The 56,620-nt window shown below is 60.4% G+C and carries 55 protein-coding genes and 1 pseudogene (1 of these 56 cut by a window edge); 22 read left to right on the forward strand and 34 right to left on the reverse strand.

Features of this window, described 5'->3' with window-relative positions; genetic code table 11:
- Positions 1-277: 277 nt before the first annotated feature.
- The 10 genes from hisC to AC0Z5Z_RS20615 form a co-directional block, all read right to left on the reverse strand.
- Entirely contained in the window at positions 278-1,330 is a 1,053-nt protein-coding gene (gene hisC / locus AC0Z5Z_RS20570; RefSeq protein ID WP_485611578.1) for a histidinol-phosphate transaminase, read from the reverse strand.
- Between the two features lie 2 nt (positions 1,331-1,332).
- Positions 1,333-2,670 carry a histidinol dehydrogenase gene (gene hisD, locus AC0Z5Z_RS20575; RefSeq protein ID WP_042608748.1) on the reverse strand — a complete coding sequence of 446 codons (1,338 nt, stop codon included), beginning with the start codon at positions 2,668-2,670 and terminating at the stop codon, positions 1,333-1,335.
- A 125-nt stretch (positions 2,671-2,795) separates the two neighbouring features.
- A complete protein-coding gene (gene hisG / locus AC0Z5Z_RS20580) occupies positions 2,796-3,431 on the reverse strand; it encodes an ATP phosphoribosyltransferase (protein WP_016771668.1) in 636 nt (211 codons plus the stop codon).
- 128 nt (positions 3,432-3,559) lie between these two features.
- Positions 3,560-4,825 (reverse strand): UDP-N-acetylglucosamine 1-carboxyvinyltransferase, encoded by a 1,266-nt coding sequence (gene murA, locus AC0Z5Z_RS20585; RefSeq protein ID WP_042608749.1) that lies wholly within the window; start codon positions 4,823-4,825, stop codon positions 3,560-3,562.
- A 22-nt stretch (positions 4,826-4,847) separates the two neighbouring features.
- Positions 4,848-5,087 carry a BolA family protein gene (locus AC0Z5Z_RS20590; protein ID WP_016771670.1) on the reverse strand — a complete coding sequence of 80 codons (240 nt, stop codon included), beginning with the start codon at positions 5,085-5,087 and terminating at the stop codon, positions 4,848-4,850.
- Positions 5,088-5,202: 115 nt separating this feature from the next.
- Positions 5,203-5,508 (reverse strand): STAS domain-containing protein, encoded by a 306-nt coding sequence (locus tag AC0Z5Z_RS20595; protein ID WP_056782947.1) that lies wholly within the window; start codon positions 5,506-5,508, stop codon positions 5,203-5,205.
- Complete coding sequence (locus AC0Z5Z_RS20600; protein ID WP_076565863.1) at positions 5,505-6,158, reverse strand: MlaC/ttg2D family ABC transporter substrate-binding protein; 654 nt, start codon at positions 6,156-6,158, stop codon at positions 5,505-5,507. Before AC0Z5Z_RS20600 ends, AC0Z5Z_RS20595 begins: the two co-directional genes overlap by 4 nt.
- An 11-nt stretch (positions 6,159-6,169) precedes the next feature.
- A complete protein-coding gene (gene mlaD, locus AC0Z5Z_RS20605; protein ID WP_016771673.1) occupies positions 6,170-6,637 on the reverse strand; it encodes an outer membrane lipid asymmetry maintenance protein MlaD in 468 nt (155 codons plus the stop codon).
- Entirely contained in the window at positions 6,637-7,434 is a 798-nt protein-coding gene (gene mlaE / locus AC0Z5Z_RS20610; protein ID WP_016771674.1) for a lipid asymmetry maintenance ABC transporter permease subunit MlaE, read from the reverse strand. The genes mlaD and mlaE overlap by 1 nt, the downstream gene beginning before the upstream one ends.
- Positions 7,434-8,243, reverse strand: a complete 810-nt coding sequence (locus AC0Z5Z_RS20615) for an ATP-binding cassette domain-containing protein (RefSeq protein WP_076565862.1) — start codon at positions 8,241-8,243, stop codon at positions 7,434-7,436. The genes mlaE and AC0Z5Z_RS20615 overlap by 1 nt, the downstream gene beginning before the upstream one ends.
- A gap of 272 nt (positions 8,244-8,515) precedes the next feature.
- On the opposite strand from AC0Z5Z_RS20615, the gene AC0Z5Z_RS20620 reads away from it, so the two are divergent.
- The 10 genes from AC0Z5Z_RS20620 (at position 8,516) to AC0Z5Z_RS20665 (ending at position 15,518) form a co-directional block, all read left to right on the forward strand.
- Positions 8,516-9,490: a KpsF/GutQ family sugar-phosphate isomerase gene (locus tag AC0Z5Z_RS20620; protein WP_252877454.1), complete on the forward strand. Its 975-nt coding sequence runs from the start codon at positions 8,516-8,518 to the stop codon at positions 9,488-9,490.
- Positions 9,490-10,014, forward strand: a complete 525-nt coding sequence (locus AC0Z5Z_RS20625; RefSeq protein WP_016771677.1) for a KdsC family phosphatase — start codon at positions 9,490-9,492, stop codon at positions 10,012-10,014. Before AC0Z5Z_RS20620 ends, AC0Z5Z_RS20625 begins: the two co-directional genes overlap by 1 nt.
- 8 nt (positions 10,015-10,022) lie before the next feature.
- Entirely contained in the window at positions 10,023-10,595 is a 573-nt protein-coding gene (gene lptC / locus AC0Z5Z_RS20630) for an LPS export ABC transporter periplasmic protein LptC (RefSeq protein WP_024011622.1), read from the forward strand.
- Positions 10,582-11,127, forward strand: coding sequence for a lipopolysaccharide transport periplasmic protein LptA (lptA, locus tag AC0Z5Z_RS20635; protein ID WP_016771679.1), 546 nt, complete (start codon positions 10,582-10,584; stop codon positions 11,125-11,127). The genes lptC and lptA overlap by 14 nt, the downstream gene beginning before the upstream one ends.
- Positions 11,127-11,852: an LPS export ABC transporter ATP-binding protein gene (gene lptB, locus AC0Z5Z_RS20640; RefSeq protein WP_024011621.1), complete on the forward strand. Its 726-nt coding sequence runs from the start codon at positions 11,127-11,129 to the stop codon at positions 11,850-11,852. Before lptA ends, lptB begins: the two co-directional genes overlap by 1 nt.
- Positions 11,853-12,018: 166 nt before the next feature.
- A complete protein-coding gene (locus AC0Z5Z_RS20645; RefSeq protein WP_041477979.1) occupies positions 12,019-13,509 on the forward strand; it encodes an RNA polymerase factor sigma-54 in 1,491 nt (496 codons plus the stop codon).
- 73 nt (positions 13,510-13,582) lie between these two features.
- On the forward strand, positions 13,583-13,891 hold the full coding sequence (gene hpf, locus AC0Z5Z_RS20650; RefSeq protein ID WP_007912419.1) for a ribosome hibernation-promoting factor, HPF/YfiA family: 309 nt from the start codon (positions 13,583-13,585) through the stop codon (positions 13,889-13,891).
- A gap of 11 nt (positions 13,892-13,902) precedes the next feature.
- Positions 13,903-14,367: a PTS IIA-like nitrogen regulatory protein PtsN gene (gene ptsN, locus AC0Z5Z_RS20655; RefSeq protein ID WP_041477978.1), complete on the forward strand. Its 465-nt coding sequence runs from the start codon at positions 13,903-13,905 to the stop codon at positions 14,365-14,367.
- 2 nt (positions 14,368-14,369) lie between these two features.
- A complete protein-coding gene (rapZ, locus tag AC0Z5Z_RS20660; protein ID WP_041477977.1) occupies positions 14,370-15,227 on the forward strand; it encodes an RNase adapter RapZ in 858 nt (285 codons plus the stop codon).
- 15 nt (positions 15,228-15,242) lie between these two features.
- The gene (locus AC0Z5Z_RS20665; protein ID WP_016771685.1) at positions 15,243-15,518 is read left to right on the forward strand and encodes an HPr family phosphocarrier protein; all 276 of its coding nucleotides are present in this window, start codon (positions 15,243-15,245) and stop codon (positions 15,516-15,518) included.
- Positions 15,519-15,552: 34 nt separating this feature from the next.
- Here the strand turns inward: AC0Z5Z_RS20665 and AC0Z5Z_RS20670 are convergent, their stop codons facing one another.
- The 6 genes and pseudogenes from AC0Z5Z_RS20670 to pmbA all read right to left on the reverse strand — a co-directional run bounded on the left by AC0Z5Z_RS20670 (position 15,553) and on the right by pmbA (position 19,346).
- Entirely contained in the window at positions 15,553-16,446 is an 894-nt protein-coding gene (locus tag AC0Z5Z_RS20670; protein ID WP_252877452.1) for a ZIP family metal transporter, read from the reverse strand.
- A gap of 29 nt (positions 16,447-16,475) precedes the next feature.
- Positions 16,476-17,087 carry a superoxide dismutase gene (locus tag AC0Z5Z_RS20675; RefSeq protein ID WP_252877451.1) on the reverse strand — a complete coding sequence of 204 codons (612 nt, stop codon included), beginning with the start codon at positions 17,085-17,087 and terminating at the stop codon, positions 16,476-16,478.
- A gap of 1 nt (position 17,088) precedes the next feature.
- Positions 17,089-17,529 (reverse strand): hypothetical protein, encoded by a 441-nt coding sequence (locus tag AC0Z5Z_RS20680; protein ID WP_042608764.1) that lies wholly within the window; start codon positions 17,527-17,529, stop codon positions 17,089-17,091.
- A 27-nt stretch (positions 17,530-17,556) separates the two neighbouring features.
- Positions 17,557-17,682, reverse strand: coding sequence for a hypothetical protein (locus AC0Z5Z_RS20685; RefSeq protein ID WP_269085003.1), 126 nt, complete (start codon positions 17,680-17,682; stop codon positions 17,557-17,559).
- A pseudogene (locus AC0Z5Z_RS20690) lies at positions 17,667-17,747 on the reverse strand (FagA protein); the annotation flags it as partial. The gene AC0Z5Z_RS20685 and the pseudogene AC0Z5Z_RS20690, both read right to left, overlap by 16 nt.
- A 252-nt stretch (positions 17,748-17,999) precedes the next feature.
- On the reverse strand, positions 18,000-19,346 hold the full coding sequence (gene pmbA, locus AC0Z5Z_RS20695) for a metalloprotease PmbA (RefSeq protein WP_024011613.1): 1,347 nt from the start codon (positions 19,344-19,346) through the stop codon (positions 18,000-18,002).
- 108 nt (positions 19,347-19,454) lie between these two features.
- On the opposite strand from pmbA, the gene yjgA reads away from it, so the two are divergent.
- Complete coding sequence (yjgA, locus tag AC0Z5Z_RS20700) at positions 19,455-19,979, forward strand: ribosome biogenesis factor YjgA (protein ID WP_016771692.1); 525 nt, start codon at positions 19,455-19,457, stop codon at positions 19,977-19,979.
- A gap of 51 nt (positions 19,980-20,030) precedes the next feature.
- Here the strand turns inward: yjgA and tldD are convergent, their stop codons facing one another.
- The 8 genes from tldD to mreB all read right to left on the reverse strand — a co-directional run bounded on the left by tldD (position 20,031) and on the right by mreB (position 31,268).
- A complete protein-coding gene (gene tldD, locus AC0Z5Z_RS20705) occupies positions 20,031-21,473 on the reverse strand; it encodes a metalloprotease TldD (RefSeq protein ID WP_016771693.1) in 1,443 nt (480 codons plus the stop codon).
- Positions 21,474-21,477: 4 nt separating this feature from the next.
- Positions 21,478-22,338: a carbon-nitrogen hydrolase family protein gene (locus AC0Z5Z_RS20710; protein WP_236169664.1), complete on the reverse strand. Its 861-nt coding sequence runs from the start codon at positions 22,336-22,338 to the stop codon at positions 21,478-21,480.
- 128 nt (positions 22,339-22,466) lie between these two features.
- Positions 22,467-26,270: a YhdP family protein gene (locus tag AC0Z5Z_RS20715; protein WP_485611579.1), complete on the reverse strand. Its 3,804-nt coding sequence runs from the start codon at positions 26,268-26,270 to the stop codon at positions 22,467-22,469.
- Positions 26,271-26,345: 75 nt separating this feature from the next.
- Entirely contained in the window at positions 26,346-27,803 is a 1,458-nt protein-coding gene (rng, locus tag AC0Z5Z_RS20720; protein WP_016771696.1) for a ribonuclease G, read from the reverse strand.
- A gap of 58 nt (positions 27,804-27,861) precedes the next feature.
- Positions 27,862-28,458: a Maf family protein gene (locus tag AC0Z5Z_RS20725; RefSeq protein WP_073473801.1), complete on the reverse strand. Its 597-nt coding sequence runs from the start codon at positions 28,456-28,458 to the stop codon at positions 27,862-27,864.
- 37 nt (positions 28,459-28,495) lie between these two features.
- Positions 28,496-28,987, reverse strand: coding sequence for a rod shape-determining protein MreD (mreD, locus tag AC0Z5Z_RS20730; protein WP_056782930.1), 492 nt, complete (start codon positions 28,985-28,987; stop codon positions 28,496-28,498).
- Positions 28,987-30,090 carry a rod shape-determining protein MreC gene (gene mreC, locus AC0Z5Z_RS20735; protein WP_076565845.1) on the reverse strand — a complete coding sequence of 368 codons (1,104 nt, stop codon included), beginning with the start codon at positions 30,088-30,090 and terminating at the stop codon, positions 28,987-28,989. Before mreC ends, mreD begins: the two co-directional genes overlap by 1 nt.
- 140 nt (positions 30,091-30,230) lie before the next feature.
- Positions 30,231-31,268, reverse strand: coding sequence for a rod shape-determining protein MreB (mreB, locus tag AC0Z5Z_RS20740; protein WP_002555108.1), 1,038 nt, complete (start codon positions 31,266-31,268; stop codon positions 30,231-30,233).
- A 211-nt stretch (positions 31,269-31,479) separates the two neighbouring features.
- Between mreB and gatC the strand changes: the two genes are divergently transcribed.
- The 6 genes from gatC (at position 31,480) to AC0Z5Z_RS20770 (ending at position 36,766) form a co-directional block, all read left to right on the forward strand.
- Positions 31,480-31,767 (forward strand): Asp-tRNA(Asn)/Glu-tRNA(Gln) amidotransferase subunit GatC, encoded by a 288-nt coding sequence (gatC, locus tag AC0Z5Z_RS20745; RefSeq protein WP_024011606.1) that lies wholly within the window; start codon positions 31,480-31,482, stop codon positions 31,765-31,767.
- Positions 31,768-31,783: 16 nt separating this feature from the next.
- The gene (gatA, locus tag AC0Z5Z_RS20750) at positions 31,784-33,235 is read left to right on the forward strand and encodes an Asp-tRNA(Asn)/Glu-tRNA(Gln) amidotransferase subunit GatA (protein WP_042608774.1); all 1,452 of its coding nucleotides are present in this window, start codon (positions 31,784-31,786) and stop codon (positions 33,233-33,235) included.
- Positions 33,236-33,245: 10 nt separating this feature from the next.
- Complete coding sequence (gene gatB / locus AC0Z5Z_RS20755; RefSeq protein WP_485611580.1) at positions 33,246-34,691, forward strand: Asp-tRNA(Asn)/Glu-tRNA(Gln) amidotransferase subunit GatB; 1,446 nt, start codon at positions 33,246-33,248, stop codon at positions 34,689-34,691.
- A gap of 218 nt (positions 34,692-34,909) precedes the next feature.
- A complete protein-coding gene (locus AC0Z5Z_RS20760) occupies positions 34,910-35,281 on the forward strand; it encodes a septal ring lytic transglycosylase RlpA family protein (RefSeq protein WP_024011604.1) in 372 nt (123 codons plus the stop codon).
- A 31-nt stretch (positions 35,282-35,312) separates the two neighbouring features.
- The gene (locus tag AC0Z5Z_RS20765; protein ID WP_177434209.1) at positions 35,313-36,389 is read left to right on the forward strand and encodes a calcium/sodium antiporter; all 1,077 of its coding nucleotides are present in this window, start codon (positions 35,313-35,315) and stop codon (positions 36,387-36,389) included.
- Positions 36,386-36,766 (forward strand): carboxymuconolactone decarboxylase family protein, encoded by a 381-nt coding sequence (locus AC0Z5Z_RS20770; protein WP_123443389.1) that lies wholly within the window; start codon positions 36,386-36,388, stop codon positions 36,764-36,766. Before AC0Z5Z_RS20765 ends, AC0Z5Z_RS20770 begins: the two co-directional genes overlap by 4 nt.
- A 100-nt stretch (positions 36,767-36,866) precedes the next feature.
- Here the strand turns inward: AC0Z5Z_RS20770 and AC0Z5Z_RS20775 are convergent, their stop codons facing one another.
- The 5 genes from AC0Z5Z_RS20775 to kdgD form a co-directional block, all read right to left on the reverse strand.
- Positions 36,867-37,808 carry an AEC family transporter gene (locus AC0Z5Z_RS20775; RefSeq protein WP_150742783.1) on the reverse strand — a complete coding sequence of 314 codons (942 nt, stop codon included), beginning with the start codon at positions 37,806-37,808 and terminating at the stop codon, positions 36,867-36,869.
- Between the two features lie 251 nt (positions 37,809-38,059).
- Positions 38,060-39,613 carry a galactarate dehydratase gene (garD, locus tag AC0Z5Z_RS20780; protein ID WP_016771706.1) on the reverse strand — a complete coding sequence of 518 codons (1,554 nt, stop codon included), beginning with the start codon at positions 39,611-39,613 and terminating at the stop codon, positions 38,060-38,062.
- 11 nt (positions 39,614-39,624) lie between these two features.
- Positions 39,625-40,986 carry an MFS transporter gene (locus tag AC0Z5Z_RS20785; protein WP_041477964.1) on the reverse strand — a complete coding sequence of 454 codons (1,362 nt, stop codon included), beginning with the start codon at positions 40,984-40,986 and terminating at the stop codon, positions 39,625-39,627.
- Positions 40,987-41,151: 165 nt separating this feature from the next.
- Positions 41,152-42,597, reverse strand: a complete 1,446-nt coding sequence (locus tag AC0Z5Z_RS20790; protein WP_041477963.1) for an aldehyde dehydrogenase family protein — start codon at positions 42,595-42,597, stop codon at positions 41,152-41,154.
- 71 nt (positions 42,598-42,668) lie between these two features.
- Positions 42,669-43,580, reverse strand: coding sequence for a 5-dehydro-4-deoxyglucarate dehydratase (gene kdgD / locus AC0Z5Z_RS20795; RefSeq protein WP_039759443.1), 912 nt, complete (start codon positions 43,578-43,580; stop codon positions 42,669-42,671).
- Positions 43,581-43,878: 298 nt separating this feature from the next.
- Between kdgD and AC0Z5Z_RS20800 the strand changes: the two genes are divergently transcribed.
- Positions 43,879-44,259: a hypothetical protein gene (locus tag AC0Z5Z_RS20800; protein WP_056782919.1), complete on the forward strand. Its 381-nt coding sequence runs from the start codon at positions 43,879-43,881 to the stop codon at positions 44,257-44,259.
- Positions 44,260-44,262: 3 nt separating this feature from the next.
- On the opposite strand, the gene AC0Z5Z_RS20805 is transcribed toward AC0Z5Z_RS20800, so the two are convergent.
- The 4 genes from AC0Z5Z_RS20805 to AC0Z5Z_RS20820 form a co-directional block, all read right to left on the reverse strand.
- Positions 44,263-45,012 (reverse strand): FadR/GntR family transcriptional regulator, encoded by a 750-nt coding sequence (locus AC0Z5Z_RS20805; RefSeq protein WP_177327011.1) that lies wholly within the window; start codon positions 45,010-45,012, stop codon positions 44,263-44,265.
- Between the two features lie 186 nt (positions 45,013-45,198).
- Entirely contained in the window at positions 45,199-46,926 is a 1,728-nt protein-coding gene (locus tag AC0Z5Z_RS20810; protein ID WP_485611581.1) for an ABC transporter ATP-binding protein/permease, read from the reverse strand.
- Positions 46,927-47,022: 96 nt separating this feature from the next.
- The gene (locus tag AC0Z5Z_RS20815; protein WP_003221630.1) at positions 47,023-47,583 is read right to left on the reverse strand and encodes a response regulator transcription factor; all 561 of its coding nucleotides are present in this window, start codon (positions 47,581-47,583) and stop codon (positions 47,023-47,025) included.
- Positions 47,576-48,838: an ATP-binding protein gene (locus AC0Z5Z_RS20820; RefSeq protein ID WP_016771713.1), complete on the reverse strand. Its 1,263-nt coding sequence runs from the start codon at positions 48,836-48,838 to the stop codon at positions 47,576-47,578. The genes AC0Z5Z_RS20815 and AC0Z5Z_RS20820 overlap by 8 nt, the downstream gene beginning before the upstream one ends.
- Positions 48,839-49,247: 409 nt before the next feature.
- On the opposite strand from AC0Z5Z_RS20820, the gene AC0Z5Z_RS20825 reads away from it, so the two are divergent.
- Positions 49,248-49,964, forward strand: a complete 717-nt coding sequence (locus AC0Z5Z_RS20825; RefSeq protein WP_122707553.1) for an SIMPL domain-containing protein — start codon at positions 49,248-49,250, stop codon at positions 49,962-49,964.
- A gap of 169 nt (positions 49,965-50,133) precedes the next feature.
- Here AC0Z5Z_RS20825 and AC0Z5Z_RS20830 read toward each other — a convergent pair whose 3' ends face one another.
- The gene (locus AC0Z5Z_RS20830; RefSeq protein ID WP_016771715.1) at positions 50,134-50,496 is read right to left on the reverse strand and encodes a DUF6124 family protein; all 363 of its coding nucleotides are present in this window, start codon (positions 50,494-50,496) and stop codon (positions 50,134-50,136) included.
- A 1,282-nt stretch (positions 50,497-51,778) separates the two neighbouring features.
- Between AC0Z5Z_RS20830 and AC0Z5Z_RS20835 the strand changes: the two genes are divergently transcribed.
- From AC0Z5Z_RS20835 to AC0Z5Z_RS20845, 3 genes are all read left to right on the forward strand, one after another.
- Positions 51,779-53,404 (forward strand): ABC transporter substrate-binding protein, encoded by a 1,626-nt coding sequence (locus tag AC0Z5Z_RS20835; protein WP_016771716.1) that lies wholly within the window; start codon positions 51,779-51,781, stop codon positions 53,402-53,404.
- 300 nt (positions 53,405-53,704) lie between these two features.
- Complete coding sequence (locus tag AC0Z5Z_RS20840) at positions 53,705-55,303, forward strand: ABC transporter substrate-binding protein (RefSeq protein ID WP_122707559.1); 1,599 nt, start codon at positions 53,705-53,707, stop codon at positions 55,301-55,303.
- Positions 55,304-55,479: 176 nt separating this feature from the next.
- Positions 55,480-56,620, forward strand: partial view of an OprD family porin gene (locus tag AC0Z5Z_RS20845; RefSeq protein WP_056782911.1) — the 5' portion only. Its footprint extends 296 nt past the window's final position; only the first 1,141 of its 1,437 coding nucleotides appear in the window; it begins with the start codon at positions 55,480-55,482; its stop codon lies beyond the right edge, outside the window.

Raw genomic sequence — 56,620 nt, forward strand, 5'->3', positions numbered from 1 at the left:
CCGAGTTGTCTTGCGGGATACATCGACCTGAAAGACCGAGTTGATTATGGATTCAATACAAATCGTTCAAGTCGGTGAACCTCTGCAATATTCCCATTCAGCCCCCTCTCCCTCTGGGAGAGGGGGCCGACCGAGTTGTCTTGCGGGATACATCGACCTGAAAGACCGAGTTGATTATGGATTCAATACAAATCGTTCAAGTCGGTGAACCTCTGCAATATTCCCCATTCAGTCCCCTCTCCCTCTGGGAGAGGGCTAGGGTGAGGGGCTTTTGCTTTTAGAGGTCGCCAAGGCCGTCGATCAACGCCTGATTCTGCTCAGGCGTACCCACCGATATCCGCAAGAACTGCGCAATCCGTTCCTGCTTGAAGTGCCGCACGATCACGCCCTGCTCGCGCAGCTTGGCCGCCATGCCCGCCGCATCATGCTGCGGGTGGCGAGCGAAGATGAAGTTGGCCGCCGACGGCAGCACTTCAAAGCCTTTAGCCTGCAACTGCGCCACCACCCATTCGCGGCTCTCGATCACCTGACGACAGGTCTTGTCGAAATACTCGCGATCGGCAAACGCCGCCGCCGCGCCGACAATCGCCAGACGATCCAGTGGATAGGAGTTGAAGCTGTTCTTGATCCGCTCCAGCGCTTCGATCAGGTCCGGATGCCCTACCGCCAGACCGACACGCAGGCCGGCCAGCGAGCGTGACTTGGACAGCGTCTGCGTCACCAGCAGATTCGGATAGCGGTCCACCAGACTGATCGCCGTCTCGCCACCGAAGTCGATGTACGCCTCATCCACGACTACAACGGAATCTGGACTGGCCTTGAGGATTTGCTCGACGGCGTCCAGCGCCAGCAGGCAGCCGGTCGGGGCGTTCGGGTTGGGGAAAATGATCCCGCCGTTCGGCTTGGCGTAGTCCGCCGGGTTGATCTGGAATTGCGCATCCAGCGGCACCGCGTCGAACTCAATTCCATAGAGCCCACAATAGACCGGATAGAAGCTGTAGCTGATATCCGGGAAGAGCAGCGGCTGATCGTGTTGCAGCAGACCGTGGAAAATGTGCGCGAGCACTTCGTCCGAACCGTTGCCGAGGAACACCTGACTGGTTTGCACGCCGTAGTATTCGGCCACGGCGTTTTTCAGCAGATCACTGTTCGGGTCCGGGTACAGGCGCAGATTGTCGTTGAGCTCGGCTTGCATCGCCGCCAATGCTTTTGGCGACGGGCCGTAGGGGTTTTCGTTGGTGTTGAGCTTGACCAGTCTGGTCAGCTTCGGCTGTTCGCCCGGTACGTACGGCACCAGATCCTTGACGAACGGGCTCCAGAATTTACTCATGCTCATTCCCCCTGCTCTTTCAGAAAGTCTTCGTCTTTGATGCGGTATTCGGCGCTACGGGCGTGGGCGCTCAGCGATTCGCCACGGGCCAGTACCGATGCAGTCTTGCCCAGCTCGGAAGCACCGGCCTCGGAGCAGAAGATGATCGAAGAACGTTTCTGGAAATCGTAGACACCCAGCGGCGAGGAGAAACGCGCAGTGCCCGAAGTCGGCAAGACGTGGTTCGGGCCGGCGCAGTAGTCGCCCAGCGCTTCGGAGGTGTGGCGGCCCATGAAGATCGCGCCAGCGTGACGGATCTGCGGCAGCCAGGCTTGCGGATCAGCGACCGACAACTCCAGGTGTTCCGGCGCGATGCGGTTGGCGACTTCGATGGCCTGGGCCATGTCGCTCACCTGGATCAGCGCGCCGCGGCCATTGATCGAGGTCTCGATGATGGTTGCGCGGTCCATGGTCGGCAGCAGTTTGTCGATGCTCGCGGCGACCTTGTCGAGGAACTCGGCGTCGGGGCTGACCAGAATCGCTTGCGCGTCTTCATCGTGCTCGGCCTGGGAGAACAGGTCCATGGCGATCCAGTCCGGATCGGTCTGGCCGTCGCAGACCACAAGGATTTCCGAAGGGCCGGCGATCATGTCGATACCGACCTGGCCGAACACATGACGCTTGGCGGTGGCGACGTAGATGTTGCCCGGGCCGACGACTTTGTCGACACGCGGCACGCTTTCAGTGCCGTACGCCAGCGCAGCAACCGCTTGCGCACCGCCGATGGTGAACACCCGGTCGACACCGGCGATGCAGGCAGCGGCCAGCACCAGTTCGTTGAGCTCACCGCGCGGGGTCGGCACGACCATGACCACTTCGGTCACGCCGGCAACCTTGGCCGGAATCGCATTCATCAACACCGACGACGGATACGACGCTTTGCCACCCGGCACATACAGGCCGGCACGATCCAGCGGCGTGACTTTCTGGCCGAGCACCGTGCCGTCGGCTTCGGTGTAGCTCCAGGAATCCTGCTTCTGCTTTTCGTGATAGCTGCGCACCCGGGCGGCGGCTTTTTCCAGTGCTTCGCGCTGCGGCACGGTGATGCGGGTCAGGGCCAGTTCGAGGCGCTCGCGCGGCAGGATCAGGTCGGCCATCGAGGCGACTTCGAGGCCGTCGAACTTCTGGGTGAACTCGACCAGCGCCGCGTCACCGCGCTCGCGCACAGCCTTGATGATGTCCAGCACGCGCTGATTGACCGAGTCGTCAGACACACTTTCCCAGCTCAGCAGATGATCCAGATGATGCGCGAAATCCGGGTCAGCAGCGTTGAGTCGGCGAATTGCAGTGGTTGCGGTCATAGCGAGAGCCTCATAGGAATGGCAAATAACTCAGGCGCCCGAAACTAGCATTCGATCCGCTTGGGCACCTGAGAATTCTGGCTATGAGGCGGATAGACGGCGCGGCCTTGGGCCACGCAGGTAGATCAGCCGCGGTGTCGCGATTCCACTGCGTTGCGCAGGGTGTCGATCAACGCCTGGATTCGGGCGTGCTGCATTTTCATTGAAGCCTTGTTGACCACCAGGCGCGAGCTGATCGTGGCGATCAGTTCCTGTGGCTCCAGGCCGTTGGCGCGCAGGGTATTGCCGGTGTCGACCACGTCGATGATCTTGTCGGCCAGACCAATCAGCGGCGCCAGTTCCATCGAGCCGTACAGCTTGATGATGTCGACCTGACGGCCCTGCTCGGCGTAGTAACGCTTGGCAACATTGACGAACTTGGTCGCCACGCGCAGACGGCCCTTGGGCTCGGCCGCGCCGATTTTGCCGGCGGTCATCAGCTTGCACTGCGCGATCTGCAGGTCCAGCGGCTCGTACAGGCCCTGGCCGCTGTATTCCATCAGCACGTCCTTACCGGCGACGCCGAGGTCGGCCGCGCCATGCTCGACATACGTCGGCACGTCGGTGGCGCGCACGATCAGCAGACGCACGTCGTCCTGGGTCGTGGGGATGATCAGCTTGCGGCTCTTGTCCGGATTCTCGGTCGGCACGATGCCCGCTTCAGCGAGAAGCGGCAGTGTGTCGTCAAGGATGCGGCCCTTGGACAGTGCGATGGTCAACATGGGAAACGTCAGTCCTTATCAAGGTACTCATGCCCGGTCGCAATCGGCGCCGGACACACATCGAGGGTGCGCACACCCTCGACTCGAAACGAATTCAGTGGACACGTCCGTGTGTCCCGATGCAGCGATCAGCCCGGAACGCGACGGATCTTGGCACCCAGCATTTGCAGTTTTTCTTCGATGCACTCGTAACCACGGTCTATGTGGTAGATGCGGTCGATCAGCGTGTCGCCTTCGGCCATGAGTGCCGAGATCACCAGACTGGCCGAAGCCCGCAGGTCGGTGGCCATCACAGGCGCGCCCTTGAGGATTTCGGTACCGGTGACGATCGCGGTGTTGCCTTCGACCTGGATCTTGGCGCCCATGCGGTGCAGTTCGTACACGTGCATGAAGCGGTTTTCGAAGATCGTCTCGATCACCGCACCGGTGCCTTCGGCAATGGCGTTGAGCGAGATGAACTGTGCCTGCATGTCGGTCGGGAACGCCGGGTATGGCGCGGTGCGCACGTTGACCGCTTTCGGGCGCTTGCCGTGCATGTTCAGCTCGATCCAGTCTTCACCGCAGGTGATTTCCGCGCCGGCTTCACGCAGCTTTTCCAGCACCGCTTCGAGGATGGTCGGATCGGTGTCCTTGACCTTGACGCGGCCACCGGTGACGGCTGCAGCAACCAGGTAGGTGCCGGTTTCGATACGGTCAGGCATGACCTTGTAGAAAGCCGAACCCAGACGCTCGACGCCATCGATGGTGATGGTGTCGGTGCCGGCGCCGGAAACCTTGGCGCCCATGGCGTTGAGGAAATTCGCCAGGTCAACCACTTCAGGCTCGCGGGCGGCGTTCTGCAACACGCTGCGACCTTTGGCCAGTGCTGCGGCCATCATGATGTTTTCGGTACCGGTCACGCTGACGGTGTCGAAGAAGAAGTGCGCGCCGCGCAGGCCACCTTCAGGCGCCTTGGCCTTGATGTAGCCGCCTTCGACGTCGATGACCGCGCCCATGGCTTCCAGACCGCGGATGTGCAGGTCGACCGGACGCGAACCGATGGCGCAACCGCCAGGCAGTGCGACTTCGGCTTCACCGAAACGCGCGACCATCGGGCCGAGCACAAGGATCGACGCACGCATGGTTTTCACCAGTTCGTACGGCGCGATCAGGGTCTTGATGGTGCGCGGGTCGATTTCGACGCTGAGCTTCTCGTCGATTACCGGCTCAATGCCCATGCGCCCGAACAGCTCGATCATGGTGGTGATGTCGTGCAGGTGCGGCAGGTTGCCAACGGTGACCGGGCCATCGCACAGCAAGGTCGCGGCCAGAATCGGCAGGGCGGAGTTCTTCGCGCCGGAAATGCGGATCTCGCCATCAAGACGAGCGCCACCGGTAATAATCAATTTATCCATTAGTATCTCGACGCCCTAGGGCTCAGGTGCGCTCGGCCCAGGCCGCGCGGCTGAAAAATTTCATAGTGACCGCATGGATGCTGCCATCGGTGATCCATGGGTTCAAATGGGCATAGACCTGCTGCTGACGCTTCACCGGGCTCAACGCCGCCAGTTCATCGCTAATCACGTTCAGCTGGAAGTTGCAGCCTTCGCCTTCAACTTCTACCAGCGTTCCTGGCAGCTTTCCTTCAAGGAAGCTCTTCACTTCTACGGCCTGCATGCTCAACCTCAATCGGCGCCCTGTGCGCACGGGTCGGACATCATACAAAAAAGCCCCGCGCCTGCGAACCCCGCAACGCAGGACTCTGACGGGGGGCTTCTTTATAGATGATGGTTCAGGGTTGCGCCAACAGCTCGGTCAGTTCACTGACCTGAGCGATTTCGCGCATGTCTTCAGGCATCGCACGGATGCTGACGGCCTTGCCGGCCGCCTGGGCATCGCGCATGAAGCACAGCAGCAACGACAGGCCGACGCTGCTGGACTTCTGCACCGCCGAACAATCGATGACCAGCGCCGACGCCTTGCTCGACTTGATCAGCGCCTGCCCTTCCTTGCGCAGCTCAGGCCCTGTGCGGTAATCCAGCACGCCGCTGAGCACCAGCTCGTCGACATCACTCATACGAACTGCCGCCTCACTCATTGCGCTGGCTTCGCGGCGGCTTTGTCGGTTTCCTGCTTGGCCTTGGCCACTTCACCGGCCCAGCCATCGATGGTCTTGTCCAGATCGTTGCCATTGCGTTGCATGGCGTCGGCGAACTGGTCACGGAACAGCTTGCCGATGTTGATGCCGTTGATGATCACGTTGCGCAGCTTCCACTCGCCGCTGATCTTCTCAAGCGTGTACTGCACCGGATAGATCGCGCCATTGCTGCCCTTGACGGTCATGTTGACGCTGGTGCGGTCGCCCGATTCGTCTTTGGCCGGATCAACCGTGATGCCCTGGTTGTTGTATTCCAGCAGAGCGTTGCCATAGAACTGGAACAGACCGCGCTTGAAGTTTTCCTGAAAGCGCTGCATCTGCTCAGGCGTGGCCTTGCGCGAATACTTCACGGTCATGATGCTTTTGGAGATGCCCTCGGCATCCACCACCGGCCCCACAATGCTGTTGAGCGCCGCATAGAAATCCTGCGGATCCTGCTTGTACTTCTCTTTGTTTGCCTGCAAGTCGGCAAGCATCCGGTTCGTGGTGTCCTGAATCAGGTCATGAGCCGATTGCCCCGGTGCAGCGTTAGCCATCAACGGCAGGGCCGCGAGCAACACCAACAGGCCACGTCGCAAGATAGAGATCATTCAAAAGCTCCTCATTTGGCGTCTTTGCTAACGGTATTGAGCAGGAATTTACCGATCAGGTCTTCCAGTACCAGTGACGACTGCGTGTCGTGGATGGTTCCACCGTCTTTCAACTGGGTGTCTTCACCGCCGACGCTGATACCGATGTATTTCTCGCCCAGCAGACCCGCGGTGAGGATAGATGCAGTCGAATCGACCGGCAGGTTGTCGACCTTTTTATCCACTTGCAGCGTGACCCGACCGGTGAAGCTGTCGCGATCCAGATCGATTGCGGTGACCTTGCCGATGGTCACACCGGCCATGGTCACTTTGGCTCTGACCGTCAGACCGGCGATATTGTCGAAATACGCATACAACTTGTAAGTGTCGGTGGACGAAGTCGGAGACAGGCCGCTGACGCGCAAGGCGAGCAGCAGCAAAGCCAGGATCCCTGCCAGCAGGAACAGGCCGACACCGATTTCCAGGGTGCGGTTTTGCATCAGAAATCTCCAAACATCAAAGCGGTCAGAATAAAGTCCAGACCGAGCACTGCCAGCGAGGCAAACACCACGGTCTTGGTGGTGGCACGACTGATTCCCTCGGAAGTGGGTTCACAGTCATAGCCTTGGAATACGGCGATCCAGGTCACGACAAAGGCGAAAACGACACTCTTGATCACGCCATTTAGCACATCACTGGTGAAGTTCACGCTGTTCTGCATGTTCGCCCAGTACGAGCCTTCATAAACGCCCAGCCAGTCGACTGCGACCCACGAACCGCCCCAGATGCCGACGACGCTGAAGATCATCGCCAGCACCGGCAGGGAAATGAAGCCGGCCCACAGGCGCGGGGCAATGATGTACTTGAGCGGATCGACACCGATCATTTCCAGGCTGGACAGCTGCTCGGTGGATTTCATGTTGCCGATCTCGGCGGTCAACGCCGAACCGGCTCGCCCGGCAAACAGCAACGCCGTGACCACTGGCCCCAGTTCACGCAGCAGCGTCAGGGCGACCATCTGCCCTACAGCCTGCTCTGAACCATAGCTGGAAAGAATGCTGAAGCCCTGCAGCGCGAGCACCATGCCGATGAAAATGCCAGAAACGACGATGATCACCAGCGACATGACGCCGACCGAATGCAGCTGCTTGACCAACAGGCCAAAACCACCGCTGATACCGCCACGGCCCAGCAGGGCGTGAAACAGGAACAGGGTCGCCCGACCAAACACCGCGACCGCGTCGATCGCCGATTCGCCGAACCGACGCACGCGTTCCATCAATGAAATTCTGCGCATCAACGCTTCCCCAGAAGATCTGCGCGGTAATCCGTCGCTGGAAAGTGATACGGCACCGGGCCATCGGGATCACCGGTCATGAACTGGCGGATACGCGGGTCATCCGAATTCATCAGCTCATCCGGCGTGCCCTGCCCCAGCACCTGACCATCGCCCACGACATAGATGTAGTCGGCAATGCTCGCGGTTTCCGCCAGGTCGTGCGAGACCACGATGCTGGTGATTCCCAGTGCATCGTTGAGCAGGCGGATCAGGCGCACCAGCACGCCCATGGCGATCGGGTCCTGGCCCACGAAGGGCTCGTCGTACATGAGAATCTGCGGATCGAGGGCAATCGCCCGGGCCAGCGCCACGCGGCGCTTCATGCCGCCGGACAGTTCGTCCGGCATCAGCTCGATGGCGCCACGCAGCCCCACGGCCTGCAATTTCAGCAGGACGATGTCGCGAATCATGTCTTCCGGCAGTTGCGTGTGCACCCGCAGCGGAAAGGCCACGTTCTCGAACACATCGAGGTCGGTGAACAGCGCACCGCTCTGAAACAGCACGCCCATGTGCTTGCGCGCATCGAACAGATCACTGCGCGACAGCGTCGGCAGGTTCTGCCCGTTGACCCAGACTTCGCCGCCGGACGGCCGCAACTGCGCGCCCATCAGGCGCAGCAGCGTGGTCTTGCCGCAGCCGGAAGGCCCCATGATGCCGGTGACCTTGCCGCGCGGAATGCGGATATCGACGTTATTGAAAATGCTCCGCGCACCGCGCTTGAAGGAGACTCCCTTCAGCTCGACCGCGTAGGCGTTATCGGCACTCATCTAAACTCCTTGCGATGCAGCCTCTCACTGGGATGCCAGACTTTCCTCGGAAACACCTGCATCCCGGGCAGGCCGAACTGGCGGCGAACTATATCACTGCAAAGGCTGAGCGCCCAAGCGAGAACCCGGCCAAGATCGCCGACTGAAGAGGGCCTGAGCGACTTTCAGAGGGTTTTGGTAACCAGTAATGACAAAGCACGTCGAACTTGCGTGAGGCTTTGCCACATACCCGCTATAATCGCCGCCTTTTCATCGGCCCATACGATTCTGACATGAGCAAAACCTGCGACCTGATTCAATCGGCACAACGCACCATCCGCCTCGAAGTGGAAGCCGTCCAAGGCTTGATGGCCCATATCGACGCCGATTTCGTACGCGCTTGCGAGATGATTCTGGCCAGCAAGGGCCGTGTGGTCGTAGTCGGCATGGGCAAATCCGGGCACATCGGCAACAAGATCGCCGCCACCCTGGCCAGCACCGGCACTCCGGCGTTTTTTGTGCATCCGGCCGAAGCCAGCCACGGCGACATGGGCATGATCACCCGCGACGATGTGATTCTGGCCCTGTCGAACTCCGGCTCGACCAACGAAATCGTAACGCTGCTGCCATTGATCAAACGCCTGGGTATCCAGCTGATCAGCGTCACCGGCAATCCACAGTCGTCATTGGCGAAGGCTGCCGAGGTCAATCTCAATGTGCATGTCGAGCACGAAGCCTGCCCGCTGAATCTGGCACCGACCTCTTCGACCACGGCCGCACTGGTCATGGGCGATGCCCTGGCCGTGGCGCTGCTGGAAGCTCGTGGTTTCACCGCTGAAGATTTCGCGTTCTCGCATCCGGGCGGTGCCCTTGGCCGTCGCCTGCTGCTGAAAGTCGAAAACGTCATGCACGCAGGACAGGAGCTGCCGCAGGTACAACGCGGTACCCTGCTCAAGGACGCGCTAATGGAAATGACCCGCAAGGGTCTGGGCATGACCGCTATTATTGAGACCGATGGCAAGCTCGCCGGGATCTTCACCGACGGTGATTTGCGCCGCACGCTGGATCGCGCCATCGACATCCGCAGCGCCACCATCGACCAGGTGATGACTGCACACGGCAAGACCGCCCGGCCCGACATGCTCGCCGCCGAAGCCCTGAAAATCATGGAAGACCATCGAATCAACGCCCTGGTAGTCGTCGACGAGGAGGATCGCCCGATCGGCGCCTTCAACCTCTCCGATCTGCTGCGCGCAGGAGTCATGTAATGAGCAACGATCTGCTGCAACGCGGCAAAGCGATCAAACTGGCAGTGTTCGACGTCGACGGTGTGCTCACCGACGGGCGCCTGTACTTCCTCGAAGACGGCAGCGAGTTCAAGACCTTCAACACGCTCGACGGCCAGGGCATCAAGATGTTGATGAATGCCGGCGTGCAGACGGCGATCATCAGTGGTCGCAAGACCCCGGTGGTCGAGCGCCGCGCGAAAAACCTCGGCATCCCGCATCTGTTTCAGGGGCGCGAGGACAAACTGGTGGTACTCGACGGTCTGCTCGCGCAACTGGGCCTAAGCTATGAAGAAGTCGCCTATCTCGGTGACGATCTGCCAGACTTGCCGGTGATCCGCCGTGTAGGGCTGGGCATGGCGGTGGCCAACGCTGCCGATTTCGTCCGCGAACACGCCCACGGCGTTACCCGCGCCCGTGGCGGCGAAGGTGCCGCCCGCGAATTCTGCGAATTGATCCTGCGCGCCCAGGGCCGCCTCGAAGCGGCCAACGCCGCGTACCTGTGAGCCTGACCATGTTTAGCAAAAAGTTTCGCAATTTCCTGCTGTTCGGCTGCATCGCGGCGATTTTCGCTGCGGTGGGCTACTGGAACATCAGCCCGGAGCGCTTCCTCGACAAGCCGCCGGTCTCGGCCGCCGAGAATCCGATCGACTGGTACGCGACCAACACGCACACCATTCAGTACCTGCCCGACGGCAAGGTGCAGTACGAGATGACCTCCGACAAGGCCGAGCACGTCAAGGCCACCGATGTCACTCTGGTAACCAAGCCTGATTTGAACATGTACCGCGGCACCGACTTCCCGTGGCACGTGACCAGCGAGCGCGGCGAAGTGAATTCGGGCGGCACCGAAGTTGAATTGATCGATTCGGTCCGCGTACAGCGCACCGATGAGAAACAGCGCGGCACCCTGATCACCAGCACCCGCATGACCGTGTTCCCGCAGCAAGAATATGCGCAGACCGCGCAACCCGTTAGAATCGAGGGCGCTGGCGGCGTATCGACTGGCGTCGGAATGAAAGCGTACCTGAAGGACAGCAGGATACACCTGCAATCGAACGTAAGAGGACAGTATGAGGCTCGTTAAAACCCTCCCTATTTTGCTCAGTCTGGGCGCAGCACTGGGAAGCGCGAGCGCCTGGTCCCTGCCGAACGATCAGCAGCAGCCTATCCGCATTCAGGCCGACGACGCCCAACTGGACGACAAGAATGGCATCGCCACCTATAAAGGTGACGTGATCATTACCCAGGGCTCGATGATCGTTAAAGGCAACACCGTGACCATGACGCGCGCGCCCAATGGCGACATCGACGTGGTGACCTCGGTAGGCAACCTGGCTTACTTCGAGCAGTTGCAGACCCAGGGCGACGCCAACCCGGTCAAGGGCTACGGCGTGACGATTCAATACCACGCCCAGCAGAACCGGGTGGTGCTGATCGACAAGGCCAAGGTTATCGACAAGGATAACAACGTCACCCAGGGCGAAAAAATCGTCTACGACACCGTGAAGAAGCTGGCCAGCGCCGGTCGCGCCACAGGCAGCAAGGTCACCGAATCGCGTCCGCGCATCGACATGGTGATCCAGCCGAAGAAGAAAACCGAAGAGAAATCCCAGTAATGGCAACTCTGAAAGCTCAGCACCTGGCCAAGGCCTATAAAAGCCGCCAGGTCGTGCGTGACGTCAGCCTGTCGATCGACAGCGGGCAGATCGTCGGCTTGCTCGGCCCGAACGGCGCCGGCAAGACGACGTGCTTCTACATGATCGTCGGCTTGGTGCAGGCTGATCAGGGCCGTGTGCTGATCGATGATCTGGACGTCAGCCACCAGCCGATGCACGGCCGCGCCAAGGCCGGTATCGGCTATCTGCCGCAAGAAGCGTCGATCTTCCGTAAACTGTCGGTCGCCGACAACATCATGGCGATCCTCGAGACCCGCCCGGAGCTGGACAAGGCCGGTCGTCGCAAGGAGCTGGAAAGCCTGCTGCAGGAATTCCACATCAGCCACATCCGCGACAACCTCGGCATGAGCCTGTCCGGTGGTGAACGCCGCCGGGTGGAAATCGCTCGCGCCCTGGCGACGGCACCGAAATTCATACTGCTCGACGAACCGTTCGCCGGCGTTGACCCGATCTCGGTCGGCGACATCAAGCAGATCATCCATCACCTCAAGGCCAAGGGCATCGGTGTGCTGATCACCGACCACAACGTGCGTGAGACGCTGGACATTTGCGAAACCGCTTACATCGTCAACGACGGTCAACTGATCGCTGAAGGCGATGCCGAGACCATCCTGGCCAACGATCTGGTCAAGGAAGTGTATCTGGGTCACGAGTTCCGCCTGTAAGCGCGACAGCGCTGTATCGATTCAAGGCGCATTTATCCGCTTTAATTGTTACAGCGCTCTAGGCAAACACTTCAGTTTCAGGCATATAATTTGCTTAAGTTTGGCGCTTCGGCGCCCTGTAGTGGATGGCGCAAAGCGCCGGCGAATAAGGTGTTAAGCCCCTGCCATGAAACCATCGCTAGTCTTGAGAATGGGCCAGCAGCTGACGATGACACCGCAGCTGCAACAGGCCATCCGCCTGCTCCAATTGTCGACCCTGGACCTGCAACAGGAGATCCAGGAGGCTCTGGAATCCAATCCGATGCTCGAGCGCCAGGAAGAAGGCGACGACTTCGACAACGCCGATCCGCTGGCCGACAACGCCGAACAGAAGCCCGCCGAAATCCAGGAACCCTCCTACCAGGAAACCGCCCCGACGGTGGATAACCTCGAGGATGGCGATTGGAACGAGCGCATCCCCAATGAACTGCCAGTGGATACCGCCTGGGAAGACGTTTACCAGACCAGCGCCAGCAGCCTGCCCAGCAGCGATGACGATGAGTGGGATTTCACCACCCGCACGTCCGCCGGCGAGAGCCTGCAAAGCCATCTGCTCTGGCAACTGAACCTGGCGCCGATGTCCGACACCGATCGCCTGATCGCTGTCACCCTGATCGACTGCATCAACAATCAGGGCTATCTGGACGAAACACTCGAAGAAATTCTTGAAGCGTTCGATCCGGAACTGGACATCGAGCTCGACGAAATCGAAGCCGTCCTGCATCGCATCCAGCAATTCGAGCCCGCTGGTATCGGCGCCCGCAACCTCAGCGAATGCCTGCTGCTGCAATTGCGCCAGCTGCCCGCGAAGACGCCGTGGCTGACCGAGGCCAAGCGGCTTGTCGCCGATTACATCGACCTGCTCGGCAGCCGCGATTACAGCCAGTTGATGCGGCGCATGAAGCTCAAGGAAGACGAGCTGCGCCAGGTCATCGAACTGGTGCAGAGCCTCAATCCGCGTCCCGGCTCACAGATCGAGTCGACCGAAGCCGAATACGTGATTCCCGACGTGATCGTGCGCAAGGACAACGAGCGCTGGCTGGTCGAGCTGAACCAGGAATCGGTGCCTCGCCTGCGCGTCAACGCCCAGTACGCCGGTTTTGTGAAGCGCGCCGACACCAGCGCCGACAACACTTTCATGCGCAACCAGTTGCAGGAAGCGCGCTGGTTCATCAAGAGCCTGCAGAGCCGCAACGAAACCCTGATGAAAGTGGCCACGCAGATCGTCGAACATCAGCGCGGCTTCCTCGAATACGGCGACGAAGCAATGAAGCCGTTGGTATTGCATGACATCGCCGAAGCGGTCGGCATGCACGAATCGACGATTTCCCGGGTGACCACACAAAAATTCATGCATACCCCGCGCGGTATTTATGAGCTGAAATACTTTTTCTCCAGCCACGTCAGCACCTCCGAAGGCGGCGAATGCTCGTCCACGGCGATCCGCGCGATCATCAAGAAACTGGTCGCTGCGGAAAATCAGAAAAAGCCGTTGAGTGACAGCAAGATCGCTGGTTTACTGGAGGCACAAGGCATTCAGGTGGCTCGCCGCACCGTCGCCAAGTACCGCGAATCCCTCGGAATCGCGCCTTCGAGCGAACGCAAGCGGTTGATGTAAGCCACGTTACAGCGTTCCAGTGGCAGGCTTTTCGGCCTGCCGCTTTATGCACTGGCAACGAAGGAGAAGCTGTATGCAAGTCAACATCAGTGGACACCAACTGGAAGTGACCCAACCTCTGCGTTCCTACATCGAGGAAAAACTCCAGCGACTGGAGCGACATTTCGACAAGATCACCAACGTGCAGGTCACGATGTGCGTCGAAAAGCTGAAACAGAAGATCGAAGCCACCTTGCATATTCCCGGCAGTGAAGTGGTCGCAAACGCAGAAGATACCGACATGTACGCTGCGATCGACTCACTTACCGACAAGCTGGATCGCCAACTCAAAAAGCATAAGGAAAAGACCCAGAGCCTCCTCCAGGGCGCGACCGGTCGTTAACACCCCTATCCATGATCCGACTTGAAACCATCCTGACCCCCGGCCGTTCCCAAGTGAACGCGCCGGGCGGCAGCAAGAAAAAAGCCCTCGAACAGATTGCCAACCTGATCCACCGCGAAGTGCCGGATCTGGCGATGCAGGATGTCTTCGAGGCGCTGATCGCCCGTGAAAAACTCGGCTCCACCGGTTTTGGCAACGGCATCGCCATTCCCCACTGCCGCCTCAAGGGCTGCGCGGGGCCAGTGAGCGCCCTGCTGCACCTCGAAGCCCCGATCGATTTCGACGCCATCGACGGCGCTCCGGTGGACCTGTTGTTCGTACTGCTGGTCCCGGAAGCCGCAACCGACGCGCATCTGGAGTTGTTGCGCCAGATCGCCAGCATGCTCGACCGCAAGGAAGTGCGCGACAAATTGCGCAGCGCTCCGAGCAATGAAGCCTTGTACCAGGTTGTACTGGACGAGCAGAACGGGCACTAATCATGCGTTTGATCATTGTCAGTGGCCGTTCGGGCTCGGGTAAAAGTACCGCCCTGAATGTCCTTGAGGACAACGGCTACTACTGCATCGACAATCTGCCGGCCGGTTTGCTGCCGGAACTGGCCGAGCGAGCGCTGATTCACACAGAACTGGCGCAGCCGCTGGTCGCCGTGTCGATCGATGCGCGCAACCTGCCCAGCCATCTGTCACGTTTCCCTGAGTTGCTCGAAGACGTGCGTGCCAAGCATATCAAGTGCGATGTGCTGTACCTGGACGCCGATGAAGAAACCCTGCTCAAGCGTTTTTCCGAGACCCGTCGTCGTCACCCGCTGAGCAACGCCAATCGCTCACTGGCCGAGGCGATTCACGACGAAACCGCCCTGCTCGGTCCGATCGCCGATCTGGCCGACCTGAAGATCAACACCACCAGTCTGAATCTGTATCAACTGCGCGACACCATCAAGTTGCGCCTGTTGAATCAACCGGAGCCCGGTACGGCGTTTCTGGTCGAGTCGTTCGGCTTCAAGCGCGGCATGCCGGTCGACGCCGACCTGGTGTTCGACGTGCGCTGCCTGCCCAATCCGTACTGGAAACCGGAACTGCGTGCGCAATCGGGCCTTGATGCACCGGTGGCCGAGTACCTGGCGCAGCAGCCGGATGTCGAAGAAATGTATCAGGACATCTACGCCTACCTGAACAAGTGGCTACCACGCTTCGCCGCCAGCAACCGCGCCTACGTCACCATTGCCATTGGCTGCACCGGCGGGCATCACCGCTCCGTCTACCTGACCGAACGACTGGGTCAGGCCCTGCAGAAAACCCTGAAGAACGTCCAGGTTCGCCACCGCGACCTCACCTAAAGGATTTACACCGCGATGCCTGCTCGTGAAATCGAAATCATCAATAAGCTGGGCCTGCATGCCCGGGCATCGGCCAAATTTGTCGGCGTGGCGGGTCAGTATCCAGACTGCACGATCCGAGTGGGACGCACACCTGAAACGACTGTCGACGGCAAGAGCATCATGGCTATGATGATGCTCGCGGCGGGTAAAGGCACCAAGATCCATTTAAGCACCGAAGGCGAACAGGCTCAGGAAGCCATGGACGCATTGGTCGATCTGATCGAAAGGTATTTCGACGAAGGTGAATAATCCTTGAGGCGGGGACACTGTTCCTCGCCTCCATTCACCCCAACGCCGTATCCATCACCATCATCAGACAAAACCCGATCAGAAGGCCCAGACTCGCCAGCTTGTCATACCCATGACGGCGCGATTCCGGGATCACTTCGTGGGTCACCACCAGCAACATCGCCCCCGCCGCCAGTGCCAGCCCCAGCGGCAGCAGCACCTGAGCCAGACTCACGAGCCACGCACACAGCAGCGCAAATACCGGTTCGACCAGCCCCGACGCCGCGCCGATCAGAAACGCTCTGACCCGCGACATTCCCGCCCCGGCGAGCACCAGAGCAATCACCAGTCCTTCCGGCACATCCTGCAACGCAATGCCCATCGCCAGACTGTCGGCGTCCGCCATCCCGCCTCCGGCAGATACGCCAACCGCCATGCCTTCCGGAATGTTGTGCGCGATGATGGCGAACACGAACAGCCAGATTCGCGGTGGAATCACCGGATGCTCCAACGTGCCGACGAGCATCTCCGGCGAGGCACCGCAAATGCGCCGATCCACCAGATACAGACCGAACGCACCGAGCAGGATGCCGAAGCAGATCAGGCCACTGGCGGCCCACGGCGTCAGGCCAAGGCTCTCAGCTGCAGCTATGCCCGGCACGATCAGCGAAAACGCCGTCGCCGCCAGCATCACTCCCGCACCAAATCCCAGCAAGGTGTCGCTGAGTGCCTGCGGCATGCGCCGGATCACCAGCACCGGCACCGCGCCAAGTGCCGTGCCCAAGGCGCAGATGGCACCGCCCTGCAAGGCACGTAACAGCCTCGGTTCCAGATTCAGCCATTGCAAAGCGTGGGCGACCAGTAAAGTCATACCCGCCAACAGCAACAGCGAACCCACCGCGTAACGAAACATGCGCCCACTGCCAATCGCCAGTGTTTCCGTGCCCATAGTCAGCCCTGATTGTTTTTATTGAAGGCTTAAACCAGTGCGGCCTGATAGCGCGCAGCAACTTCCGGCCAGTTGATCACGTTGTAGAACGCGTTGATGTATTCCGGGCGACGGTTCTGGTAACGCAGGTAGTAAGCGTGCTCCCAGACATCGAGGCCAAGGATCGGGGTGTTGCCGTTCATCAACGGGCTGTCCTGGTTGCCGCTGCTTTCCACGACCAGTTTTTTATCCGGTGTCACGCTCAGCCACGCCCAGCCGCTGCCAAAACGGGTCAGCGCGGCTTTGGTGAACGCTTCCTTGAAACTGTCGAGTCCGCCCAGTTGCTCGTCGATAGCCTTGGCCAGCGCGCCGTCGGGCTTGCCGCCACCGTTGGGCACCATCACTTCCCAGAACAGCGAATGGTTGGCGTGGCCGCCGCCCTGATTGATCACCGCCGCGCGAAGTTTTTCCGGCAGTTGCTGCACGCTGGCGACGAGTTTTTCCACCGGCCACTCGGCGAACTCGGTGCCTTCCACGGCGGCGTTGAGGTTGTTGATGTAGGTCTGGTGATGCTTGGTGTAATGGATTTCCATGGTCTGCGCATCGATGTGCGGCTCGAGGGCATCGTAGGCGTAAGGCAAGGCAGGCAAGGTAAAAGCCATTTCAATGGACTCCATACTGATGAGAAGTTGAGGCGCGGCGGGCATTGCCGGTGTCCGGATGCAGCAGGCGCTGGGTGCGTGGGTATTCGCCGTGCTCGCTGATGAAATTCAACAGTTCGACATAGGTCTTGCTGCTCTGGCGCAGCGCCGCCTCACGCAGGGCCGGACGCAAGCGCTCGTCCTGCATGGTCTGCAACAAACGTTGATGGATGGCACAGAGATATTCGGCGCTCTCCTCCGGTTGGTTCAGGCGCAGATGCAGGTCAGCCAGGTTGTGATGTGAGACGACGCAGGCCGCCACCGCTTCGTCGGCATCCGCCCAGCGTTCGAACAACACTTGCGCCAGGGCCAGGGCTTGCAGGTAAGCCTCTCGGGCGTCGATCAGTTCGCCCAGCATGAAGCAGCGATTGGCCCGTTCGATCGTGCGTTTCCAGTGCTCCATGGTGAGCCTCCAAAGCGGTTGCGGGGTTTACACGCCGCCGGCGGTGAGTTTCTCGGGGTTGAGCAACTCTTCCAGCTGGCTGCGCGACAGGTCGGTGTGTTCCAGGGCGACGTCGATCACCGCGCGGCCTTCCTTGCAGGCTTTAGCGCGCAACGGATCTGGCGACTCATCCAGCGCCGGCTTTCGAGATAGGGCTGCTCGTACAAGGCAGAACTCATGATCCGTGATTCGTTCGGTAATGAGATTTATTATTAGATGATAATGAGAACCAAAACAAGCGTTCGAGTTTGCGCTGTTCATTTGTGGGAGCGAGCCTGCTCGCGAATGCGCCGTGTCAGCCAGCACATTTGCAACTGATCCACCGCTTTCGCGAGCAGGCTCGCTCCCACAGGGGATTTGTGCGAAGCGAATAAAAAAGGCGCGCCATCCACAACGGATGGCGCGCCTTTTTTTGTTGGCGGATTCGCGGCTTAGCTGCCGGCGACAGTCATCCGCTCGATCAACACAGACCCGGTGCGAATGTTGCTGCGCAGTTCCAGATCATTACCCACTGCGACAATCTGCTTGAACATGTCGCGCATGTTGCCGGCGATGGTCACTTCCTGCACGGCGAACTGGATCTCGCCGTTCTCGACCCAGAAGCCCGCCGCACCGCGCGAATAGTCACCGGTGACCATGTTCAGGCCGTGGCCCATCAACTCGGTGACCAGCAGTCCTCGGCCCATGCGCTTCAACAGCGCTGCCTGATCCTCATCACCGTGGGTGACGAACAGGTTGTGCACCCCGCCCGCGTTGGCGGTGCTCGGCATGCCCAGTTTGCGCCCGGAATAGGTGCCGAGGATGTAGGAGACCAACTCGCCCTTTTCGACGAATGGTTTCGCGTAAGTTGCCAGGCCATCACCGTCGTAGGAAGCACTGCCCATGGCACGCATCAGATGCGGACGCTCATCAATGGTCAGCCATTCCGGGAACAGCTTCTGCCCCAGTGTGCCTTCGAGAAACGACGATTTGCGATACAGACTGCCGCCGGATACTGCCGAGAGGAAGCTGCCGAACAGACCGCCCGCCAGCTCAGCGGAAAACAGCACCGGCACTTCACAGGTCGGCACCGGACGCGCGCCCAGACGGCTCGCCGCCCGTTGCGCTGCACGCTGGCCGATGCTCACCGGATCGGCGAGCAGACTGCCCTGGCGATTGACGTCATACCAGTAATCGCGCTGCATCTGCCCGTCAGCTTCGGCGATCATCACGCAACTCAGGCTGTGCCGGGTCGACGCGTAACCGCCGATGAAACCGTGGCTGTTGCCATAAACCCGGCAGCCCTGATGGGTGCTGAGGGTGGTGCCGTCGGCGTTCTTGATCCGCGCATCGGCATCGAACGCCGCTGCCTCGCAGAGCAAAGCCTTCTCAATGGCCTGTTCCGGGGTGATGTCCCATTCGTGGAACAGGTCGAAGTCCTGCACATCCCTGGCCATCAGTGCGGCGTCGGCCAGACCCGAGGCTTCGTCCTCGGAGGTGTGTTTGGCGATCGCGAGTGCTGCAGCGACGGTTTCACGAATCGCCTCCGGCCCGGTGGCCGAGGTGCTGGCCGAGCCTTTGCGCTGGCCGACGTACAGGGTGATGCCAAAACCCTGATCACGATTGAATTCAACGGTTTCGACCTCGCGCTGACGCACCGAGGTCGACAGCCCCTGCTCCAGCGACACCGCGACTTCACAGGCGCTGGCGCCCTGGCGCTTGGCTTCGGCGATGATCTGCTCGACCTGTTCTTGCAGTGCCGGCAATGCCTGCGGGCCGACGCTTTGAACTGCACTCATGCTCATCTCCACTCAAATTCTGCTTTCGGCTGGGGTCATCGAGCGACCGGGCCGGACAAGCGGCCCCCGACTGGTTATCATGGCGGCGTTTCTTTGCGGACTGCCACCATGGTTGATTCTTACGACGACTCCCTCGATACGGGAGAAAAAAGCAAATCTCAGGTCAAACGCGAGTTGCATGCGCTGGTTGACCTCGGCGAGCGCCTGACCACACTCAAGCCTGATCTGGTCGCCAAACTGCCGTTGACCGACGCTTTGCGCCGGGCATTGGCCGATGCGCCCAAGCACACCGCGAACATCGCGCGTAAACGGCATTTGCAGTTCATCGGCAAACTGATGCGCGACCAGGACACTGACGCGATTCTGACTCTGCTCGATCAACTCGATGCCTCCACTCGCCAGTACAACGAGCGTTTCCATAATCTGGAACGCTGGCGTGACCGCCTGATCGCGGGCGATGACGCCGTGCTGGAGAAATTCGTCATCGAGTACCCGGACGCCGATCGCCAGCAATTGCGTTCCCTGATCCGTCAGGCCCAGCATGAGGTTGCGCAAAACAAACCACCTGCTTCGAGCCGCAAGATCTTCAAATACATTCGGGAGCTGGACGAGACTCAACGCGGTCTGCGTTGATAATCGCCACCGGGTGGCCGTCCTGCGCGCCACCCGAAAGCCCCACCGTTCTTATGCGCCCGTGCCACCCACGGTGATCGCATCGATTTTCAGCGTTGGCTGGCCGACACCTACCGGCACCGACTGCCCATCCTTGCCGCACGTACCCACACCGCTGTCCAGCGCCAGATCGTTACCGACCATCGACACCCGGCTCATCGCCTCGGGACCGTTGCCGATCAATGTCGCGCCTTTGACCGGTGCGGTGATTTTGCCGTCCTCGATCAGATAAGCCTCGCTGGTCGAGAACACGAACTTGCCGCTGGTGATATCGACCTGACCGCCGCCGAGGTTGGCGCAGTAGATGCCCTTCTTCACCGAAGCGATGATTTCCGCCGGATCACTTTCGCCACCGAGCATGTAGGTGTTGGTCATGCGTGGCATCGGCAGATGCGCATAGGATTCGCGACGACCGTTACCGGTCCGCGCTACGCCCATCAGGCGCGCATTGAGCTTGTCTTGCATGTAGCCCTTGAGTACGCCGTTTTCGATCAGCGTGGTGCATTCGGTCGGCGTGCCTTCGTCATCGACGCTCAGCGAACCGCGACGGCCGCTCAAGGTGCCGTCATCGACGATGGTGCATAGCTTGGAGGCAACCATTTCACCCATGCGCCCGCTATAGGCCGAGCTGCCCTTGCGGTTGAAATCGCCTTCCAGACCGTGACCGACCGCTTCGTGCAGCAGCACCCCGGACCAGCCGGAACCCAGCACCACCGGCAAGGTACCGGCCGGCGCTGGAATTGCTTCAAGGTTGACCAGCGCCTGGCGCAGCGCTTCGCGGGCATAACCCATGGCGCGGTCTTCGGCGAGGAAGTAGCGGTAATCGGTACGCCCACCGCCGCCATGCCCGCCGCGTTCGCGCCGGCCGTTCTGCTCAACGATGACGCTGACATTGAAGCGCACCAGCGGTCGCACGTCGGCGGCCAGGCCACCGTCGGTGGAGGCCACCAGAATCCGCTCCCAGACCCCGGCCATGCTCACGCTGACCTGCTGAATCCGTGGATCGAGTGCGCGGGTGGCGACGTCGATGCGTTTGAGCAACTCGACTTTTTCCGCGCGGCTGAGCACTTCCAGCGGGTTATCCGGCGCGTACAGCTGCGCGACGTCCTGGCTGGTGAATGCCTGCACGGTGCCGTTCTGTCCGGCACGGGAGATCGAACGCGCGGCGCGGGCCGCTGCGCCGAGGGCCTCGAGGGTGATCGCGTTGCTGTAGGCAAAACCGGTCTTCTCACCGGACTGTGCACGCACGCCGACACCCTGATCGAGGTTGAAGCTGCCTTCCTTGACGATGCCGTCTTCCAGCGCCCATGACTCGGAAATCTGGCCTTGGAAATACAGGTCGGCGGCATCGATGCCCGGCCCGGCCAGATCGCCGAGCACGCCTTGCAGGCTCTCGATCGTGACACCGCCGGGTGCCAACAGGTGATCACTGACTGAGGACAACAACTCGCTCATAGGTTTACGCCTTAAATTCGTGTTCTGAAGCAGGCCGCTGGGCGCCCTGCGAGAAAAACCGCCGATGACGCGTCACCGGCATGCGCGCCCGGATGGACGCTTGTTCATCGCTGTCGCGGGCGGCCAGCAACACCGCCTCGCCTTGATCCTGTTGGGCCAGTACGCGCCCCCACGGGTCGACAATCGCCGCATGCCCGAAGGTCTCGCGTGGCCCCGGATGACTGCCGCCCTGTGCGGCCGCGAGGATATAACACTGTGTTTCGATGGCCCGCGCGCGGATCAGTACATCCCAATGCGCGGCGCCGGTTACGGCCGTAAACGCCGACGGTGCGGTAATCAATTCGGCACCGGCGGCACGCAATTCACTGTACAGCTCCGGGAAACGCAAGTCGTAACACACACTCAGACCGACTCGCCCCACCGGCGTATCCGCCACCACTACATTACCGCCATAAGCATAGTCATCGGATTCACGGTATTGGCCGCGATTGTCGGCGACATCGACATCGAACAGATGCAGCTTGTCATAGCGCGCGACGATCTCACCGTTATCGTTGATCAGCAACGAGCAGGCATTGGCTTTGGCCGTGGGTTGACCCAACGGTGGCAACGGCAATGTACCGGCGACTATCCATAAGGTGAGGTCGCGGGCGGTCTGTTTCAACCAGGGCAGGATCGGCCCTTCGCCCAAGGCCTCGGCGCGGCCGATATCGGCGACGTCGCGACGGCCCATGGCGGCGAAGTTTTCCGGCAGCACCGCGAGTTTCGCCCCGCCGGCGGCGGCCTGTTCGAGCAGGCGCCGGGCCTGGGCCAGATTGGCCGGCACGTCGCTCTGGCTGACCATTTGAATCACCGCTAAAGACATGGCCGCTCCTCGGGATTTGCATATGACTGTGTAGGAGCTGGCGAAGGCTGCGATCTGTTGATTTTTTTTAAGAGCCAGATCAAAAGATCGCAGCCTTCGGCAGCTCCTACAGGGGTAGTGTCTGCTAGTTAAAAAGGCTTGTCGAAGGTGATTTTCGGCTCTTTCCATGGGCCTTTGACGGTGTACTTGACGCTGGCGAAGCGCGCGACGCGGTCGCCGATCAGCTTGTCGATGAGGAACAGCGCGCCGCCGACCGCCGGTGCGCCGACGAGCAACGCGGCGATCGGCAGGTTGTTGGTCACCGGCAAGGTCACCAGCAATTTCGCATCGACCTTGTCACCAACCAGATCCAGCGTGCCGTCCAGCTCAAGGTTGCTCGAAGGCCCGGTCAGGCGAATCGGCTCACGTGTCACGTAGACACCATTGTTCGCCACCAGCAAACCTTTGACCCGGTCGTAGCTCAGGCCTTTGCCGAACAGGTCGGAGAAGTCCAGACGCAGGCGCCGGCCGATCGAGTTGAAGTTGAGCAGGCCGAACACCCGCAGCGCCTGAGCACCGCCTTCCACTTCAACGAACTGGCCTTTGTTCAGCGAGGCATCGAGGGTGCCGGAGAAGCGCTTGGTCGCCAGCCACGCCGGCGAGCCCGGCCAACGGCCGTCGACATCCATATGGAATTCTTCGCTGGTCACGCTCGGCGCGAAGCCCCAGCCTTTGAGCACGTCGGCCAGATTCTTGCCGCCAATGCGGCCCTTGTACCAACTGCTGGTCGCCCCCGGCGCGCCTTCCCAGCCGCCGTTGCCTTGCAGGAGGATGCCCTTGAGGCCCATGTCGAGGTTGTTCAGCGCGATGCCCTTGGCGGTCGGCCGCACTTTCAGCGACCAGCCACCCACCAGGTCGGGGCCGAGGAATAATTGGTTGAGGGTTATATCCAGCGCCGGGATTTTCGTCGGGTCGACCGACGCCAATGGATCAGGCGCGTTCTCGTCAGCCTGCACCGCCGGGTCCGGCGCCGGCAGTTTCACGTATTGCAGATTCACCGCAATCGGTACGCCCTTGGCATCCGGCAGGCTGGCGCTGCCCTTGACCTGTTGGCTATCCAGCGCCAGGTTCCACGCGCCTGGCTTGCGATTGATCTGCACCGAAGCCTGATCCAGCGTGGTGCCGAACGCGGTCAATTTGCCGACCTTGATGTCAGCACTGCTCAGCAGTTGCTTGGCGCTGCCGCCCGGATCCCCGCCAGCGTACTTGCTGGCCAGATCCTGCCACGGCGCGACGTCCAGTTCCGACAACACCCCGCGAATGCGCAGGCCCTTGGCGCCCGGCAACACCGCTTCGCCAGCGCCGAGAAACAGTTCGCCACGGCCGTCGGCGAAATTGCTCGGCGGCGCAGCAAAAGTGAAATTGGCCAGTTGATCGTAATTGAACCAGTAACGCCGCTCCTGCCCTTGCAGGGTCATGCGAAACACTGTGTCGCGCCCGACATCGGCGGTCATGCCGAACGGCGCCGGCAGATCCACCGCCACGCCTTTGAGGCTGGAGCTGACCAGCAACTGGCTGTCGGCCCCGAAAAGATTCAGCTGCAACTGATACGGAATCGTCCCGGACACCGGCAACGGCTGGGTCACACCCAGCCAGTCAGTGAGCTTCTTCACTTCGACCTGCCCCGACGCCGCAACTCGGGTCTTGATCTGGTTGGGGCTGCCATCAGCGAAGATCTGCGCAGTGACCGGTTTGTCGAAGGCCCGTGCAGAGATGTTCTGGCCGCTGAGGCCTTTATTGCTGTCGAAGCGGAAATCGCCCTTGAGCTGGCTCAGTTCCAGTTTCGGTTCGGCCAGTTTCAGCCGTGCGTTGGCGGTCTTGAAATCGACGAGTATTTTCGGCTGCTCGCCCTTGGCCAGCGGAATATCCAGCTTGAGCTTGCCATTCAGATCACCCGCGCCCTCCCAACCGGCAAAGGTCTCACCAGTGCCGATCGGCGCATCCTGAAGAATCTTCAAGCCGTCGCCCAGGCCACCGGCAAATGCGCCATCCAGGAACAAATGCGAGTTCTGCCCGGCCGGTACATGAGGAATATTGACGAAGACATCGCTGACTTGGGTGTCGAGCAACTGGCCTTTGCTGGCCCAGATGCGCACGCCGCTGTCCTCGATGAACACGTCACCGCTGACCTTGCTCACATGGGGCCAGCCCGGCTGAAAGGCCAGTTCGGCGTCATGCACTTTGAAGAACAGGCTGATGCTGCGATCAGCCTCGCCGGCGTTCTTGCTCAGCGAGCCCTGATACTGGAAGAAGCCCTGATCCACCGCGCCTTTGAGGATCGCTGTGCGCAGCCACTCATCAAGCGCCGGGCTCAACACCGCCGGCAGGTATTTCGCGGTGTAGCGACCGTCGCCATCAACCAGGCCGACGCGCAGGTCCATGTAGTCTTCCTGGCTATGGTCAAAGTGCAGGCGAATGAGGAAATCGCCGGCAATCTTGCCCTCCTCGCCCAATACCTTGAGGTATGGCGCAATCAGGGTGAAGCCATCCTTGTCGAGCTTCCAGGTCAGCCGCGCATTGGCCTGCAGGTATTGCCATGGCTTGGCGAAAATCGGATCGAGGTGCAGGACGAAATCCTTGCTGTCGAGGCGCAACTCGCCGCCGTCGAGGTTGCCGCTCAGGCTGCCGCTGACATTGCGCGCCGCCGGAGCGCCGTGGTAGGCATCGAAACCGACGTTGTCGAGGTTGGCGGCAAAGCCGAATTTGTTGCCATCGGTGGCGGTCGGGCGGAAGTCCAGCAACACGTTACGCAGGCCGCCGGTTACCTTCAAACGCTCGACCACTGTGGCGAAGCTTTGTGGCAACGGCCCCAGCGCATTGAGCAGCGGCGTGATCGGGGTCAGATCGAGGCGATCGGCCTGCAAATGCCAGAGCTCTTCAGCCTTGGCGCTGGCGCGGGTCTGCTGCACCTGCACATGGGATTCCCAGCGGGTTTCGCCGAAGCTCATCGCCAGTGAATCGAGGGTGACTTTCACCCCTTCGGCTGTGTTGCGGTAATAGGCGTTGAGCGCCAGATTGTTGATCTGGATCGGCTTGCGCTCGGCGTAGGCACCGGTCACTTGCGGCGCATTCAGGCGCAACGCGGCGCTTTGCAACGCGCCTTCGGCCCAATCGACCCAGAGTTCGCCGCCGGCCTTGATCTCGGAAAAATTCCATTGCTGGGTCAGGCGCTCGGGCAGCCATTTCGCCCAGTCGCTCTGCGGCAGACTGGCATAACCCTCGATGGCGCTGTTCTGCCACTGATCAGGACGCAGCTGGCTGCGCAGGCTCAGCGCGACAGGCTGGCCATCGGGCAAGGTCAGACGCGCGTCGAGACGCTGGCGGCTGGCGCCGGTACGCAGATTGAGGCCGACATAGGTGAGCGTCATGGGCGGGTGATCGAGCGGTTGCAGGGTCACCTGGCTGTCGAGCACCGACAGTTGCCTGATCATCTGCGAGCGCTGGAACAGTTGCGCCGCATCGAACGGCTGATCCTTCTGCACCGGCAGCCCTTCCAGCGCCCAGGTACCGTCTTCGGCTTCCTTGAGGCTGATCTTCAAACCGTTGAGTTCGATATGCGCGAGACGGACTTCGCGGGCGAGCAAGCTGCCCCACATATCCGGCACTACCCGTACGCGGTCGAGGCGCAGCGCGTTGGCGCCGTCGCCGACCATCACGTCATGGGCCAGCAGGATCGGCGCGAAACCGCTCCAGTTGCCTTCCAGCTCACCGATCTGCAAGGGCATGCCGAGGGCGGCGCTTGCCTTGTCTTCGATGTCGGCGCGGTATTCGGCCACCAGTGGCGTCAGCTCGCGGCCGAGGCTGACGTACAACGCCATCAACACCAGAACCAACGCGCACAGGCCCAGCCCCCAGCGGGTGAGTGCGGCCAGAATGCGTGTCAGACGCTCCATGTCAGTTGGCTCCCATGGCAAAAAAACTGCGAAAAGCTGAGGCCAGCCGCGTTGAATGAAGGGTGATGCAGGGTTTCAGAGCAGCACCACGTCATATTGTTCCTGGGAATACATGGTTTCCACCTGGAAGCGTATGGTGCGACCGATGAAGCCTTCAAGCTCGGCGACGTTACCGGACTCTTCATCAAGCAGACGATCGACCACCTTCTGGTTGGCCAGCACCCGGTAACCCTCGGCCTGATAAGCGCGGGCCTCGCGCAGAATCTCGCGGAAGATCTCGTAACAGATGGTTTCGGCGGTCTTCAGTTTGCCGCGTCCCTGACAACTGCTGCACGGTTCGCACAGCACCTGCTCAAGGCTTTCGCGGGTGCGCTTGCGGGTCATCTGCACCAGGCCCAACTCGGTGATGCCGATGATGTTGGTCTTGGCGTGGTCGCGCTCCAGCTGTTTTTCCAGAGTGCGCAGGACCTGACGCTGGTGCTCTTCATCTTCCATGTCGATGAAGTCGATGATGATGATCCCGCCGAGGTTGCGCAGGCGCATCTGCCGGGCAATCGCCGTGGCCGCTTCGAGATTGGTCTTGAAAATGGTTTCTTCGAGGTTGCGATGACCGACGAACGCCCCGGTGTTGACGTCGATGGTGGTCATGGCTTCCGCCGGATCGATCACCAGATAGCCGCCAGACTTCAACGGCACCTTGCGCTCCAGCGCGCGCTGGATTTCGTCTTCGACACCGTACAGATCGAAGATCGGTCGTTCACCCGGATAGTGTTCCAGACGATCGGCGATTTCCGGCATCAGTTCGGCGACAAACTGCGTGGTTTTCTGGAAGGTTTCCCGGGAATCGATGCGGATCTTCTCGATTTTCGGATTGACCAGGTCACGCAGGGTGCGCAGGGCCAGGCCGAGGTCTTCGTAAATCACGCTCGGCGCGGCGATGGTCTTGATCTGCTCGTTGATCTGGTCCCAGAGGCGCCGCAGGTAGCGGATGTCCATGAGGATTTCATCAGCGCCCGCGCCTTCAGCAGCCGTGCGCAGAATGAAACCGCCGGCCTCCTTGATGCCTTCTTTGGCCACGCAATCACTGACCACCTGCTTGAGGCGCTCGCGCTCGGCTTCGTCTTCGATCTTCAGGGAAATGCCGACATGAGCGGTACGCGGCATGTACACCAGATAACGCGAAGGAATCGACAGTTGTGTGGTCAGGCGTGCGCCTTTGGAGCCGATCGGGTCTTTGGTGACTTGCACCACCAGGCTCTGGCCTTCGTGCACCAGCGAACTGATGCTTTCCACCGCCGGGCCTTCGCGCAGGGAGATTTCGGCGGCGTGAATGAAAGCCGCACGATCGAGGCCGATGTCAACAAATGCCGCCTGCATGCCCGGCAGTACACGGACGATCTTGCCTTTATAGATGTTGCCGACGATCCCGCGTTTCTGCGTGCGCTCGACGTGGACTTCTTGCAGCACACCGTTTTCGACCACCGCCACGCGCGACTCCATCGGCGTGATGTTGATCAGAATCTCTTCACTCATGGCAGGATCTCGTTCAGGCATGTTCACGATAGTGGCCGCATCTGGATTCGTACGACGCTCAGGGCGTGTTCAGGTTTTGCCAACAGGGTATGCCGAAATGGCCCAACACCTCGCAGGTTTCGCACAACGGCAAGCCGACCACCGCCGAGTAGCTGCCTTCGAGCCCGGCGACAAACACCGCACCCAGGCCCTGAATGCCATAGCCGCCGGCCTTGTCGCGCGGTTCGCCACTGGCCCAGTAGGCGCCGGCCTCATCGCGGCTGATGCTGCGGAAACGCACCCGACTGCGCACCACCCGCGACTCGCAGCGCTCGCCTTCAAGCACGGCGATGGCGGTCAGCACTTCGTGTTCGTTGCCGGACAACATCATCAGCATGGCGCATGCGTCGGCTTCGTCCACCGGTTTGCCAAGTATTTTGCCGTCGAGCACCACTGCGGTGTCGGCGCCAAGCACGCAGAACGGCTGATCAGAGACGACCGAACGGCGACCGGCCTCAGCCTTGCCACGCGCAAGGCGTTCGACATAGGCCGAAGGGGATTCTTCAGGAAGCGGGGTTTCGTCGATGTCCGCGCTGATCGCGGAGAACTGCACGCCGATCTGCGTGAGCAATTCACGGCGACGCGGTGAGCCGGAGGCGAGGTAAAGCAGTTTCATCAAAACATCTCCCTGTTCAGTGCCCTGCTTCACCGGCTCAATAGATTCTGTAGCGTCGGCACATCCCGCGAAGGGCGAAGCTGACCCACGGCCAGAGCAAGGCACTGACCAGCGCCGGCAAGACCAGCGCCAGGGTTGGCTGACGGTTGCCGGTCAGAGCGCTCAGCCACAGTTGCGCCAACTGTGCGAGGCCGAAGATCACCAGGATCACCAGGCACTGCTGCCACATCGGGAACATGCGCAGACGCTGCTGCAACGACAACACGAGGAAAGTAATCAGGGTCAGGATCAGCGCGTTCTGCCCGAGCAGGTCGCCCTGCAGGACATCTTCGGCCAGTCCCAGACAGAAGGCGGTGACCATGCCGACCGTGTGCGGCATGTACAGCGCCCAGAAGGTCACGAGCAAGGCCAGCCACAGCGGGCGAAGGATTTCCATGAAGATCGGCAACGGTGACACGCTGAGCAGGATGCCGACGAAGAACGTCAACCAGATCATCCAGCTGTTTCCGGATTTTTTCGCGCCGACCATTATTCTCGTCCCCCGGTAGTCGCTGGCGGTTTCGCCGGTGGTTTGCTCGCGGCCGGCGGTTTGGCAGCGGCCGGAGCGGCAGCGGGCGGTTTGCTCGCGGCAGGCTTGGCAGGCGTGGTGGCAGGCGCCGCTGCTTCAGCGGCCGGCGCTGCGGTAGCGGTCGACGGCGTGGCAGGCATGATCAACGGTTTCGGCACGCTGGCCGGCAACATCGGGCCACCGCCGTGGGCATCGAGCTGTTCCTGCGCCTGGGCCGCGTCATTGGCGCGTTCCTCGGCAGTGCGGCTGTCGCTGAACACCAGCAGCAGGTAGCGGCTGCGGTTCAGGGCGGCGGTCGGTACCGCACGGACAATGGCAAACGGTTGGCCGGAATCGTGGATGACTTCCTTGACCGTGGCCACCGGATAACCGGCCGGAAAACGCTGGCCAAGGCCGGAGCTGACCAGCAGATCGCCTTCCTTGATGTCCGCCGTGTCGGCGACATGACGCAATTCCAGGCGCTCAGGGTTGCCGGTGCCACTGGCAATCGCGCGCAGACCGTTACGATTCACCTGCACCGGAATGCTATGAGTGGTGTCGGTCAGCAGCAGGACCCGCGAGGTGTACGGCATCAACTCAACCACCTGGCCCATCAGCCCGCGTGCATCGAGCACCGGTTGGCCGAGCACGACGCCGTCGCGCTCACCTTTGTTGATGATGATGCGATGGGTGAAGGGGTTGGGGTCCATGCCGATCAGCTCGGCCACTTCGACCTTTTCATTGACCAGTGCGGAGGAGTTGAGCAACTCGCGCAGCCGAACGTTCTGCTCGGTCAGGGCCGCGAGCTTTTGCATGCGCCCCTGCAACAGCAGGTTTTCGGTCTTGAGTTTTTCGTTTTCGGCGACGAGCTCGGTGCGGCTGCCGAACTGACTGGCGACCCCTTCCCACAAGCGGCCGGGCAGATCAGTGATCCAGTAGGCATCCATGAGCACCAGCGACGCTTGCTTGCGCGCGGGCTTGAGCAGGTCGAAACGTGCATCGACCACCATCAGTGCGACCGCGAGCACGGCCAGCACCAACAGGCGCACGCCCAACGAAGGGCCTTTGGTGAAAAGCGGTTTAATAAGCCGCTCCTCCCAGGCAAATGTTCTGTTTATTCATACGGCATCAAACCGGCCTGGATGAAGACTGACAGAAGATAAACGCCAACAGGCAGCACTGCAAAGTGCTGCCTGTGCGTTCACCCACGTATTGCATTCGAAGCTTATTCGCTCGAAAGCAGATCCATGGTGTGCTTATCCATCATTTCCAGCGCACGGCCACCGCCGCGAGCAACGCAAGTCAGCGGATCTTCGGCAACGATCACCGGCAGACCGGTTTCCTGGGCCAGCAACTTGTCGAGGTCACGCAGCAGCGCGCCACCACCGGTCAGCACCAGGCCACGCTCGGCGATGTCGGAAGCCAGTTCCGGCGGCGATTGCTCCAGCGCGCTTTTCACCGCCTGAACGATGGTGGCCAGCGACTCTTGCAGAGCCTCGAGCACTTCGTTGGAGTTCAGGGTGAATGCGCGTGGAACGCCTTCGGCCAGGTTGCGACCGCGAACATCGACTTCGCGTACTTCGCCGCCCGGGTAGGCCGTACCGATTTCCTGCTTGATGCGCTCAGCGGTGGATTCACCGATCAGGCTGCCGTAGTTACGGCGCACGTAGGTGATGATCGCTTCGTCGAAACGGTCGCCGCCGACACGTACGGATTCGGCGTAAACCACACCGTTCAGGGAGATCAGGGCGATCTCGGTGGTACCACCACCGATATCCACGACCATCGAACCGCGCGCTTCTTCAACCGGCAGACCGGCACCGATCGCAGCAGCCATCGGCTCTTCGATCAGGAACACTTCACGGGCACCGGCGCCAAGGGCCGATTCACGGATGGCGCGACGCTCAACCTGGGTGGACTTGCATGGAACGCAGATCAGCACACGAGGGCTGGGCTGCAGGAAACTGTTTTCGTGAACCTTGTTGATAAAGTACTGCAGCATCTTTTCGCAGACGCTGAAGTCGGCGATCACGCCGTCCTTCATCGGACGAATGGCAGCAATGTTGCCCGGCGTACGGCCGAGCATGCGCTTGGCCTCGGTGCCGACAGCAACGACACTTTTCTGGTTACCGTGTGTCCGAATGGCCACAACCGATGGCTCATTCAGGACGATACCGCGCTCGCGCACGTAAATAAGGGTGTTGGCAGTGCCCAGGTCAATGGAAAGATCGCTGGAAAACATGCCACGCAGTTTCTTGAACATGGGAAAGGGACCCTAGGCAACGCGTGGGTAAAAAAGTGCGGCAAACTCTAACAACGACAGGGATTTTGGGCAAGGCGCCAATATGTTAAATTGGCCGCTTTTCTGTGCACCAAGCCCCACAATCGCGGCCTTATGACCGTAGAAGTGCGGTAGTGTTCCGACAATCTAACACACGGACGCCGTCCGTTCTGTTTTCCACTGGAGAATCCCGATGGCGCTAGAACGCTCCGACGTGGAAAAAATCGCGCATCTGGCCTGCCTTGGCCTCAACGATGCCGATCTTCCGCACATTACTTCCGCCCTCAACAGCATTCTCGGGCTGGTCGACGAAATGCAGGCCGTTGATACCGACGGTATCGAGCCGCTGGCCCACCCCCTGGAAGCCAGTCAGCGCCTGCGCGCCGACGTGGTGACCGAGACGAATAATCGCGAGGCCTACCAGTCCATCGCACCAGCGGTCGAAAACGGCCTGTATCTGGTTCCGAAAGTCATCGACTAAAGGGAAAGAGCCTGCAATGCATCAAATGACTCTGGCCGAGATCGCCCGCGGTCTCGCCGATAAAAAGTTTTCCTCCGAAGAGCTGACCAAAGTCCTGCTGGCGCGTATTACCCAGCTCGATCCGCAGCTCAACAGTTTCATCAGCCTCACCGAGGATCTGGCCATCGAGCAGGCGAAAGCCGCCGATGCACGCCGGGCCAATGGTGAGAGCGGCGCCCTGCTCGGCGCGCCGATTGCCCACAAGGATCTGTTCTGCACCCAGGGCATCCGCACCAGCTGCGGCTCGAAGATGCTCGACAACTTCAAAGCCCCGTATGACGCCACTGTCGTTGCGAAACTGGCCGCTGCCGGCGCCGTGACCCTGGGCAAGACCAACATGGACGAATTCGCCATGGGTTCGGCCAACGAGTCGAGCTGGTACGGCGCGGTGAAAAACCCGTGGAACCTGGAACACGTGCCGGGCGGTTCGTCCGGTGGTTCGGCCGCCGCCGTGGCCGCTCGCCTGCTGCCTGCCGCCACCGCCACCGACACCGGCGGTTCGATCCGTCAGCCGGCGGCGTTCACCAACCTCACCGGCCTGAAGCCGACCTACGGTCGCGTTTCGCGCTGGGGCATGATTGCCTACGCTTCCAGCCTCGATCAGGGCGGCCCGTTGGCACGCACGGCCGAAGACTGCGCGATTCTGCTGCAAGGCATGGCCGGCTTCGACCCGAACGACTCCACCAGCATCGATGAGCCGGTTCCGGATTACTCCGCCAGCCTCGGCGATTCGCTGCAAGGCCTGCGCATCGGCGTGCCGAAGGAATACTTCAGCGCCGGTCTCGACCCGCGCATTGCCGAGCTGATCCAGAACAGCATCCAGCAGTTGCAGAAGCTCGGTGCGGTGATCAAGGAAATCAGCCTGCCGAACATGCAGCACGCCATTCCTGCGTACTACGTGATCGCCCCGGCAGAAGCGTCTTCCAACCTGTCGCGTTTCGACGGCGTGCGTTTCGGCCATCGCTGCGAAAACCCGGAAAACCTTATCGACCTGTACAAGCGCTCCCGTGGCGAAGGCTTCGGCGCGGAAGTACAGCGCCGGATCATGGTCGGTGCCTACGCGCTGTCCGCCGGTTACTACGACGCCTACTACCTGAAAGCGCAGAAGATCCGTCGTCTGGTGAAGAACGATTTCATGGCTGCGTTCAATGAAGTCGACATCATCCTCGGCCCGACCACGCCGAACCCGGCCTGGAAGCTTGGCGCGAAGAACAGCGACCCGGTCGCAGCCTATCTGGAAGACGTCTACACCATCACCGCCAACCTCGCTGGCCTGCCGGGCCTGTCGATGCCGGCCGGTTTTGTCGACGGTCTGCCGGTGGGCGTGCAGTTGCTCGCGCCGTACTTCCAGGAGGGCCGCCTGTTGAACGTTGCCCACCAGTATCAGCTCAACACTGACTGGCACACCCGCACCCCAACCGGCTTCTGAGGAGACACACATGCAATGGGAAGTCGTGATCGGGCTGGAGATTCACACTCAGCTCACCACCCGGTCGAAAATCTTTTCCGGTAGTTCCACCACATTCGGTTCCGAGCCGAACACCCAGGCCAGCCTGATCGACCTGGGCATGCCCGGCGTGCTGCCGGTGCTCAACCAGGAAGCGGTGCGCATGGCGGTGATGTTCGGTCTGGCAATTGACGCCGAGATCGGCCAGCACAACGTGTTCGCCCGGAAAAACTATTTCTACCCGGATCTGCCCAAGGGCTATCAGATCAGCCAGATGGAATTGCCGATCGTTGGCAAAGGCCACCTGGACATCGCCCTGGAAGACGGCACGGTCAAACGCGTCGGCATCACCCGCGCGCACCTGGAAGAAGACGCCGGCAAGAGCCTGCACGAAGAATTCAACGGTGCCACCGGCATCGACCTGAACCGTGCCGGCACGCCGCTGCTGGAAATCGTTTCCGAGCCGGACATGCGCAGCGCCAAGGAAGCCGTGGCTTACGTCAAGGCGATCCACGCGCTGGTGCGTTACCTGGGCATCTGCGACGGCAACATGGCCGAAGGCTCGCTGCGTTGCGACTGCAACGTCTCGGTACGGCCGAAAGGCCAGGTCGAGTTCGGCACTCGCTGCGAGATCAAGAACGTCAACTCGTTCCGTTTCATCGAGAAGGCAATCAACTCCGAGATCCAGCGCCAGATCGAACTGATCGAGGACGGCGGCAAAGTGATCCAGCAGACCCGCCTGTACGATCCGAACAAGGACGAGACCCGTCCGATGCGTTCGAAAGAGGAAGCCAACGACTACCGTTACTTCCCTGATCCGGACCTGCTGCCGGTGGTCATCGAAGAGTCGTTCCTCGGTGAAGTGCGTGCCACCCTGCCGGAACTGCCACCGCAAAAGCGCGAGCGCTTCCAGAGCCAGTTCGGTCTGTCGGCTTACGACGCCAACGTGCTGGCCACCAGCCGTGAACAGGCGGATTACTTCGAGAAAGTCGCAGCCATCGGTGGCGACGCGAAACTGGCGGCGAACTGGGTGATGGTCGAGTTGGGCAGCCTGCTCAACAAGCAGGGCCTGGACATCGAAGACTCGCCAGTCTCCGCCGAGCAACTGGGCGGCATGCTGCAGCGCATCAAGGACAACACCATCTCCGGCAAGATCGCCAAGGTAGTGTTCGAAGCGATGGCCAATGGTGAAGGCAGTGCTGACGAGATCATCGAGAAGCGCGGCCTCAAGCAAGTCACCGACACCGGCGCGATCTCGGCCGTGCTCGACGAAATGCTCGCGGCCAACGCCGAACAGGTCGAACAGTACCGCGCGGCAGACGAAGTCAAACGCGGCAAGATGTTCGGCTTCTTCGTCGGCCAGGCCATGAAAGCCTCGAAAGGCAAGGCCAACCCGCAGCAGGTGAACGAACTGCTGAAAAGCAAGCTCGAAGGCTGACCACCAATGGAGCCAGATCCAAAGCCTGGCTCCATCCCCTGTGGAAGGGACCTGTGGCGAGGGGATTTATCCCCGTTGGGCCGCGAAGCGGCCCCAATTGCTGAGTTTGATTTGCACCAGATAAACCGAGTTCTCAGTTTTGGGACTGCTGCGCAGTCCAACGGGGATAAATCCCCTCGCCACAGGTCACTCCTACATTTGATCCGGGATACCTTTGAATGAAGCGTCTGTTGCTGAGCAGCGCCCTGCTCTCTCTGCTGGCCGGTTGCGCCAGTACCGACACCATCGACCCGCACGGTTACGACCAGACCGGCGTCGCCTCCTATTACGGAGCCAAACATCACGGTAAACGCACCGCCAGCGGCGAAGCGTTCAACCAGCATTCCCTGACCGCCGCCCACCGCCAGTTGCCGTTCGGCACGCGGGTGAAGGTCACCAATCTGAAAAACGATGAATCAGTCGTGGTCCGCATCAATGACCGTGGCCCGCACACCCGTGGCCGACTGATCGATCTGTCACGCGAGGCCGCCGATGAAATCGGCATGCTGCGCAGTGGCACCGCACGGGTTCGCGTGCAGGCCCTGGACTAATGGAGCGTCGACCATTTTCGGACTAGCCGATCTGCCGCTGATCAACGTCATCGAACTGCTCAGCGGCCTGTGTCTTTTGCTCATCGGCGCCGAGCTGATGGTGCGCGCCGCCGTGCGTCTGGCCGAGCGCCTGCATGTGCGTCCGTTGATCATCGGCCTGACCATCGTCGCCCTCGGCAGCAGCGCGCCGCAGATGACCGTCAGCCTGCAAGCGGCGTTGACCGACAACCCCGACATCGCCGTCGGCAGCGTGGTCGGCAGCGGCATATTCAATATCCTCGTAACCCTTGGCCTCTCGGCACTGATCATCCCGCTGCGCGTGTCGCGGCAACTGGTGCGCCTGGATATCCCGCTGATGATCGGTGCCAGCCTGCTGGTATTCATCCTCGCCTGGAATAAAGACCTCGGGCGTTTCGACGGCGTCGTGCTGCTCGGCGCTTTGGCGCTGTACCTCGGCTTGCTGTTGCGTCAGTCGCGACACTCGACCCGGCCCCATGGCGCACGACCACAGGATACGCAGCAATCCTGGTTGATCAGTGTGCTGATGATTCTCGCTGGCCTGGCCATGCTGGTGTTCGCCGGCCGTCTGCTGCTCGGCGCCGCCGTGGTCGTGGCCACCGACCTGGGCCTGTCCGAACGGGTCATCGGCCTGACCGTGGTCGCGGTCGGCACCTCGCTGCCGGAACTGGCGACCTCGCTGATCGCCGCCCTGCGCGGGCAGCGTGACATTGCCGTGGGCAACGTGATCGGCGCCAATCTGTTCAACCTGCTCGGGGTACTCGGGCTGACCGCGCTGCTCGCACCGACGCCGCTTTCCGTCTCCCCCAACGCGCTGGATTTTGACTTGCCGGTGATGCTCGGCGTCGCTGCGCTGTGTCTGCCAGTGTTTTACTCGGGCTACCGCGTGACTCGAGCCGAAGGCTTGCTGCTGCTCGGTTTGTATCTGGTCTACGGGCTGCATGTGGTGTCGTTCACCACCGGCATGCCGCTGGCCGGCAAACTCGAGCGCTTGATGCTGTTTTATGTCCTGCCGGCGCTGCTGACGTTTCTGCTGTTCACGTCGATCCGCGCCTGGCGTCGCCAACACCACAAGAGAGATGTGCCATGAGCGAGTCGAAGCAGTCCGGGGTTGAAATCCGTCGTCAGGTCATGGGCGATGCGTTCGTTGATCGCGCCTTGGGCAACGCCACCGAGTTCACCCAGCCGTTGCAGGATTTCGTCAATGAACACGCCTGGGGTGGCGTGTGGAATCGCGAAGGTTTGTCGCTGAAAACCCGCAGCCTGATTACCCTCGCCGCGCTGACCGCGTTGAAGTGTCCGCAAGAGTTGAAGGGCCACGTGCGCGGTGCGCTGAACAACGGCTGCACGGTGGAAGAGATTCGCGAAGCGCTGCTGCATTGCGCGGTGTATGCCGGCGTGCCAGCGGCGATCGATGCGTTTCGCGCGGCGCAGGAAGTGATCGACAGCTATCAGAAACCGCAGTGACCGCCTTCGCGAGCAGGCTCGCTCCCACAGTTGGAATGCGTTTCCCTGTGGGAGCGAGCCTGCTCGCGAAGAGGCCCTGACAGACACTGCAAATCCTTGGTCAGATCCACCCACCCCACTGCAACACAAAGATCCCGACATTGGTGGTAATAGCCGCCATCAACGTGGTCATCACGATAATCGCTGCTGCAAGCTCATGATTGCCCTGCGCCGCCCGGGCCATGACGAAACTCGCCGCCGCCGTCGGGCTGCCAAAGTAGAGAAACAGAATCCCCAGCTCCGCGCCGCGAAAGCCCCACAGCCATGCCCCCAGTGTCGCCAGCACCGGCAGACCGATCATCTTCACCAGGCTGGAACTGAGCGCCATCTTGCCGCTCTTGCGCAGCGCCGCCAGAGACAGCGTGCCACCGATACAGATCAGCGCCAGTGGCAACGTAGTCTGCGCCAGATACTGACCGGAGGTCTCCAGCCAGCCCGGCAGTCCGATCTTGAAATAGGCAAACGGCGCTGCCGAAATCACGCTGATGATCAGCGGGTTGCTGAACACGCTTTTGCAGATGCTCCACGGATCGGACTTGATCACCGGGCTGTACACCGCCAGCACAATGGTCGACAGGGTGTTGTAGAACAGGATCACCAGCGCCGCCAGAATCGCCCCGAGGGAAATGCCGTAATCGCCGTACATGCTCGCGGCGAGTGCAAGACCGATCACGCCGTTGTTGCCGCGAAACGCACCCTGGGTGTAGATGCCGCGATCTTCGCGCGGACACCTGAAAATCGCCCAGCCCCAAGCCACAGCGAAACTCACCAGAGTGGCAAGGGAAAAGTAGATGAGGAGCGAAGGTTGCAGCGCGGCGTGCAGATCCGCGTGAAGGATGCCGAGGAACAGCAGCGCCGGCATGGTCACGTTGAATACCAGCGACGAGGCGGTGTGGATGAAGTTGTCGTTGATCCAGTCGATGCGCTTGAGCAGCACACCGAGAAACAGCATGGCAAACACCGGCGCGGTGATGTTCAGGGTTTCAAGAAAGATTGCCAGCATGCCGGAGAGCCTTGGGTGAGCTTAGTCAGGGGGGCAATGATAAAGCAAAAGCCCCTCACCCTAGCCCTCTCCCAAAGGGAGAGGGAACCGATCGGGGGATATTTAAACAATCCACCGACCTGAAATGACATCGTCGAATCCATAATCGACCCGATTTGTCAGGTCGATGTATAGCGCCAAACAACTCGGTCGGCCCCCTCTCCCTCCGGGAGAGGGCTGGGGTGAGGGGCTTTTGATCTTCCATGAAACGATCAGGTAATCGGCGCCGGGTTGAACAAGGTGATGTCGTTGTGCAGCTTGTGTTTCTCCGCCCAGGTCTGTTGCTTGCCACTGGCAACGTCCAGGTAATAGTGAAACAACTCCCAGCCCAGTTCTTCGATGGTCGCGCGCCCGGTGGCAATGCGTCCGGCATCAATGTCGATCAGGTCCGGCCAGCGCTGCGCCAGTTCAGTCCGCGTCGAAACCTTGACCACCGGCGCCATGGCCAGCCCGTAAGGCGTGCCGCGACCGGTGGTGAACACGTGCAGGTTCATCCCTGCTGCCAGTTGCAACGTACCGCAGACAAAATCGCTGGCCGGCGTCGCGCAGAAAATCAGGCCCTTGTGCTTGAAACGCTCGCCCGGGCCGAGCACGCCATTGATCGCGCTGCTGCCGGACTTGACGATCGAGCCCAGCGACTTCTCGACAATGTTCGACAACCCGCCCTTCTTGTTGCCCGGCGTGGTGTTGGCGCTGCGATCGGCCTCGCCCTTGGCCAGGTAACGGTCGTACCAGTCCATCTCGCGTACCAGCTCTTCGGCGACGGTCTGCGTCTGCGCCCGTGAGGTCAGCAGGTAGATCGCATCGCGCACTTCGGTGACTTCGGAAAACATCACCGTCGCCCCCGCACGCAATAGCAAGTCCGAGGCATAACCCAGCGCCGGGTTGGCGGTGATGCCGGAAAACGCATCGCTGCCGCCGCACTGCATACCGAGAATCAGCTCGGAGGCCGGCACGGTTTCGCGGCGGCGCTGGTCGAGTTTCTTCAAGCGCACTTCAGCCAGTTCCATGATCTGCTCAATCATTTCGGTGAAGCCGTGACTCGAATCCTGCAAGCGGTACAACCACGGATCGCTGAGATCCACCGAGGCATCGTCCTCGTGCATCACCTGCCCGGCCTGCAATTTCTCGCAGCCCAGACCGATCACCAGCGCCTCGCCGCCCAGGTTCGGGTTGCGCGCCAGATTGCGCACGGTACGAATCGGGATGTAGGCGTCGGTCGCGGTAATCGCCACACCGCAGCCATAACTGTGGGTCAGTGCCACCACGTCATCGACGTGCGGGTACTTCGGCAGCAGCTCTTCCTTGATGCGCTTGACCGCATGATCGAGCACGCCGGTGACGCACTGCACGGTGGTGGTGATGCCGAGAATGTTGCGCGTGCCGACGGTGCCGTCGGCGTTGCGATAACCCTCGAACGTGAAGCCTTCCAGCGGTGCCTGCGCATCCGGCACATCGGTGGACAGCGGCAAGCTGTCCAGCGGCGGCGCGGTCGGCATGCGCAGTTGATCTTCCTTGACCCAACTGCCGCGACGGATCGGCTGCAAGGCATAGCCGATGATCTGCCCGTAACGAATCACCGGGCCGCCCTCAGGAATATCCTCCAGAGTGACCTTGTGGCTCTGCGGTACGAAATCCAAGGTGACCAGGCCATCGGCAAACTCGGTACCGGCCGGTACGCCCTGATCGTTGACCACCACTACAACGTTGTCCCGCTCGTGCAGGCGGATGTAGCGCGGCGAGTCGGAATGTTCAATCAACTGCATGACGCCGCTCCTCAGGAATGCGCTTGAGACAAATTGCCGGTGGCTTCATTGCCGCCCTTGGCTGGCGGCTCTTTCAGGACCACACGCTTGATCGGGCCGACGATTACCAGATAGCTGAACACCGCGACCAGTGCGTTGGCGCCGACAAACACCAGCGCCCATTTGAACGAGCCGGTGGAGCTGATGATGTAGCCGATGACGATCGGCGTGGTGATCGAAGCGATGTTGCCGAAGGTGTTGAACAGGCCGCCGCTCAGACCGGCGATCTGTTTCGGCGAGGTGTCGGAGACCACCGCCCAGCCCAGTGCGCCAACGCCTTTGCCGAAGAATGCCAGAGCCATGAAGCCCACCACCATCCATTCCACGTCAACATAGTTGCACGCGACGATGCTGCTCGACACCAGCAGGCCGGCGATGATCGGCGCCTTGCGGGCGAAGGTCAGCGAATGGCCCTTGCGCAGCAGGTAGTCGGAAATCACCCCGCCGAGCACGCCGCCGATAAAGCCGCAAATGGCCGGCAACGAAGCGATGAAACCGGCCTTGAGAATGGTCATGCCACGCTCTTGCACCAGATACACCGGGAACCAGGTCAGGAAGAAATAGGTGATGCCGTTGATGCAGTACTGGCCCAGATACACTCCCAGCATCATGCGGTTGGTCAGCAGCTGACGGATGTAATCCCACTTCGGACCGTCGGACTTCTTGCCCTTCTGATCCATGTCGACCATGCCGCCGTTGTCAGCGATGTGCTTGAACTCGGCCTCGTTGACGCGTGGGTGTTCGCGCGGGCTGTAGATGACTTTCAGCCACACCAGCGAGAACACGATACCGAGGATACCCATGACGATGAACACGTGCTCCCAGCCGAAGCTGTAGACGATCCAGCCCATCAACGGCGCGAACAGCACGGTGGCAAAGTATTGCGCCGAGTTGAAGATCGCCGAAGCGGTACCGCGTTCAGCGGTCGGGAACCACGCCGCCACGATGCGCGCGTTGCCGGGGAACGATGGCGCCTCGGCCAGGCCCACCAGGAAACGCAGCATGAACAGCGCAACCACTGCCGTGGACATGCCGAATTCACCGACGAAGCCTTGCAGCACGGTGAACAGCGACCAGGTGAAAATGCTCAGGGCATAGACTTTTTTCGAGCCGAAGCGATCGAGCAGCCAGCCACCGGGAATTTGCCCGGCCACGTAAGCCCAACCGAATGCGGAGAAGATGTAGCCGAGGGTGACGGCGTCAATGCCAAGGTCCTTTTGCAGGCTGGAGCCGGCAATGGCGATCGTGGCACGGTCGGCGTAGTTGATCGTGGTCACCAGAAACAGCATGAGCAGGATCAAATAGCGGACGTGAGTCGGCTTGGAGGATTGCATGCAGATGTACTCCCACTGATTATTTTTATGCGGGGTGAAGCTTCTTTGGTCTTGCATTTATTGCCTGTAGGAGCTGCCGAAGGCTGCGATCTTTTGATCTTGATCTTGAAAAAAAAGATCAAAAGATCGCAGCCTTCGGCAGCTCCTACAGGGGTATTGCGTGTATCAGGAGCCTACATAGGCGGTTTTCACCACGGTGTAGAACTCTTGTGCATAGCGGCCCTGCTCACGGGAGCCGTAGGACGAACCTTTACGCCCGCCGAACGGTACGTGGTAATCCACACCGGCGGTCGGCAGGTTGACCATCACCATCCCGGCCTGGGAGTGGCGCTTGAAGTGGTTGGCGTACTTCAGCGAGGTGGTGGCGATGCCGGCCGACAAGCCGAATTCGGTGTCGTTGGCCATTGCCAGCGCAGCTTCGTAATCGGCCACACGAACAATATTGGCCACCGGGCCGAAGATCTCTTCGCGGCTGATGCGCATCGACGCTTCGCTGTCGGCGAACAGCGTTGGCGCGAGGAAGTAGCCCTCGGTGTCGCAAGTCACCACACCGCCGCCGCTGACCAGACGTGCACCTTCGGACTGGCCGATGTCGATGTACTTCATGTCCTGCTCCAGCTGCGCCTGGGAGACCACCGGACCGATGTCGGTGCCGGCCTTCAGCGCGTGGCCGACCTTGATCGACTTCATGCGCTCGGCCATCGCTTCAACGAACTTGTCGTGAATGCCGGCGGTGACGATCAGACGGCTCGACGCTGTGCAGCGCTGGCCGGTGGAGTAGAACGCGCTCTGCACCGACAGCTCGACCGCTTGCTTGAGGTCGGCGTCATCGAGAATGATCTGCGGGTTCTTGCCGCCCATTTCCAGCTGCACCTTGGCCTGGCGCGAAACGCAGTTGACGGCGATCTGGCGGCCAACGCCCACCGAACCGGTGAAGCTGATGCCGTCGACTTTCGGGCTGTTGACCAACGCCTCGCCAACCACGCGACCGCTGCCCATTACCAGGTTGAACACACCGGCCGGGAAGCCCGCGCGGGAGATGATTTCGGCCAACGCCCAGGCGCAGCCCGGCACCAGATCGGCAGGCTTGAGCACGACGCAGTTGCCGTAGGCCAGGGCCGGAGCGATTTTCCACGCCGGGATGGCGATCGGGAAGTTCCACGGAGTGATCAGACCGACCACGCCCAGCGCTTCGCGAGTGACTTCGACGTTGACGCCCGGGCGTACCGACGGCACGTAGTCACCGGACAGACGCAGGCATTCACCGGCGAAGAACTTGAAAATGTTGCCGGCGCGGGTCACTTCACCGATCGCCTCCGGCAGGGTCTTGCCTTCTTCACGGGCCAGCAGGGTGCCAAGCTCTTCGCGACGGGCGAGAATTTCCGTGCCGACTTTATCCAGCGAATCGTGACGAGCCTGGATGCCCGACGTGGAGTACGCCGGGAACGCAGCGCGGGCAGCGTCGATGGCGGCGTTGACCTGGGTCAGGTCAGCCTTGGCGTAGTCGCCGATGGTGTCGCTGAGTTCGGACGGGTTGATGTTGGCCGAGTAATCGGCACCGGCGACCCATTCGCCATTGATGTAGTTGTCGTAGCGTTTTGCAGTTGTCACAGGGCAGCCCTCAACTCTAAAAGCCTTCACGCAAAAAGCCGCTGATTGCTCAGCGGCCTCGCTTTTCTCGCTTATTGCGCGCCTTGCTTGTCGATCAGCGCGGCGAGCATTTCGTACTCTTCGCCGGTCAGGTCGGTCAGCGGCGCACGCACCGGACCTGCGTCATAGCCAGCGATTTTTGCACCTGCCTTGACGATACTCACGGCGTAACCGGCCTTGCGGTTACGGATGTCCAGGTACGGCAGGAAGAAGTCGTCGATGATCTTGCCGACGGTGGCGTGATCTTCGCGAGCGATCGCGTGGTAGAAGTCCATCGCGGTTTTCGGGATGAAGTTGAACACCGCCGAGGAGTACACCGGCACGCCCAAAGCCTTGTAGGCAGCGGCGTAGACTTCAGCGGTCGGCAGACCACCCAGGTAGCTGAAGCGATCACCGAGGCGGCGACGGATCGACACCATCAACTCGATATCGCCCAGGCCATCCTTGTAGCCGATCAGGTTCGGGCAGCGCTCGGCCAGACGTTCCAGCAGCGGCGCGGTGAGACGGCAAACGTTGCGGTTGTAGACGACCACGCCGATCTTCACCGATTTGCACACGGCTTCAACGTGGGCGGCAACACCGTCCTGGCTCGCTTCGGTCAGGTAGTGCGGCAGCAGCAGCAGGCCTTTGGCGCCCAGACGCTCGGCTTCCTGAGCGTATTCGATGGCCTGGCGGGTCGAACCGCCGACGCCGGCGAGGATTGGCACGCTGGTTGCGCAGGTGTCGACGGCAGTCTTGATGATTTCCGAGTATTCGCTGGCGGCCAGGGAGAAGAACTCACCGGTGCCACCGGCGGCGAACAGAGCCGAAGCGCCATACGGAGCCAGCCATTCCAGACGTTTGATGTAGCCCGCGCGGTTGAAATCGCCCTGCGCGTTGAAATCGGTCACCGGGAAAGACAGCAGGCCGGCAGAGAGGATGGACTTCAGTTCTTGTGGATTCATTATTCGAACACCCTGGTAGCAACGTTTTATTGTGAGTGGATCGTTCAGCCTTCGCCGAAGTTGTAGGTCATCGTACAACTTAAAAAATAACCGTCAACTGCATTTCATCGGTGGCAGGGCTTTTTTGTCGGACAAGATTGGCTTTTGCACTTTATGAAATGGCTACAAGGCTCGTGCTTGACGCTTTCGAAGGCTGAAATATCCGGTCTGGATTCGTTTAATTCTGTAGCGACCTGCGGCTCGTAAAGTACGTCGACTGCCACGAAGGATCGTGGCGGACCACTCAAAGGAAGCCGCTATGTCGATGCATTTTGCCGCCCCCACCCTCACCCACGTCGCCCCAGCGCAAGACGATTGCGTGACGCTTCAGCTCTCGCAATTGCCGGACATCCTCACCGTGCAGGTCCCGGATTCCAGCGATTTCGCAGCAAACTGGAGCGTCTACGCGGTCCTCGGCAGCGATGCCGAGGAACCTGAATGGGAAGGTGATGAGGTGGACACTGGCGCCTGGGACGACGCCGAGGATGAAATGGAAAAGCTGCTCGACATCGAGGTGCAGCTGCCGAAAGAGGCATTGCAACCTTACCTGAACCGTGAGGTGGAGCTGCGCTACAAATTTCGTGACGAGTCGAGCATGGAGCCGTATTCGCTGCCGCTGCGAATGCGCATAGAGGCGTAAGACTCAGCTTCGCTGCGCCTGCGCCTCTTCATGGGCCTGGCGCAGTCTTTCACGGCTATTGGTCAGGTGCAGACGCATCGCCGCACGCGCGGCATCGGAGTCCTGACGGGCAATCGCGTCGTAGATTTCCTCGTGCTCGCGGCTCAGGCGGCTCATGTAGTGCTGTTGATCATCGTGGGCCAGCCGCGCCGAGTTCAGCCGGGTACGTGGAATGATGCTGGTGCCCAGGTGCGTCATGATGTCGGTGAAGTAGCGGTTGCCGGTGGACAGGGCGATTTCCAGGTGGAAAGCGAAGTCCGACGACACCGCATCGCTGGCATGGGACGCGCTTTCGTTCAAGGCGTCGAGGGCGGCGCGCATGGTTGCCAGTTGCTCGGGGCTGCGGCGTTGCGCGGCAAGGCCAGCGGATTCGACTTCGAGGCTGATGCGCAATTCGAGGATCGCCAGCACGTCACGCAGGGTGACAACGGTGGCCGGATCGATACGGAAACCGCTCGGGCTCGGCGTATCGAGAACAAAGGTGCCGATGCCGTGGCGGGTTTCTACCTGGCCGGCGGCCTGCAGACGGGAAATTGCCTCGCGGACCACGGTGCGGCTGACGCCATGGGCTTCCATGATCGCCGACTCGGTGGGCAACTTGTCGCCACGCTTGAGCAGGCCGTCGCGGATCTGCTCGCTCAACACCGTCACCAATTCCTGGGCGAGGCTGCGGCGCTTGCGGGGGAGGCGCGGGGTGTCGATCAGCTTTTCCATGGTCTGCATCTTGTCTCGAAAGTTCGGCTTGGCGCCATCATAGCTCAAGCGGGTTGTACGATCACCGGGCAGATCACATTGCCCCACTGTGGGAGCGAGCCTGCTCGCGAAAGCGGTGGTTCAGACGACAGATTCGTCGACCGATATGACCCCTTCGCGAGCAGGCTCGCTCCCACAGGTGGGTGTTCAGACAGTTATGGCCTGTTCGACCAGACGACCGCTGTCGATCCGGACGTGCCGTGGATGGAATCGTTTCAAACTGCTTCGGTGACCGACGCTGACAATGCTCAGCCCCGGAATCTCATCGATCAACGCCTGATACAAGGTCGCCTCGTCCTCTTCATCCATCGCCGATGTAGCCTCGTCCATGTACAGCCATTGCGGTGCGTAGAGAAGCGCGCGGGCGAAGGCCAGGCGTTGCTGCTCACCCGGCGAGAGCATGCGTTGCCAGTGATTGGCTTCATCCAGCCGCCCGACCAGGTGTGGCAGACGGCAGGTTTCCAGCACCTGTGCATAACGTTCTGGCGCGTAGGTATCGCCCGGTTGTGGATAACTCAACGCTTCACGCAATGTGCCGATCGGCAGATAAGGCTTCTGCGGCAGGAACAGATAGCGCGCCGCCGGCAAACGAATATTGCCGTGCCCCGCCGGCCACAAATGCCCCATCGCTCGCAGCAGTGTTGACTTGCCGCTGCCGGACCGCCCGCTGAGCATCACGCGCTCACCCGGTTCAACGGTCATGTCGGCGTCGGTCAGCAGGTGACGACCATCGGCCAGATCGAGGCCGAGGTTGTGCACCTGCAACTCACTGCCCTGGTTCCGCACGTCGATGGCCGGGGTGCGTTGTTCGTTGTCGCTCATGGCCTGACGGAAACTCAGCAAACGATCACAGGTGGCGCGCCACGCGGCGAGATCCGAGTAGGCGGTGATGAACCAGCTGAAATTCTCCTGCACGTTGCCGAACGCCGAGTTGATTTGCATCAGCTCGCCCAGTTCGATCTTGCCGGACAGATAGCGCGGTGCGGCGACGACAAACGGGAAAATGATTGCGATCTGCCCGTAGCCGGAGGTGAAGAACGTCAGGCGCTTGGACACGCGCATGATGTCCCAGAAATTGTGCCAGACCAGTCCGAAGCGATTGCTCAAGCGGCGGTTTTCATTCGGTTCGCCGTTGTACAAGGCGATGCTTTCCGCATTCTCACGCACGCGCACCATGGAAAAACGCAGGTCTGCTTCGAAGCGTTGTTGCTTGTTGTTCAGACCGATCAGACGGCGACCGATCAAATGCGTCAGCCAACTGCCGACCGCCGCGTACAACAGTGCGCACCAGAACATGTAGCCGGGAATCTCGATGCCGAACACTTCGATACTGCCCGACACGCCCCACAAAATGATCGAGAACGACACCAGACTGACAATCGTGCGCAGCAGCCCGAGGCCCAGGCTCAGGGTGTTGGCGGTGTAAGTGTTGAGGTCTTCGGAAATCCGCTGGTCGGGGTTATCGGTATAACCGCCCTGCTCCAGCTGGTAGTAATTCTTGTGGTCCAGCCAGCGCTTGAAGTGCTTTTCGGTCAGCCACGCCCGCCAGCGGATCGTCAGCATCTGCGTCAGATACAACCGATACACCGCGCCGAGAATCGCCACGGTCGCGATGCCGCAGAAATACAGAATCAACTGCCAGAACGCGGCTTCATCCTTTCTCTGCAAAGCGTTGTAGAAATCCTTGTACCAACTGTTGATCCACACCGAAATCGCCACGCTGAACAGCGTCAGCGCAATTACGGCAATCAGCAACGTCCAGGCCTTGCCCTTCTCTTCGCTGCGCCAGTAAGGCGTGGTCATCGCCCAGACTTTGCGAAAAAACTGCCCGCGCACAGCATCGTTGACCGCGGAATATTCAGCGTTCTGATTCATGGATAAGGCTCGATAGTAAAAAGAACGGACACGCGCCGATCATAGATGATCGGCGCGATTCATCGCGAGGGCTGGCGATAGTCGTTCAGCGCAGGTTCAGCGACGCACCGGGCGCTTCTGCAGTTTGCGCTGCAAGGTGCGGCGGTGCATGCCCAGCGCGCGGGCCGTGGCGGAAATATTGCCTTCGTGCTCGGTGAGCACGCGCTGGATGTGCTCCCATTGCAGACGATCGACCGACATCGGGTTTTCCGGCACCAGACTGTCGAGATCGGCGTGCTCAGACAGCAGCGCGGCCAGCACGTCGTCGGCATCGGCGGGCTTGCACAGGTAGTTGCAGGCGCCACGCTTGATCGCCTCCACTGCGGTGGCAATGCTCGAATAACCGGTGAGAATCACCACGCGCATTTCCGGATCGAGTTCCAGCAGCTTGGGCAGCAGGACCAGACCGGAGTCGCCGTCCATTTTCAGGTCCAGCGCAGCGTAATCAGGCAGATCGGCCTGGGCGATGGTCAGGCCTTCTTCAGCGGAACCGGCAGTGCTGACGCGAAAGCCACGACGGGCCATGGCGCGGGCCATGACGCGGGTGAAGGTCGCGTCGTCGTCGACCAGCAGCAGATGCGGCAGTTCTTCGCCTTCGACTTGGATTTCGTCACTCATGTTGGTCTCCTCGGGCGCCGTGGGGCAGGCGCAGCTCGGTGAGCGTGCCGCCTTCCTCATGACTATAGAGTTTCACTGAGCCGCCGGCGCGTGTCACGCTGGCCTTGCTCAAAAACAGGCCCAGGCCGAAACCTTTGCCCTTGGTGGTAAAAAACGGCTTGCCGATCTGCTCGGCGATGGCCAGCGGCACACCGGCGCCGTGGTCGCGAATGCTGATCGTCAAAGTCTCTGCGTCCCAGTCGAGGGTCACCTGGAGATTTTCCGGGCAGGCGTCGGCTGCATTGTTGAGCAGATTCAGCAATGCCTGGGTCAGATCCGGCGGCGGCGCCATGCGCGGCACCGCCCCCTGACCGAGACGCTGGAAGCGATAACTGGCTTCCGGGCGCATCAGGTGCCAGCGGTTCAGCGCTTCGTCGAGCCAGTCGGTAACGTCCTGCATCTCCACCGCCAGACGCCGATTGGCCTCGGCGGCACGGACCAGTTGCTGCAAGGTTTCCTTGCACAGCTTGACCTGATCCTGCAGCACTTTCAGATCGTCCTGCAGCAGTGCATCGGGGTGGTCCTGCTGCATTTCCTTGAGCAACACGCTCATGGTCGCCAGCGGCGTACCCAGCTCATGCGCCGCACCGGCGGCCTGGGTCGCAACGGCGAGCAACTGCTGATCGCGCAGACCTTCTTCGCGGCGAATCGCGCGCAACTCTTCCTGCCGACGCAGCTCTTCAGCCATACGTGCGGCGAAGAAGGTGATCACCGCAGCAGCCAGGGCAAAGCTCAGCCACATGCCGTAGATCTGCAGATTCTCACGGGCGACCGGCAAGGTTTCCAGCGGATAGAAACGCGTCAGCATCAGCGTGTACAGCGCCAGCGCGATGCCCGACAGAATCACCGAATAACGCCACGGCAACGTCACCGCCGCGATGGTCAACGGCACCAGATAATAGGAAACGAAGGGGTTGGTCGAACCGCCGGAGAAATACAGCAGCGCACTGTGAATCACCAGATCGCAGGCCAGTTGCAGCGCGTATTCGAGCTCGGTCACCGGCCACGATGTGCGCAGGCGCACGGCAGTGAACACGCAGAGCAGAATCGAACAGCCCAGGGTCATCGCCAATTGCACCCACGGCAACGGCAGCAATTGCAGCCAGTAGGCCAGACCCACGGACCCGGCCTGCGCGGCGAGCACAAGTGTGCGGATGAAAGTCAGCCGCCAGAGGTTCTGGCGAGTGGCGGAAGTCAGTTGTACGGGGGCGAGCATGAGCTCTCCTGATGAGCGCTCCAGGCGGATCGCACGGAGTATAACCAACGCGCGGGGTTCAGAGGCGAAAGTGCGGCAAACGACCACATGGCGACGATGAAGAATTCATCTGAGTTGAAGAAAATTCCGAGGGCTATTGGAGATCATTGTGGCGAGGGGATTTATCCCCGCTGGGTGGCGGAGCCGCCCCAAATCATGCGACCTCATTTAACCAGACATACCGTATCAGCCGGATTTGCGCCTGCTGCGCAGCCGATCGGGGATAAATCCCCTCGCCACAGAAGCACTCCCCACTGCGCGCAGGTATCTGTATAGAAGTTGTAACTGGGCGAACCGGATCATAGAAGTTAGAGTCTGATGGTTCACGCAGGCCGCGACCCATCACCTGCGCCTCATTCAAGGAGCCTTCATGCACACATTTCGCCGCAGCGCCGCCCTCCTCGCCCTGACCGTCGGCAGCGTCGCCAGCCTCCCGGTTCTGGCCGCCGATGAGCTGCACTACAACCAGATTTCCCTGCGCGCCGAAGTCAGCCAGGAAGTGGCCCGCGACCAGATGATCGTGACGCTCTACACCGAAGAGCAGAACACCGACCCGGCCAAACTCGCCGCCGCCATCAGCACCACCATGAACAAGGCCACCGCCCAGGCCAAGCAAGTCAAAGACATCACCCTGCGTACGGGCAGCCGCAACAGCTACCCGATCTACGACACCAAAGGCCAGAAAATCACCGGCTGGCGCGAACGCGCCGAACTGCGCCTGGAAAGCACCGACTTCGCCGCCCTGTCCAAACTCACCGGCGAGCTGCTGACCGACCTGAAAATGGGCGGCATGGACTTCGCCATCGCCGACCCGACCCGCAAGGCCAGCGAAGACCAGTTGCTCAAAGAAGCCGTCACCGCCTTCAAGACCCGCGCCCAACTGGCCACCGACGCCCTGGGCGGCAAGGGCTACAAAATCGTCAACCTGAACCTCAACAGCAACGGTTACCCACAACCGTACCTGCGCGCGCCGATGATGATGAAAGCCGCGGCCATGGATTCCGCGCCAGTCACGCCGGAAGTCGAAGCCGGCACCAGCCAGGTCAGCATGACCGCCGATGGCTCGATTGAAGTGTTGATGCAGTGATTTGAGCTTGGCTGAATGAAGGACCGGCAATCAGCAAATGGTTGCCGGTTTTTTTGTGTCCGGGTTTTGTAGTGAAGGATCCACCGCTATCGCGAGCAGGCTCGCTCCCACAGGTTGAACGCATTTCCATGTGGGAGCGAGCCTGCTCGCGAAGAACGATGACGCGATCTCAAGCGTGCGGATCAACCCGATCCAGCGCCCGATTCACCGCCAGCTCCGCCAGCATGATGATCTGCTGAATCGCCAGCGCCGTATTGCGCTGCGGTCGCCCCAGTTGATCGGCGAAATCGCTGGCCAGCGTGTTGGCTGAAGCAAGGGACTCACAGGCGTGAGCCAGCAGGCTTTCGGTGTCGATGTCGGGCTGGACCAGAAACATCGTGCTGGGTGGATGGGGTTTGCCGGGGGGCGGGCAGAGATAGAAATCGAGGGCACGCTTGATGGCTTCGCGGTTCTTCGCGAGATCGTCGGCACGCAGCGCGGCTTCGAGGGGGGTTGAGGTTTCTTCGGGTGGGTCGGGGACTGGTTTGGTCATTAAATAGCCCTACTTTGCTAAATGAACGCCATCACCTGCCGTTTCTCACGCGGCGAAGTGGGTGGCAACTATGTGCGGGGTGAGAAACCGGAAAAATAGGAAAACCGGCCAGACCGAAGTCTGCCCGCACACAGTCGCCATATCGCTATTGCAGACAACTGAAGAGCTGGCGGCAATTATGCGGACATGCGCACTGAATCACTAATTTTCCGGGTTCTCACACCCGATCGCTGAACAACCAGCGACGACCCAAGCCTAGAGAGCGCACGTCCGACGGACAACCTGAAAACCTTGTGGGAAGGTTCTGGCTGTTTCGCAGCGGATTTAAACAGCCAAAAAGCAAACCCTCACCCTAACCCTCTCCCAGAGGGAGAGGGGACTGACCGAGGTGTTTGGGGGAGATACGCCAACGTGAAACTCCGAGTTGAACTCAGGATTTGAAAAGCACACAAATCAGCCCCCTCTCCTCGGGGAGAGGGCTGGGGTGAGGGGCAAATCCACAACAAAAATAACGCCGAACACCCGCTTTTCACCACTCAATAGGCCGAGTGTCAGCTCGCCTGCTCTTGATCTTGATCCACCGGCGACGTCGGAAGGCTGAGTGGAGGGATTGATCCGGGTGTGGGAGCGCAGCGACCGTTCGACGAAGTCGAACACAGCGGAAGGAGGTGCAGCGAAGCAAACCGGAGCCGCTGCGCCCGGATCAGTCCCGGAGCGAAGGGACCCCGAGCCCCAGCGAGTGGGCCGAACGTAGGAGCTAGCGTTTTTTGCTTACTTTTTTAGGCGCTTGTAAAAAAGTAAGTCGCCGTAAGGGCGAAACCGCCAGCCGCCACACCGCAAAAAACGGATATTCACCCAAACCAACCAACACCCTGGTCGGCCCAAAGGCCGCCAAGGTGCCACCAATCGAAACACCCAGTTGCACCAAGTAAAACTCCCCAATCCCTGCCCCAATCCACCCCACCAAAGCCCACCGCGAAAACCCCTCAACCCCGCCCATCCCCAAGGGTATAAATAAGTAACACCAAGCCCCACCCAAGCGCACCCGACACCTCCAGCGCACCATTTCAGTGCCCCGAATGCACCGCAAAAACCACCCGCAAACGGTCAAATGCGTCAAAAGTTATACGGATGCGACATTAAGGTACGTTCGTGCCACCGTTTAACGCCGCCGACCGCTCTGGATCTTGCATTGGGTATGGGGCCTGCATAAGTATCCGCAGGCACGACTCACGAGGTCGTACCTCACAACTAAAAAATGACAACAAATCATGAGGCCAACATGCTTAAACACGCGGTCATTCCGTTTCTAGTCGGCGCAGGCTTGTTAGCCTCCGCACCTTTCGCCACCGCTGCGACTAACCTGGTGTTCTGCTCCGAAGGGAGCCCGGCCGGTTTTGATCCAGGCCAGTACACCACCGGAACCGACTTCGACGCCTCAGCCGAAACCATGTTCAACCGCCTGACCCAGTTCGAGCGCGGCGGCACCGCCGTGATTCCTGGCCTGGCGACCAAGTGGGACATTTCCGACGATGGCCTGACCTACACCTTCCACCTGCGTGAAGGCGTCAAGTTCCACACCACCCCGTATTTCAAGCCGACTCGTGAGTTCAACGCCGACGACGTGCTGTTCACCTTCAATCGCATGATTAACAAGGATGACCCGTTCCGTAAGGCGTACCCGACCGAATTCCCGTACTTCACCGACATGGGGATGGATACCAACATCACCAAGATCGATAAAGTCGACGACCACACCGTCAAGTTCACCCTGAAAGAAGTCGACGCCGCGTTCATCCAGAACATGGCCATGAGCTTCGCGTCCGTGCAGTCCGCCGAATACGCGGCCCAACTGCTCAAGGATGGCAAAGCCGCCGACATCAACCAGAAGCCGATCGGCACCGGCCCGTTCGTGTTCAAGAGCTACCAGAAAGACTCGAACATCCGTTACACCGGCAACAAGGATTACTGGAAACCTGAAGACGTGAAGATCGACAACCTGATCTTCGCCATCACCACCGACCCGTCGGTGCGTATCCAGAAGCTGAAAAAGAACGAGTGCCAGGTCACCCTGTTCCCGCGTCCGGCCGATCTGAAAGCGCTGAAAGAAGACAAGTCCCTGAAGATGCCGGATCAGGCTGGCTTCAACCTGGGCTACATCGCTTACAACGTGATGGACAAGGTCAAGGGCAGCAACGAGGCCAACCCACTGGCTGACCTGCGTGTGCGCCAGGCGCTGGACATGGCCGTGAACAAGCCGCAGATCATCGATTCGGTTTACCAGGGCGCCGGCCAACTGGCGGTCAACGCCATGCCACCGACCCAGTGGTCCTACGACACCACGATCAAGGATGCCAAGTACGACCCTGAGAAAGCCAAACAGCTGCTCAAGGAAGCCGGCGTCAAGGAAGGTACCGAGATCGTCCTGTGGGCGATGCCGGTGCAGCGTCCGTACAACCCGAACGCCAAACTGATGGCTGAAATGCTCCAGTCCGACTGGGCCAAGATCGGCTTGAAAGTGAAGATCACCAGCTACGAGTGGGGCGAGTACATCAAGCGTTCCAAAGGTGGCGAGAACCAGGCCATGATCATTGGCTGGAGCGGTGACAATGGTGATCCGGACAACTGGCTCAACGTTCTGTTCGGCTGCGACTCGCTGAGCGGCAACAACTTCTCCAAGTGGTGCGACAAGAAGTTCGACGGCCTGGTGAAAGAAGCCAAACGCACTACCGACCAGGGCAAGCGCACCGAGCTGTACAAACAGGCGCAACACGTCCTCAAAGATGCAGTTCCAATGACACCTATCGCTCACTCGACGGTGTATCAACCCATGCGCGCCAACGTGCAGGATTTCAAGATCAGCCCATTTGGCCTGAATTCCTTCTACGGCGTCAGCGTCAGCAAGTAAGACATTGCAACGGCGGCGTTTCTGACGTCGCCGTTGCTTTATCTACCGGGAAAAAAGGAAAAGGCCTACACCCAAATCCGCCGCAGATGATTGCTTCGGTATAGGCGCGTCGACTTTTCCTACGAGCATTAAGGCAATTACGTATTTACTGCCAGAGGCACGGTGCCTACCGTCGCGTACTGACCAGTGTCTGCGTGGGCCACCGGTTTTGCCGTACGTATTGGATTGAGCTCAATGCGACCAGAAAGTCCCGGGATAGGGACCCTGACGCATTGCACAACACTAAAAAGAGGGAGCGTCATGCGCCATACCTTGATTTTTTCCGCACTGTTGGGCGCCGGCCTGTTGGCCGCCACGTCTGCAAGCTACGCCGCCAGCGACAGCCTGGTGTTTTGCTCGGAAGGCAGCCCGGCGGGTTTCGATACCGCGCAATACACGACGGCCACCGACAACGACGCCGCCGAGCCGCTGTACAACCGCCTGGTGGAGTTCGAAAAAGGCGCGACCAATGTCGTACCCGGTCTGGCAACCAAGTGGGACATTTCCGAAGATGGCCTGAAATACACCTTTCACCTGCGTGAAGGCGTGAAATTTCACACAACCCCTTACTTCAAGCCGAGCCGCGATTTCAACGCCGACGACGTGCTGTTCACGTTCAATCGCATGCTCGATGCGCAACAGCCGTTCCGCAAGGCCTATCCCACCGAGTTTCCGTACTTCAACGGGATGAGCCTGAACAAGAACATCGCCAAGGTCGAGAAGACCGGGCCGCTGACCGTGGAGTTCACGCTCAACAGTGTTGACGCCGCGTTCATCCAGAACATCGCCATGAGCTTCGCCGCCATTCTGTCTGCCGAATACGCCGACAAACTGCTGGCCGACGGCAAGCCGAGCGACATCAACCAGAAGCCGATCGGCACCGGGCCGTTCGTGTTCAAGAGCTACCAGAAAGACTCGAACATCCGTTACACCGGTAACCCGCAGTACTGGGATCCGAGCCGGGTCAAGCTGAAGAACCTGATTTTCGCGATCAACACCGACGCCTCGGTACGTGTGCAGAAGCTCAAGGCCAACGAGTGCCAGATCACCCTGCACCCGCGCCCCGCCGATGTTGAAGCGCTGAAGGCCGACCCGAAATTGCAACTGATTTCCAAGCCGGGCTTCAACCTCGGCTACATCGCCTACAACGTCCGCCACAAGCCGTTCGATCAACTGGAAGTGCGTCAGGCGCTGGACATGGCGGTGAATAAACAGGGAATTCTCAACGCTGTTTATCAAGGCGCCGGCCAACTGGCCGTCAACGCCATGCCACCGACCCAGTGGTCCTACGACGACACCATCAAGGACGCCGCCTACAACCCGGAAAAAGCCAAGGAACTGCTCAAGGCTGCCGGCGTGAAAGAAGGCACCGAGATCACCCTGTGGGCAATGCCGGTGCAGCGTCCGTACAACCCGAACGCCAAACTGATGGCCGAAATGCTCCAGTCCGACTGGGCCAAGATCGGTCTGAAAGTGAAGATCGTCAGCTACGAATGGGGCGAGTACATCAAGCGCACCAAGAACGGCGAGCACGACGTCAGCCTGATTGGCTGGACCGGTGACAACGGGGATCCGGACAACTGGCTGGGCACGCTGTACAGCTGTGACGCCATCGGCGGCAACAACTACTCCATGTGGTGCGATCCGGCTTACGACAAGCTGATCAAACAGGCCAAGGTCGTCACCGACCGCGACCAGCGCACCGTGCTTTATAAACAGGCCCAGCAATTGCTTAAACAGCAAGTGCCGATCACGCCTGTCGCCCACTCGACGGTCAACCAGCCGTTAAGCACCCGGGTCGAAGGATTCAAAGTCAGCCCGTTCGGCCGCAACGTGTTCTCGGGTGTCAGTATCGATTAAACCAACCGATTAGCCGCAATGCTGAGGGGAGCCGTCTACTCCCCTCACGCAAGCGCTTTGCCTAAATTCGCCAATCCGGCTTTTTGCAAACGTTTGCGATGTGTGAACGAGTTCTAAACCAATAACCGGCATACCAAAAAAAGCCGGGATAAAAAGAAAGTAAAGGAGCTTCACCCATGAAACTGAGCAGCACCGCGATACTGGCCCTGGCCATCAGCAGCATCACCGCCACGGCTTATGCGGAAACCCAGAGCCAGGCGTTCACCCCGGTGACCGTCAACACCAAGAGCGCCCAGGCTGAGGCCACTGGGTTCGTCGAAGGACAGTCGATCACCGGTACGACACGTAACTGGTACGCCAACGAGCAACTGAAGCGCGGCGGCAAATTCTCCTATAAAAAAAATGGTTCTCCGGCCGAAACTGACCGTCGGATCAACTGGGTGCAAGGGACCATCGTCAAGTACAACTCGGGTTTCACCGAGGGCACTGTAGGTATCAGCACCGAAGTTGCGGCATATAACGCAATTGCGCTTGAACGTGATCGTGAAAATCTGGCTTCCGGAAATGGCGGCGCCCCAAAGACGGGCGTGGGATCGGGTAACAACCGCACCCTGACGCACAAGAATAACGGTGAAGCCGTAGATCAGTGGAGCAAGGTAGGCCTTGCCAACATCAAGGCGCGCGTTTCCAACACCACTCTGACTGCCGGTCGTATGAGCTTCAGCAGCCCGCAGGTCGACGTGATCGGCAACCGTGCACTGCCTTCGAGCTTCGAGGGTGTCTCCCTGCACAGTGAAGAGTTGAACAATCTGTCCTTCGACCTGGCCACTTTTGATCGCGTCTCGCCACGATCGGAACAAAGCCTGCAGAAATTCCGCGCCGAGTATGCCAACGGCCGTGTCGAATCCGACAAGGTCAACACCGCCGGTATCAGCTATCAGCCGCTCGAAAGTCTGAAAACCAGTCTATGGGGCACGCAAGTTGAAGATCTGTGGAACCAGTACTACTTCGGCGCCACCCATGAACTGGGTGACAGCAGCGTCCTCGCCCTGACTACCGGTTTCAACTACTACAAAACCGTCGACGAAGGTAAGAAGCTGCTGGGCGACATCGACAACGACACCTACTCGCTGTCGTTCGGACTGACCCACCAAGCGCATAACCTGACCTTCTCCTACCAGCAAGTAAACGGTAACGAGTACTTCGATTACCTGCACGAGACTAACGGTATCTACCTAGCCAACTCCCTGCTGTCGGACTTCAACGGCCCGAACGAGAAATCCTTCCAGGTTTCATACGCCATCAATATGGCCGAGT

The organism is Pseudomonas sp. 1L-E-NC-VB-C3, from assembly GCF_057291535.1.

Bases quoted from the DNA above. Each gene is read 5' to 3' on its own strand.
- hisC (WP_485611578.1), bottom strand. From the start codon at position 1,330: ATGAGTAAATTCTGGAGCCCGTTCGTCAAGGATCTGGTGCCGTACGTA.
- hisD (WP_042608748.1), bottom strand. From the start codon at position 2,670: ATGACCGCAACCACTGCAATTCGCCGACTCAACGCTGCTGACCCGGAT.
- hisG (WP_016771668.1), bottom strand. From the start codon at position 3,431: ATGTTGACCATCGCACTGTCCAAGGGCCGCATCCTTGACGACACACTG.
- murA (WP_042608749.1), bottom strand. From the start codon at position 4,825: ATGGATAAATTGATTATTACCGGTGGCGCTCGTCTTGATGGCGAGATC.
- AC0Z5Z_RS20590 (WP_016771670.1), bottom strand. From the start codon at position 5,087: ATGCAGGCCGTAGAAGTGAAGAGCTTCCTTGAAGGAAAGCTGCCAGGA.
- AC0Z5Z_RS20595 (WP_056782947.1), bottom strand. From the start codon at position 5,508: ATGAGTGAGGCGGCAGTTCGTATGAGTGATGTCGACGAGCTGGTGCTC.
- AC0Z5Z_RS20600 (WP_076565863.1), bottom strand. From the start codon at position 6,158: ATGATCTCTATCTTGCGACGTGGCCTGTTGGTGTTGCTCGCGGCCCTG.
- mlaD (WP_016771673.1), bottom strand. From the start codon at position 6,637: ATGCAAAACCGCACCCTGGAAATCGGTGTCGGCCTGTTCCTGCTGGCA.
- mlaE (WP_016771674.1), bottom strand. From the start codon at position 7,434: ATGCGCAGAATTTCATTGATGGAACGCGTGCGTCGGTTCGGCGAATCG.
- AC0Z5Z_RS20615 (WP_076565862.1), bottom strand. From the start codon at position 8,243: ATGAGTGCCGATAACGCCTACGCGGTCGAGCTGAAGGGAGTCTCCTTC.
- AC0Z5Z_RS20620 (WP_252877454.1), top strand. From the start codon at position 8,516: ATGAGCAAAACCTGCGACCTGATTCAATCGGCACAACGCACCATCCGC.
- AC0Z5Z_RS20625 (WP_016771677.1), top strand. From the start codon at position 9,490: ATGAGCAACGATCTGCTGCAACGCGGCAAAGCGATCAAACTGGCAGTG.
- lptC (WP_024011622.1), top strand. From the start codon at position 10,023: ATGTTTAGCAAAAAGTTTCGCAATTTCCTGCTGTTCGGCTGCATCGCG.
- lptA (WP_016771679.1), top strand. From the start codon at position 10,582: ATGAGGCTCGTTAAAACCCTCCCTATTTTGCTCAGTCTGGGCGCAGCA.
- lptB (WP_024011621.1), top strand. From the start codon at position 11,127: ATGGCAACTCTGAAAGCTCAGCACCTGGCCAAGGCCTATAAAAGCCGC.
- AC0Z5Z_RS20645 (WP_041477979.1), top strand. From the start codon at position 12,019: ATGAAACCATCGCTAGTCTTGAGAATGGGCCAGCAGCTGACGATGACA.
- hpf (WP_007912419.1), top strand. From the start codon at position 13,583: ATGCAAGTCAACATCAGTGGACACCAACTGGAAGTGACCCAACCTCTG.
- ptsN (WP_041477978.1), top strand. From the start codon at position 13,903: ATGATCCGACTTGAAACCATCCTGACCCCCGGCCGTTCCCAAGTGAAC.
- rapZ (WP_041477977.1), top strand. From the start codon at position 14,370: ATGCGTTTGATCATTGTCAGTGGCCGTTCGGGCTCGGGTAAAAGTACC.
- AC0Z5Z_RS20665 (WP_016771685.1), top strand. From the start codon at position 15,243: ATGCCTGCTCGTGAAATCGAAATCATCAATAAGCTGGGCCTGCATGCC.
- AC0Z5Z_RS20670 (WP_252877452.1), bottom strand. From the start codon at position 16,446: ATGGGCACGGAAACACTGGCGATTGGCAGTGGGCGCATGTTTCGTTAC.
- AC0Z5Z_RS20675 (WP_252877451.1), bottom strand. From the start codon at position 17,087: ATGGCTTTTACCTTGCCTGCCTTGCCTTACGCCTACGATGCCCTCGAG.
- AC0Z5Z_RS20680 (WP_042608764.1), bottom strand. From the start codon at position 17,529: ATGGAGCACTGGAAACGCACGATCGAACGGGCCAATCGCTGCTTCATG.
- pmbA (WP_024011613.1), bottom strand. From the start codon at position 19,346: ATGAGTGCAGTTCAAAGCGTCGGCCCGCAGGCATTGCCGGCACTGCAA.
- yjgA (WP_016771692.1), top strand. From the start codon at position 19,455: ATGGTTGATTCTTACGACGACTCCCTCGATACGGGAGAAAAAAGCAAA.
- tldD (WP_016771693.1), bottom strand. From the start codon at position 21,473: ATGAGCGAGTTGTTGTCCTCAGTCAGTGATCACCTGTTGGCACCCGGC.
- AC0Z5Z_RS20710 (WP_236169664.1), bottom strand. From the start codon at position 22,338: ATGTCTTTAGCGGTGATTCAAATGGTCAGCCAGAGCGACGTGCCGGCC.
- AC0Z5Z_RS20715 (WP_485611579.1), bottom strand. From the start codon at position 26,270: ATGGAGCGTCTGACACGCATTCTGGCCGCACTCACCCGCTGGGGGCTG.
- rng (WP_016771696.1), bottom strand. From the start codon at position 27,803: ATGAGTGAAGAGATTCTGATCAACATCACGCCGATGGAGTCGCGCGTG.
- AC0Z5Z_RS20725 (WP_073473801.1), bottom strand. From the start codon at position 28,458: ATGAAACTGCTTTACCTCGCCTCCGGCTCACCGCGTCGCCGTGAATTG.
- mreD (WP_056782930.1), bottom strand. From the start codon at position 28,987: ATGGTCGGCGCGAAAAAATCCGGAAACAGCTGGATGATCTGGTTGACG.
- mreB (WP_002555108.1), bottom strand. From the start codon at position 31,268: ATGTTCAAGAAACTGCGTGGCATGTTTTCCAGCGATCTTTCCATTGAC.
- gatC (WP_024011606.1), top strand. From the start codon at position 31,480: ATGGCGCTAGAACGCTCCGACGTGGAAAAAATCGCGCATCTGGCCTGC.
- gatA (WP_042608774.1), top strand. From the start codon at position 31,784: ATGCATCAAATGACTCTGGCCGAGATCGCCCGCGGTCTCGCCGATAAA.
- gatB (WP_485611580.1), top strand. From the start codon at position 33,246: ATGCAATGGGAAGTCGTGATCGGGCTGGAGATTCACACTCAGCTCACC.
- AC0Z5Z_RS20760 (WP_024011604.1), top strand. From the start codon at position 34,910: ATGAAGCGTCTGTTGCTGAGCAGCGCCCTGCTCTCTCTGCTGGCCGGT.
- AC0Z5Z_RS20770 (WP_123443389.1), top strand. From the start codon at position 36,386: ATGAGCGAGTCGAAGCAGTCCGGGGTTGAAATCCGTCGTCAGGTCATG.
- AC0Z5Z_RS20775 (WP_150742783.1), bottom strand. From the start codon at position 37,808: ATGCTGGCAATCTTTCTTGAAACCCTGAACATCACCGCGCCGGTGTTT.
- garD (WP_016771706.1), bottom strand. From the start codon at position 39,613: ATGCAGTTGATTGAACATTCCGACTCGCCGCGCTACATCCGCCTGCAC.
- AC0Z5Z_RS20785 (WP_041477964.1), bottom strand. From the start codon at position 40,986: ATGCAATCCTCCAAGCCGACTCACGTCCGCTATTTGATCCTGCTCATG.
- kdgD (WP_039759443.1), bottom strand. From the start codon at position 43,580: ATGAATCCACAAGAACTGAAGTCCATCCTCTCTGCCGGCCTGCTGTCT.
- AC0Z5Z_RS20800 (WP_056782919.1), top strand. From the start codon at position 43,879: ATGTCGATGCATTTTGCCGCCCCCACCCTCACCCACGTCGCCCCAGCG.
- AC0Z5Z_RS20805 (WP_177327011.1), bottom strand. From the start codon at position 45,012: ATGGAAAAGCTGATCGACACCCCGCGCCTCCCCCGCAAGCGCCGCAGC.
- AC0Z5Z_RS20810 (WP_485611581.1), bottom strand. From the start codon at position 46,926: ATGAATCAGAACGCTGAATATTCCGCGGTCAACGATGCTGTGCGCGGG.
- AC0Z5Z_RS20815 (WP_003221630.1), bottom strand. From the start codon at position 47,583: ATGAGTGACGAAATCCAAGTCGAAGGCGAAGAACTGCCGCATCTGCTG.
- AC0Z5Z_RS20820 (WP_016771713.1), bottom strand. From the start codon at position 48,838: ATGCTCGCCCCCGTACAACTGACTTCCGCCACTCGCCAGAACCTCTGG.
- AC0Z5Z_RS20825 (WP_122707553.1), top strand. From the start codon at position 49,248: ATGCACACATTTCGCCGCAGCGCCGCCCTCCTCGCCCTGACCGTCGGC.
- AC0Z5Z_RS20830 (WP_016771715.1), bottom strand. From the start codon at position 50,496: ATGACCAAACCAGTCCCCGACCCACCCGAAGAAACCTCAACCCCCCTC.
- AC0Z5Z_RS20835 (WP_016771716.1), top strand. From the start codon at position 51,779: ATGCTTAAACACGCGGTCATTCCGTTTCTAGTCGGCGCAGGCTTGTTA.
- AC0Z5Z_RS20840 (WP_122707559.1), top strand. From the start codon at position 53,705: ATGCGCCATACCTTGATTTTTTCCGCACTGTTGGGCGCCGGCCTGTTG.